This is a genomic window from Salmonella sp. 2020_1459 (genome assembly GCF_043847915.1).
Classification (GTDB): domain Bacteria; phylum Pseudomonadota; class Gammaproteobacteria; order Enterobacterales; family Enterobacteriaceae; genus Salmonella; species Salmonella enterica.
In genome coordinates this window covers 344,375-401,068 of sequence record NZ_JBCMFA010000004.1, presented here as the reverse complement: position 1 = coordinate 401,068, position 56,694 = coordinate 344,375, and the positions used below count along the sequence as shown (strand labels likewise).

The following is a 56,694-nucleotide window of genomic DNA, read 5'->3' as shown; positions in this document are numbered from 1 at the left end:
GCTGGCGCGGATTTTTGCCAAAATGAACTATCTGACGCTGTGCGGGATGCTGGCCGGTTCGATGACCGATCCGCCAGCGCTGGCATTTGCCAACAATCTTCATGCCACCAGCGGCGCGGCGGCGCTCTCTTACGCGACCGTCTATCCGTTAGTGATGTTCCTGCGTATTATCACGCCACAACTGCTGGCGGTGATTTTTTGGGGAATGGGTTAGCGCCTGATGGCGCGTTGCTTATCCGGCCTACGCACTGTGTTAAATCCAGGCTGGATAACGCGCGCCGCACCGGCCACACTTCTGCTCTTCTTCTTATCTCTTTCCTCAATGAACGCGCTAATCAGCGTAATGGCAACGAGCATAATTCCATTTTATTTCAGTTGGTTATCAATCTTCTTCGCCTTTTTTTTCGTCGCGACGGGTGGTTTTTCAGCTTTTAATTCGGCAATAATGCCTTTCCTGGCGGTGGCGTTGAAAAAGGTCGCAACTGAAATGAAAAATAGCGGCAATGAGCGTGGTTGCGCCAAAACGCATCACCAGTGAACTACAGTTATTTTGCAATAAGATTCCCTTGCTGCGGGATAATGTGAAGCATATCAGCAACAACGTGAGTGGTATTCTGAAAACGAACGGGAATACATAAGAACGTAAAAGGAGTCGTCATGAAGATTTCCCGCCTCGGAGAAGCGCCGGATTATCGCTTCTCACTGGCAAATGAGCGCACCTTTCTGGCGTGGATTCGCACCTCGCTGGGATTTCTGGCGGCAGGCGTCGGTCTTGATCAGCTCGCCCCGGATTTTGCCACGCCGGTGATCCGTGAACTGCTGGCGCTACTGTTGTGTCTGTTTGCGGGCGGCCTGGCGATTTATGGCTATCTACGCTGGTTACGTAATGAAAAAGCGATGCGTCTGAAAGAGGATTTGCCCTATACCCATAGCCTGTTGATCATCAGCATTATTTTGATGATTGTCGCGGTGATAGTGATGGGGCTGGTACTGTATGCCGGATAGTCGTAAAGCCCGTCGGCAGAACGATCCGGGGCTGCAACCGGAACGTACGTCGCTGGCCTGGTTTCGCACGCTGCTGGGATACGGGGCGTTAATGGCGTTAGCCGTCAGGCACCACTGGCATCAGGCGGGATTCCTGTTCTGGGTGTCAATCAGCGTTCTGGCGATAGTGGCGGTGATTCTTTGGCGTTATACCCTGAGTCGTAATTTAATGGATGTCGCGCATAGCGATTTTTCCGAAACTCATGTCATGCGTGACAAATTTTTGATCTCCCTCGCGGTGTTGTCGCTCGCAATCCTGTTTGCTGTTACCCATATTCGCCAACTTATTGCATTTATCGGGAATTTTATATGACAGGACGTCAGGACATTGTCGTGAGTGATGACCAGATTCAGGTCGTCGTAAATCGCCAGAATAGCCAGCGACCTCAGCAACTGTACCGTAACTTACAACGGCTCGGCATTCGCAATGTCCATTTTATCCCATTGTTGGAACATGACCGGAACGGAATGTTGACCGAGGATTCATTGTGTTCAGCAGACTGGGGGCGGTTTTTAAATAGCGTATTTGATATTTGGGTACGTGAAGATATTCAGCGTATCTCGGTCCGCCTTTTTGATGAGACGCTACAGCAGTGGTGCGGCGGCAGGAATGGTGCTAAAACGCCGGACAAGGCGCCGCTAAGCGCTGAATGTCAGAAGTGCTCTTTATTACGATTTTGCGGCGGCGGATGCCCTGAGCATCGGGATAGCCAGGGGAAAAATCAGCTTTGCGAGGGCTACCAGACCTTTTTTAACTACTCCTCGCCGCATATGCGGGTGATGCGGGATTTACTGAAACAGCATCGCTCGCCTGAGGAGTTGATGGCGATGCTGCGTTAACGTTACAGGCCTGATAAGCGTAGCGCCATCAGGCGATGGCGTGCCGGATGGCGCAGCCGTCTTTCCGGCACTGAGCGAGTATTAGCGTCCTTTCGCCAGGTATTGTTCCATTTCATCCTCCGGCACCATGCCGCCCCCGGTTGCCCATACCAGATGCGTCGCGTTGCCGAGCTGCGTCTGACTGAATCCATGCCTTTGCTGATACGCGGTGGCGGCGCAAATGCGCTGTGGCCCGGCCATCCCCGCCAGAGCTGATGGCTCCAGTCGAATTCCTTCCTCCTGCGCCAGCCAGCCCAGCATGTCATACATTGTTTGATCGTCTAAGGTATAGAGGCCGTCAAGCAGACGCTCCATTGCCCGACCAACAAAGCCCGAAGCGCGACCTACCGCCAGGCCGTCAGCCGCCGTCAGGTTATCAATACCGATATCTTGTACTGAGATGGCATCGTGCAGACCGGTATAAACGCCGAGTAACATGCAGGGTGAATGGGTCGGTTCGGCAAAGAAACAGTGGACGTTGTCGCCAAACGCTAGTTTCAGGCCAAAGGCGACGCCGCCAGGGCCGCCGCCAACGCCGCACGGCAGATAAACAAACAGTGGGTGACTGGCGTCAACGACGCGTCCCTGTTGCGCGAATTGCGCTTTCAGACGCTGACCCGCTACCGCATAGCCCAGAAATAGCGTGCGAGAGTTTTCATCGTCGATAAAGAAACAGTTTGGATCGGATTGCGCTGCTTTTCGGCCCTGCTCAACCGCCACGCCGTAATCATCTTCGTATTCTACGACCGTCACGCCGTGGCTACGCAGCTTCGCTTTTTTCCAGGCGCGGGCGTCGGCAGACATATGTACCGTCACTTTAAAACCGATGCAGGCGCTCATGATACCGATCGATAGCCCCAGATTGCCGGTTGAACCGACGGCGATACTGTACTGGCTGAAGAATTGTTTAAATTCCGGCGAAAGCAACACGCTATAGTCATCGTCGGTGGTTAACAGACCCGCCTCCAGCGCCAGTTTTTCCGCGTGCGTTAGCACCTCGTAGATGCCGCCGCGCGCTTTAATGGAACCAGAGATTGCCAGGTGACTGTCTTTTTTTAACAGCACTTCACCGTCGATCGTTTGCCCATACTCTTTTTCCAGCCGCTTTTGCATGGCCGGAATAGCGACCACGTCAGATTCGATCATGCCGCCAGCGGCAGCGGTTTGCGGAAACGCTTTCGCCAGATACGGCGCAAAGCGCGCCAGACGGTCATGGGCGGCGTTTACGTCCTGCTCCGTCAGGCCGACATACGGTAGACCTTGTGCAAGAGAGGTGGCGCCCGGGTTAAACCAGGTGGTTTCTTTGAGGGCGACCAGATCCTCGACCAAAGGATACCGGGCGATGAGCTTTTGTATGTTTTCCATAGTACGTCTCTTTACGATCAGATGATAAAGGAAAGCAGGAATGTGCCAGCCAGTGCAACGACAGATGCGATAAACGTGGCCGTCGTATAGTATTTAAACGTTTCATTCAGCGTAGCGCCGCAATACTGCTTGACCAGCCAGAACAGGGAATCGGTCACGATCGTGCAGCCAATGGCGCCGGAACCGATGGCAATAGCGATGATCTCCGGGCTGACGTCAGGATAGAGCGGCAGCATGGGCGCAACAATCGCGGTGGCGCCCATCATCGCCACCGTCGCAGAGCCGACCGCCGCGTGCAGAATCAGCGCTACCAGCCACGCCAGCAGAATCGGGTGCATATGCATATTTGAGAGGATCACCGCCAGCGTGTCCGCCAGCCCGCTACTTTTGAGAATGGCGTTGAACGCGCCGCCCGCGCCGATAATCAGCAGGATGTTCGCAATGGCGCCAAAGCCGTTTTCGGTGTGGGTAAGTAGCGCGCTCATACCCATATGCTGGCGCAGACCGAGTATGTAATACGCCACAAAGACAGCGATAAACATTGCGGTGATCGGATTACCGATAAACTCCAGCAGCGTATACAACGTGCCGTCTTTCGCCATATTCAGTTCAGCGACGGTTTTCACCAGCATCAGGCCAATCGGCAGCAGAACGGTAAACAGCGTTGCGCCCAGCGATGGCAGGGTGTTTTCGGCGCGCACTTCAAGATCCGCAAACTCTGTCGGTACGGGCTTGAACGGCAGACGATTACCCAGAAACTTTAAGAACAGCGGGCCGCCGACCAATGAGGCCATCAGCCCGACCAGTAGACCGTAGACAATCACCGAGCCGATATCCGCCCCCAGTTTATTTGCGACAAACAGCGCAGCCGGATGCGGCGGTACCACGCAATGGACGGCCATCAGCGCGGTACACAGCGGAATGGCCAGCTTCAGCAGCGAGGTATGGGTCTTTTTAGCGATAGAAAACGCCAGTGGGATGAGCAACACGACGCCCACTTCCACGAACAACGTGATACCGCAAATCAGCCCCACCAGTACCATGATCACGTCAGCAGAGAGCCAGCGGCAGCGCTGGAGCGTAAGCCCGATGCGTTCCGCCGCGCCGGAAACCTCCATCATTTTGCCGAGGATGGTGCCAAGACCGATAACGGCGGCCAGAAAACCGAGCGTACCGCCTATTCCGTTTTCTATCGCCGTGACCATCTCCAGCGGCCCCATGCCCATCATCGCGCCGACAAAGAAACTGGCGAGCAGTAACGCCAGGAAGGGGTGGAATTTAAACTTCACGATGGTCAATACGATTAACACGATGCTGATCAGCAGCGTGCTCACTACCCAGATTTGAGCGTGCATATCTCACCTACCCTGTGATTAATCTGTTCTTATTGGACAGAAAAACAGCACCTCCTGACAAACGATATAATTTGCCATTCACATGATGTAAATTGAATCAACTATGTGATTTCCATCTAATATTGCCTTTATTTTGCGATATGGTTCATTTTGCTTCATCTATGTGCGGATTTTTTCAGCGTGTTTTTTTACACTTCGGGAAATTAAAAGATGACTGAGGTTGCCATGGAACCCCTTCGCGATACCCGAAACCGCTTACTCAACGGTTGGCAGTTATCCAAACTCTATACTTTTGAAGTCGCGGCCAGACACCAGTCCTTTGCTCTGGCGGCAGATGAGCTGTCGTTAAGCCCAAGTGCGGTAAGCCATCGTATCAATCAACTGGAAGCCGAGTTGGGAATCCAGCTATTTGTCCGCTCTCACCGTAAGGTGGAGCTTACCCATGAAGGCAAACGGGTATTCTGGGCGCTGAAATCGTCGCTGGATACGTTGAATCAGGAAATCCTCGATATCAAAAATCAGGAACTGTCCGGCACGCTGACCGTGTATTCCCGTCCCTCTATCGCCCAGTGCTGGCTGGTGCCCGCGCTGGGGGACTTTACCCGTCGCTATCCGTCAATTTCTCTCACTATGCTGACCGGCAACGATAACGTTAACCTACAGCGTGCCGGCATTGACCTGGCTATCTATTTTGACGATGCGCCGTCGGCGCAGCTCACGCACCATTTTTTAATGGATGAGGCGATTTTGCCCGTTTGCAGCCCGGATTACGCCCATCGTTTCGCCTTGCAGGACAACCTGAATAACCTGCGGCACTGTACGCTCTTACACGACAGACAGGCGTGGAGTAACGATTCTGGCACCGATGAGTGGCACAGTTGGGCGCAGCATTTTGCGGTAAATTTGCCGGATTCATCCGGCATTGGCTTCGATCGTTCTGATTTAGCGGTGATTGCCGCGATGAACCACATTGGCGTGGCGATGGGGCGTAAACGGCTGGTGCAAAAGCGTCTCGACAGCGGTGAACTGATTGCGCCTTTTGGTGACATGAGGCTGAAATGTCATCAGCATTATTATGTCACCACTCTGCCTGGCAGGCAGTGGCCGAAAATCGAGGCATTTATTCGCTGGTTGCAGGAACAGGTGTGAAGATTTATTACGCTTTGTCGCTACACCTGCCGGGAGTGAATATGCTAAATACGTGCTATCACCGTGGTAAAAATTTTAGGGGGCGTCGTGTTTAAACCGCTTATTGCCTCTCTCATGCTGACCAGCGCGGTCGTCTATGCGAAACCGATGCCTTTGACGGCGGCGCGCTATGCGCAGCAGCTTGGCGTTGGGATGGATGTTGACTGGGCGCGAACGGAACGGGGTATCCGCGAGTTTGATCCGCTGGTCGTGCGGGATTTTAAGGCAAAAGGGTTAACGCATGTCCGTATTCGTGTGGCAGGCGCGCCGACGGAAGCGCGCCTCATCCATTTGCGTAAGCTGGTAGAGGCCTGCGAATACTATGGCGTCATACCCATTATTGCCTATCAGGCGGATGCGTATAAAACCGATCCCAGCGCCAGCCATGAAAAGGAGCTGATCAACTGGTGGAGCGTGGTCGCGCGCTATTTTGGTCAGACATCCCCGCTTCTGGGGTTCGATCTCATTTATGAGTCTGCCGACAAACTTAATCATAATATGGCGTCGCTGAATCGCGTATATGACAAAACCATCCGCCTGATTCACGCCATTGACCCACAGCGGATGATTTTCGTTGCCCCCCGCATGCGCGCCGCGCCGGAGGATTTGTCGGCGCTTAAACTGCCGGCGCAAAGCCAGAACTATGTACTGGCGGAGTGGCACATCTTCCCGTGGGGACCCCCGAAAAGCGGCGGTAAATATCCGTGGACGTCAGGCACGGCGGCGGAAAAAGCGGCGATTCGGGCACGGATTAACGCTGCGGTTCGCTGGCAGCATAAGACCGGCCATGCAAGCTGGGTGGGCGGATGGGCGCCGGGAGAGTCGATAAAAATGACGCCGGTCGCTTCACAGTTCGCGTTTGCCCGTTTTATGGCCTGCGAGCTGAAAAAAGCGCATATTCCGTATGCGATAAACGCGGACACACAGTTTTATGACGGCGAAGAAGGAGCGTGGCGTCCGGCGCAGGAGCCCCTGCTCAATGCGATGATCGCGCCGGAATGTGAAACGCCCGGCAAAAAGCCGGGCGAGGGGAATGTTAAACCGTCTGCCCCTGATGCGATATCCGTGACGCCAGCGGCAGCCAGCACGCCAGGATCAGTAATCCCATAAGGGTCATCAGCAATCCCAGACTGCCCTGACCGGTTTGCGGCAGCATTGCCGAAAGCCACGCCAGTACGCCGGAACCAATATTTTGCAGCCCGCCGACCAGCGCGCCAGCGGTGCCTGCGAGGAACGGAAACGGCTCCATCGCGCCGCTGGTGGCCAGTGGAAATAACATCCCGGCGCCGAAGAAAAACAGCGCAGCGGGGATGAGTAGTGTCCAGACGTTCATCACGCCAAACCAGCCGGGAATCCACATCATAAGGCCTGCCAGCAGACAGCAAATAACTGACTGCCACATCAGGGCTGAGAAGCGTTTATTCGGGCGTCCGGCAAACCAGGCGCCGAAGAACGCCGCCGGAATCGGCAGAATAAACAGAATGCTTACCACCATACTGCTGAGACCTAATACTGCTCCCATCAGCACGCCGGAACAGGCTTCAAAGACCGCAATGCCAGCCAGCCCGCCGATTAGCATCAGCAGGTAACAGTTAAATGCGCCGTTGCCAAACAGCGTTTTATAGCTGGCGATCAGCCGCGTACGCGGCGCGCCGGCGGGGCGGGTTTCCGGCATCCAGCGCGCCATGCTGAAGGTGACGCCAGCGCAAAGCACCAGCAGGAAAGCGTAACACGCGCGCCAGTTCCATAGGGTATCCAGCAGACCGCCAATCAGCGGCGCTAACAGCGGGCTGACCAGAATCCCCATATTTAACAGGCTATTGGCGTGACGAAGTTGCGTTCCTTCATACAGATCGCGCGGGAGCGTTCTCGCCATTACTCCGCCAACGCCGGTTCCCATCCCTTGCATGGCGCTGGCGGCAATCAACACCGTCAAACTATGCGTGGTCATGGCGAACAGGGTCGCTACCATAAAAATAGACATGCCGACGAGGATTACGGGGCGGCGCCCAACCCGGTCGGAAAGCGGGCCGTAAAACAGTTGCGAGACGCCGTAGGTCAGGAGGTAAGCAGCCATTACGCTCTGGACGGCGCCTTCCCGGACGTTTAGCGCTTGTGCCATATCGGCGATGGCGGGAATATAAATGGTTTGCGCCATCTGCCCTACGGCCACCAGTAACACCAACATCAACAACAAATTGACGTTTCTCTGCCTTTTCATTTCGCTGATTACTTTTCAAAAAAAGAAAAAATAAGAATAACTTGCTGTGCATTCCCATAAATGCGAGAGGAATCTATCACACCAGAAAAAGAAGGCCAGACAGCAACCAGCAATGGCAGACGAAGGAACGGCAGGATATGTAAACAAAAGCGGCAACAAATGTTGCCGAGAATGTGTTACGTCTGCAGCTGTTATTGGGCAATCATGACAGACGGAGTAAAATCGCCCCGAGGGCAATCCCGCCCGCCGCCACCAGACGTAGCCCGGCCACTTTCTCTTTAAGCAACAGCCAGGCTATCAGCGCGCCGAATAAAATCGACGTCTCACGCAGCGCGGCGACCACCGCCAGCGGCGCCTGGGTCATGGCCCATAGCGCCAGCCCATAAGATCCCATAGTGCCAATCCCGCCAAAAATGCCTTTTTTCCACTGTTGCGCCAGATAACGCGACGCTTCCCGCCGCCGCTCAATCATCGCCCAGGTTAACAGGCAGGCGCCGTTGAGAAAAAATGACCATAGCGTATAGCCCAGCGCCGTTTCGGAGAGTCTTACGCCGGTCCCGTCCACCAGCGTATATCCGGCAATAAAACAGGCGTTAGTTAATGCCAGCACGACACCACGTTGAGAGCTGGCGCGGCCATTACAGGCCATCCCAAGTATCGCCATGCAGATCACTGCGATGCCGACCCAGGCCATCGACGACAGGCTGTCGCCAAGAAACAGAACGCTAATGAGCGCCACCAGCAGCGGCGCGGTGCCGCGCATAAGAGGATAGGTCTGGCTCATGTCCGAGACCTGATAGGTTTTCGCCACCAGGACGGTATACACCACCTGGAGCGCGGTAGAGGCCGCTAAAAAAGGGATACTGGCGTGAGCTGGCTGCGGCGAGAAGGGCAAAAGGATCAATGCCATGACCGCCGCGGAACCGCTGACGCCGATCGCGGCGTAGAGCTTATCGTTTCCCGCTTTGACAATGGCGTTCCAGCTGGCATGTAGCAGCGCGGCGAACAGCAAAATGCAGAAAACGGAAAGGGTCATAGCGTCAGGCGTCGTTGAGGGTGTCATAAAAACGTAACATACCCGGGAAGCGAAAGACCAGCGGATAAGGTGAAAGGGGAGCGGTTGCCCGCTCCCCTTCGGTGCGGCTTGAATCTGAATTACTTAAGGTATTTCAGAACAGCATCAAGCAGTTGCAGTGCTGCAACAATGAGTTTCAGGATAAGAATGGTGATATCCACTACGCTCATACGCGTCTCCTGTGGTTAAGGAGCACTGCCAGCCGACGTACCTTTCCGCTGCCTGTTGCCAGCTGTTGCGCACGCGATCCCTTTTGCGAGGAATAGTGTGCGTGTTGACATAACACAGTGTGCTCACGAGGGGGTTAAGGCGCTGACGGCACCACCCGTTTCAGCCAGGACTTCGTTGCGCCGGTTTACGATGCGGCCCCCGCATAACACATTGTGTCAAAGACATTATAGTTAAGTACTGTATAAATTAACAGTAATTTATAGACGGAACGGAGCTTCTGATCCATACTCAAATTCATCAAAATTCGCGCCGAAATTGCGCGTTCTGCACAGAACGCGTATACTTCTGCTGTTGACATAACACAGTGTGCTTCGCGGCTACCACCCGCATTACGCTGTAAGAACCTCGCTTCGGCGAGGTTTTTTGTTTTCCGGCATTGTGAAACGCGTAATCATCAATCCCGGCGATTACCGGAGGGCGCTACGCTTATTACGCCTATACTCAAAACGTGTAAATTCGTAGAAAAATGTGATCGCTGACGCATTTTTGTGCAGATGAAAATTTTTCCGTTGTCATGCTGAAAGCGCTGTGCTTGTATAAAACGTGTTAATAACAAACAGACAAGGCCCCTAATGAACCCTTCCATGCTGAACGCGACCCTACTAACAACTGCGCCATCTCGCGCAGTGGTCGTCGTGCGTGTGGTGGTGGTCGTCGGCAATGCGCCGTAGGGTCCGGAACACACACGATTCCAAAACCCCGCCGGCGCAAACCGGGCGGGGTTTTTTGTTTAAGACACCTTCCCGGAACGTCGGCTCAGAATAAAAGGAATGGAGCATGGCAAGTTCGGGCACAACATCTACACCTCAGCGCTTTACGGGCGCGGAATTTATTGTTCATTTTCTGGAGCGCCAGGGGATTCGTATCGTCACCGGCATTCCCGGCGGTTCGATCCTCCCCGTTTACGACGCGTTAAGCCAAAGCACGCAAATCCGTCATATTCTGGCGCGCCATGAACAAGGCGCGGGGTTTATTGCGCAGGGGATGGCGCGGACGGAGGGTAAACCTGCTGTTTGTATGGCCTGTAGCGGGCCGGGCGCGACCAATCTGGTCACGGCCATTGCCGATGCGCGCCTGGATTCCATTCCGTTAATCTGCATTACCGGGCAAGTTCCGGCGTCCATGATCGGTACTGACGCGTTTCAGGAAGTGGATACCTACGGTATCTCTATCCCCATCACCAAGCACAACTATCTGGTCAGAAATATCAATGAGCTGCCTCAGGTGATGAGCGATGCTTTTCGTCTGGCGCAGTCGGGGCGTCCTGGCCCGGTGTGGATAGACGTTCCTAAAGATGTGCAGACGGCGACCATTGAGCTGGATGCGTTGCCGTCGCCGGCGGAAAAATCACCCCCGCGGAGTTTAGCGCGGAGAGTATCCGCGAGGCCGCCGCAATGATTAACGCGGCGAAGCGTCCGGTGCTGTATCTGGGCGGCGGCGTGATCAATGCGCCGACACGCGTGCGCGAACTGGCGGAAAAAGCGCAACTGCCGACGACAATGACCTTAATGGCGCTGGGAATGCTGCCTAAGGCGCATCCGCTGTCGTTAGGAATGCTGGGAATGCACGGCGCGCGCAGTACCAATTTTATTCTGCAAGAGGCCGATTTACTGATTGTTCTGGGCGCGCGTTTTGATGACCGGGCGATTGGCAAAACGGAGCAGTTTTGTCCGAACGCCAAAATCATCCATGTGGATATCGATCGCGCCGAGTTAGGCAAAATCAAGCAGCCGCATGTGGCTATTCAGGCGGATGTCGATGATGTACTGGCACAGTTAATTCCCCATATCGAGGCACAGCCGCGGGAAGCATGGCATCAGTTGGTGGCGGACTTGCAGCAAGAATTCCCTTGCAGTATTCCCCAGGAAAATAACCCGCTTAGTCACTATGGGCTGATTAATGCGGTCGCCGCCTGTGTGGACGACAACGCGATTATTACCACTGACGTAGGTCAGCATCAGATGTGGACCGCGCAGGCTTATCCGCTCAACCGTCCGCGTCAGTGGCTGACTTCCGGCGGGCTGGGCACCATGGGGTTTGGTCTGCCCGCGGCGATTGGCGCGGCGCTGGCGAATCCGGGCAACAAGGTGCTGTGTTTTTCCGGCGACGGTAGTTTGATGATGAATATTCAGGAGATGGCTACCGCCAGCGAAAACCAGTTGGATGTGAAAATTATCCTGATGAATAACGACGCGCTGGGACTGGTACATCAGCAACAGAGTCTGTTCTATAAACAGGGCGTTTTTGCGGCAACCTATCCGGGGAGCATCAACTTTATGCAGATTGCCGCCGGGTTTGGTCTGGATACCTGTGATTTGAATAACGAAGCCGATCCGCAGGCGGCGTTGCAGGCTATCATTCGTCGTCCTGGACCGGCGTTGATCCATGTGCGCATTGATGCAGAAGAAAAAGTATATCCGATGGTGCCGCCGGGCGCGGCAAATACAGAGATGGTGGGGGAATAAGCCATGCAGAAACAATCACATGATAACGTTATTCTGGAGCTGACCGTTCGCAACCATCCTGGCGTGATGACTCATGTCTGCGGGCTGTTCGCCCGACGCGCTTTCAACGTTGAGGGTATTCTCTGTTTACCGATTCAGGGTAGCGATCAGAGCCGCATCTGGCTTCTGGTCAATGACGATCAGCGGCTTGAACAGATGATCAGTCAGATCGATAAACTGGAAGACGTGGCGAAGGTGGTACGAAACCAGTCCGATCCCACCATGTTCAATAAAATTGCCGTCTTTTTTGAGTAAGTTATTCACTTTCCGAATCAGGCGTGATGACTTTGACGGAACCATTCCGACAGTGAACGGCATAATCTGTCGGTAATGGGCGATCGCTAATCAGGACATCAAAGGCAGAAAGCGGACCAATGCTGGCAGGCGCGACCTCATCAAACAGGGCGTGACGCGCCAGCAAAATTTTGCGCAGACCGCGCTCCATCGCTTTACGTTTGGCGGCAAGATCATCCGGGTTAAACCAGCTCACGCCAAAATGTTCATGTACGCCGCTGGCGGAAATAAACACTTTGCGCGGATTGAGCGAATCCAGCGCCGAAGGATTATTGGCATCATAAAAGGCATCGCTCTTGGCCCGATAGGTGCCGCCGCACAGAATCGCCGTGGCATTAGGCTTTTCATTCAGCGCGATAAATACCCGATGCGAGTAGCAAATCCCGGTAAAGGTAATATCATCCGGTATCATGCTGATAACTAATGGCATTTCCGGACCGTTATCAAAAAAAACCAGATCGTTTTCACGCACCAGTCCGGCGGCCAGGATCGCAACGGGAAGGTCGTCCCGATGATGCGTCTTTTTCGCCGGCAGCGGCATATTGGTTGAAGACGTAGGCTTATTTACCATGACGATATAGCCGCCGAGCAGCGTCAGCGGTAAAGGGTCATCATCCTGGCTGAGATCGCGGCGAATGGTCATCACCGAAACTTCCAGCATCCGCGCGGCGTCTTTCAGATGGATTCGATCGGTCTTTTTCAGTAACTCCATCAAGCGTCGGATACGTTCTTTTTGCTTGGTCTCCATTCACACTCTCCGCAAATCATGTTGTTATGTTCCATCAGTAACATTTATGTGTTTCTGAGAACATTACAGTGTGGCACTACTATACGTCTGGCCGTCAGGAAATAAAAGTGGGTTTATTCGCGTTTTTTAACAATAAATAGTTAATTTTCAGTAAATTGTAACAATAAAAATGATTTGGTGCGCGTATGTTCCGCCAGGGATTGTTCACGAAGTAAATGGCAAAATGATCCTCTAATCGCGATCATAGTCACAAATGATACGGAAGTAACATGATAATGTTATTTTAATATCATTGTCGTGTGACGATTTCTGAGAGGGAGTAAAATGGATATCGCGGTTATTGGCTCTAACATGGTGGACCTTATCACCTACACCAACCAGATGCCCAAAGAAGGGGAAACTCTGGAAGCGCCGGCGTTTAAAATCGGCTGCGGCGGAAAAGGGGCGAACCAGGCCGTGGCGGCCGCTAAGCTCAATTCAAAAGTATTGATGTTGACCAAAGTGGGCGACGATATTTTTGCCGACAACACCATTCGTAATCTCGAATCCTGGGGGATCAATACGACGTATGTAGAAAAAGTACCGTGTACCAGCAGTGGGGTAGCGCCGATTTTCGTCAACGCCAACTCCAGCAACAGCATTCTGATCATCAAAGGTGCTAACAAGTTTCTCTCGCCGGAAGATATCGATCGCGCGGCGGAAGATTTAAAAAAATGCCAGCTTATTGTTCTGCAACTGGAAGTTCAGCTTGAAACGGTTTATCACGCAATAGAATTTGGCAAGAAACACGGGATTGAAGTGTTATTAAACCCTGCGCCAGCATTACGGGAATTAGATATGTCTTATGCCTGTAAATGCGATTTCTTTGTACCCAATGAAACCGAGCTGGAAATATTAACCGGTATGCCAGTGGATACCTATGACCATATTCGCGCAGCGGCACGTTCGCTGGTAGATAAAGATAAAGGGCTGAACAATATTATTGTCACCATGGGCGAGAAAGGCGCGCTGTGGATGACGCGTGACCAGGAAGTCCATGTTCCGGCGTTTAGAGTGAACGCTGTTGATACCAGCGGCGCGGGCGATGCCTTTATCGGCTGTTTCGCGCATTACTACGTCCAGAGCGGGGATGTGGAAGCCGCCATGAAAAAAGCCGTTCTCTTTGCCGCTTTCAGCGTCACCGGGAAAGGCACCCAATCCTCTTATCCAAGCATTGAGCAATTTAATGAGTATCTTTCGTTGAACGAATAACAATCACCCTGCACTGTTAAAGGTAGCACTATGAACGATAAAAACATCGTTCAGATGCCCGACGGGTATCTGAATAAGACACCTCTGTTCCAGTTTATTTTGTTATCCTGTTTATTCCCCTTATGGGGATGCGCAGCCGCGTTAAATGATATTCTGATTACGCAATTTAAAAGTGTATTTTCGCTGAGCAACTTTGCTTCGGCATTAGTACAAAGCGCCTTTTATGGCGGTTATTTTTTAATTGCTATTCCGGCCTCGCTGGTCATTAAAAAAACCAGTTATAAAGTGGCGATACTTATCGGTCTGACGCTATACATTGTCGGCTGCACGCTCTTTTTCCCGGCGTCGCACATGGCGACCTACACCATGTTCCTCGCGGCGATTTTCGCCATTGCGATTGGCCTGAGTTTCCTGGAAACGGCGGCGAATACCTACAGTTCGATGATCGGGCCGAAAGCCTACGCCACGCTGCGGCTGAATATCAGCCAGACCTTTTATCCGATCGGCGCGGCGGCAGGAATTTTATTGGGTAAATATCTGGTCTTTTCCGAAGGGGAAAGCCTGGAAAAACAGATGGCGGGCATGAATGCCGAGCAGGTCCACAACTTCAAGGTGCTGATGCTGGAAAACACTCTGGAACCCTATAAGTACATGATTATGGTTCTGGTAGTGGTGATGGTACTGTTCCTGCTGACGCGTTTCCCGACCTGTAAAGTCGCGCAAACCGCGAGTCATAAACGCCCCTCGGCGCTGGATACGTTACGCTATCTCGCCAGCAACGCCCGTTTCCGTCGCGGTATTGTGGCGCAGTTCCTGTATGTGGGAATGCAGGTGGCGGTCTGGTCGTTCACTATCCGTCTGGCGCTGGAGTTAGGCGATATCAATGAGCGCGATGCCTCAACCTTTATGGTCTACAGCTTCGCCTGCTTTTTTATCGGCAAGTTTATCGCCAACATTCTGATGACACGCTTTAACCCGGAAAAAGTCCTGATCCTTTACTCCGTTATCGGCGCGCTGTTCCTGGCCTATGTAGCGCTGGCGCCCAGCTTTAGCGCGGTATACGTGGCGGTGCTGGTCAGTGTTCTGTTTGGCCCCTGCTGGGCGACCATTTATGCCGGAACGCTCGATACCGTCGATAACGAGCATACCGAAATGGCGGGGGCGGTCATCGTGATGGCGATTGTCGGCGCGGCGGTGGTTCCCGCGATTCAGGGCTACGTGGCGGACATGTTCCACTCGCTACAGCTCTCATTCCTGGTTTCCATGCTGTGCTTTGTTTACGTTGGCGTTTACTTCTGGCGCGAAAGCAAAGTACGCGGCAACCTGGCTGAAGTCGCCGCGTCCTGAGGAGATCAACTATGACAACACGTATTACATTATGGCGGGAGCTTTTTAGCGAGCAGCCGCGTATCTTGCTGGAAAATGACGATTTTACGGTTACGGCGTTTCGTTACGCCAGCGGCGTGGAAGGATTGAAAATACAAAACAGCCGCGGTCATCTGGTGATTCTGCCCTGGATGGGGCAGATGATTTGGGACGCGCAGTTTGACGGTCATGACCTGACTATGCGCAACATGTTCCGCCAGCCGAAGCCGGCTGCGGAAGTGGTGGCAACGTATGGTTGCTTTGCTTTCCATTCCGGACTATTGGCGAATGGCTGCCCGTCACCAGAAGATACACATCCGCTGCACGGCGAGATGCCCTGCGCTGCCATGGACGACGCCTGGCTGGAGTTAGAGGGCGACAGTCTGCGCGTGACCGGGCGCTACGAGTATGTGATGGGGTTCGGTCATCATTATCAGGCGCAACCTGCGGTGGTAATGCGTAAAACAAGCGCGCTGTTTGATATTCAGATGACAGTGACTAACCTGGCTTCAGTCGCCATGCCGCTACAGTACATGTGCCACATGAACTATGCCTATGTGCCGAACGCCACGTTCCGCCAGAATATCCCGGATACCGCGCTGAAGCTACGCGAGTCGGTGCCGGCGCATGTCAAACCCACGGCGCAGTGGCTGGCGTTTAATCAACGACTTTTGCAGGGTGAAGCCTCGCTGGCAACGCTCAACGAGCCTGGCTTTTACGACCCGGAAATCGTGTTCTTCGCCGATGAACTGGACAGGTACACGGATACCCCGGAATTCAGTATGATCGCCCCGGATGGCACCACGTTCGTGACACGTTTCGCCAGCGCGGAGCTAAATTACATGACCCGCTGGATTCTTTATAACGGCGATCAGCAGGTTGCCGCCTTTGCCCTGCCCGCGACCTGTCGGCCTGAAGGTTTTCTCGCGGCGCAGCGAAATGGAACCTTGCTTCAACTGGAACCGCAGCAAACCCGGACGTTCACCGTCACGACAGGCATTGTCTGACCGCTCAAGGCTTGAACAGCCGCGCGCTTATCGTTAAGGTAAGCGCGTTTTTTTTATCCATCAGGACAGAACCCATGATCACCGTTGCCCTTATCGACGACCACCTTATCGTCCGCTCCGGCTTTGCACAGCTACTGGGGCTGGAACCTGATTTGCAGGTGGTCGCCGAGTTTGGTTCCGGGCGCGAAGCGTTGGCAGGCTTACCGGGGCGCGGCGTACAGGTGTGTATCTGCGATATCTCGATGCCGGATATTTCCGGACTGGAGCTGCTAAGCCAACTGCCAAAAGGGATGGCGACGATCATGCTCTCGGTTCACGATAGCCCGGCGCTGGTGGAACAGGCGTTGAACGCCGGCGCGCGCGGTTTCCTCTCTAAACGCTGTAGTCCGGATGAACTGATCGCCGCGGTGCATACGGTGGCGACGGGCGGCTGCTATTTGACCCCCGATATTGCCGTGAAACTGGCGGCGGGTCGGCAAGATCCGCTGACCAAACGCGAGCGTCAGGTGGCGGAAAAACTCGCCCAGGGTATGGCGGTAAAAGAGATTGCCGCCGAGCTGGGGCTGTCGCCAAAAACGGTGCATGTCCATCGCGCGAATCTGCTGGAAAAATTAGGCGTCAGCAATAACGTTGAACTGGCGCATCGCATGTTTGATGGTTGGTAATGAACACCTTTTTTTCCCGTTTAATCACCGTTGTTGCCTGCTTTTTTATTTTCTCCGCCGCGTGGTTCTGCCTGTGGAGCATCAGCCTGCATCTGGTAGAGCGCCCGGAGCTGGCGGCGCTACTCTTTCCCTTCGGCCTGCGCCTGGGACTTATGCTGCAATGCCCGCGCGGATACTGGCCAGTATTGCTGGGCGCGGAGTGGCTGCTGGTGTACTGGTTGGCGCAGGAAGTTGCGCTGGCCCATCTGCCGCTTTTGATGATCGGTGGTGTGTTGACGCTACTGCCCGTGGCGCTGACTTCGCGTTACCGCCATCAGCGCGACTGGCGCACGTTATTGCTTCAGGGCGCGGCCCTCACCGCCGCGGCGCTACTGCAATCCCTGCCCTGGCTGGGGCAGGGGGAAGCGGCATGGAACGCGCTACTGCTGACCCTCACGGGTGGTCTGACGCTGGCCCCCATCTGCCTGGTTTTCTGGCACTATCTCACCAGCACTACCTGGCTGCCGCTGGGACCATCGCTGGTATCGCAGCCGGTAAACTGGCGCGGGCGGCATCTGATCTGGTATCTGCTGCTGTTTATCGTCAGTCTGTGGCTGCAACTGGGTTTACCTGCTGAACTTTCGCGCTTTACGCCGTTCTGCCTGGCGTTGCCGATTATCGCGCTCGCCTGGCATTATGGCTGGCAGGGCGCGCTCATTGCCACACTGATGAACGCTATCGCGCTGATCGCCAGCCAGACCTGGCACGATCATCCCGTCGATTTATTACTTTCGCTGTTGGCGCAAAGCCTGACCGGGCTACTGCTTGGCGCGGGCATTCAGCGTCTGCGCGAGCTGAACCAGTCGTTGCAAAAGGAGCTGGCGCGCAACCATCGGCTGGCGGAGCGTCTTCTGGAGACCGAAGAGAGCGTGCGGCGCGATGTTGCGCGTGAGCTGCACGATGACATCGGGCAGACCATCACCGCGATTCGTACCCAGGCGGGCATTGTGCAACGACTGGCGGCGGATAACGGCGGCGTGAAGCAGAGCGGGCAACTTATCGAGCAGCTTTCGCTGGGCGTGTATGACGCGGTGCGTCGCCTGCTGGGGCGCTTGCGCCCGCGCCAGTTAGACGACTTAACGCTGGCGCAGGCCATCCGTTCGCTGCTGCGCGAAATGGAGCTGGAAAGCCGCGGTATTGTCAGTCACCTCGACTGGCGAATTGACGAAACGGCGCTGAGTGAAAGTCAGCGCGTGACGCTGTTTCGCGTCTGTCAGGAAGGGCTGAATAACATCGTAAAACATGCCAATGCCAGCGCGGTGACGCTCCAGGGCTGGCAGCAGGATGAGCGGCTGATGCTGGTGATTGAGGATGACGGCAGCGGCCTGCCGCCGGGCTCTCACCAGCAGGGCTTCGGCCTGACCGGAATGCGCGAACGCGTGTCGGCGCTCGGCGGGACGCTAACCATCTCTTGTACCCACGGTACGCGGGTGAGCGTCTCGTTGCCCCAGCGTTACGTTTAAGGAAGGATAATGCTTTCGTTTTTAAAAGCCCCGGCCAACGCGCCGCTCATCACCGATAAGCACGAGGTTGACGCCCGCTATCGCTACTGGCGGCGGCATATCCTGATCACCATTTGGTTGGGTTACGCGCTGTTCTATTTCACCCGTAAAAGCTTTAACGCCGCCGCGCCGGAAATCCTTGCCAGCGGCATTCTGACCCGCAGCGATATCGGCCTGCTGGCGACGCTGTTTTACATCACCTACGGGGTGTCGAAATTTGTCTCCGGCATCGTTAGCGATCGCTCTAACGCTCGCTATTTTATGGGCATCGGGCTGATTGCGACTGGCGTAGTGAATATTCTGTTCGGCTTCTCGACCTCGCTGTGGGCCTTTGCTCTGCTATGGGCGCTGAACGCCTTTTTCCAGGGGTTTGGATCGCCGGTTTGCGCCCGTTTGCTGACTGCCTGGTACTCGCGTACCGAGCGCGGCGGCTGGTGGGCGTTATGGAATACCGCGCACAATGTCGGCGGGGCGCTGATCCCTCTCGTTATGGCCGCTGTCGCCCTGCATTATGGCTGGCGCGTCGGAATGATGGTGGCCGGGTTGCTTGCCATCGGGGTGGGCATGGTCCTCTGCTGGCGGCTGCGCGACCGTCCGCAGGCGATTGGTTTACCGCCGGTAGGCGACTGGCGGCACGATGCGCTGGAGGTCGCCCAACAGCAAGAGGGCGCGGGGCTAAGTCGCAAAGAAATCCTCGCTAAATATGTGCTGTTGAATCCCTATATCTGGCTGCTTTCGTTGTGTTATGTCTTAGTGTACGTGGTGCGCGCGGCGATCAACGACTGGGGCAACCTGTATATGTCCGAGACGCTGGGCGTAGATTTGGTCACGGCCAACACGGCAGTATCGATGTTTGAGCTGGGTGGATTTATCGGTGCGCTGGTGGCGGGCTGGGGCTCGGACAAACTCTTCAACGGCAACCGCGGACCGATGAATTTAATCTTCGCCGCCGGGATTTTGCTCTCTGTGGGTTCGCTGTGGCTGATGCCGTTCGCCAGCTACGTGATGCAGGCGGCCTGTTTCTTCACCACCGGTTTCTTTGTCTTCGGCCCGCAGATGCTCATTGGCATGGCGGCGGCGGAGTGCTCGCATAAAGAGGCGGCGGGCGCGGCCACCGGCTTTGTCGGCCTGTTCGCCTATCTCGGCGCGTCGCTTTCCGGCTGGCCGTTAGCGAAAGTGCTGGAGATCTGGCACTGGACCGGTTTTTTTGCGGTCATCGCCATCGCGGCGGGGATCTCCGCGCTATTGCTGTTGCCATTTCTGAACGCTCAGGCCCCACGCGAGACCCACGAAGCGTGATACACCTCACCTTTTTGCGCTGAATGGGGCAAAACTAAGAAATTTTCCCGGTTTTGCCTGGACGCTGTCGCAGGCCACTTTTCCTGTGGATTTTTACAATGCCTGCCATTCGCAGGTATAAAAATTAGCTCAGGAGTAATCCATGCTGGCCTTCTTAAACCAGGTGCGCAAGCCGACCCTGGATCTGCCGCTCGATGTGCGGCGTAAAATGTGGTTCAAGCCGTTCATGCAGTCCTATCTGGTGGTTTTTATCGGCTACCTGACCATGTACCTGATCCGCAAAAACTTTAACATCGCGCAGAACGACATGATCTCTACCTACGGGTTGAGCATGACCGAGCTGGGGATGATTGGCCTGGGCTTCTCGATCACCTATGGCGTGGGGAAAACGCTGGTTTCCTACTACGCTGACGGTAAAAATACCAAGCAGTTTCTACCGTTTATGTTGATCCTCTCCGCTATCTGTATGCTCGGCTTCAGCGCCAGCATGGGCGCGGGGTCAACCAGTCTGTTTCTGATGATCGCTTTCTATGCCCTGAGCGGTTTCTTCCAGAGTACCGGCGGATCGTGCAGCTACTCGACCATCACCAAATGGACTCCGCGTCGTAAACGCGGCACCTTTCTCGGCTTCTGGAATATCTCCCACAACCTCGGCGGCGCGGGCGCGGCAGGTGTGGCGCTGTTCGGCGCCAACTACCTGTTCGACGGTCACGTCATCGGCATGTTTATCTTCCCGTCGATTATCGCGCTGATTGTTGGCTTTATCGGTCTGCGTTTCGGCAGCGACTCCCCGGAATCTTACGGTCTGGGTAAAGCTGAAGAACTGTTCGGCGAAGAGATCAGCGAAGAGGATAAAGAGACTGAAGAAAACGAAATGACCAAGTGGCAGATCTTTGTTGAATATGTGTTGAAAAACAAAGTGATCTGGCTGCTGTGTTTCTCCAATATCTTCCTGTATGTGGTACGTATTGGTATCGACCAGTGGTCAACCGTCTACGCCTTCCAGGAGCTGAAACTTTCTAAAGAGGTGGCGATTCAGGGCTTTACCTTGTTTGAAGTGGGCGCGCTGGTCGGCACGTTGCTGTGGGGCTGGCTCTCTGACCTGGCGAACGGTCGTCGTGCGCTGGTAGCCTGTGTGGCGCTGGCGTTAATCATCGCCACCCTCGGCGTCTACCAGCACGCCAGCAACCAGTATGTCTATCTGGCCTCGCTGTTCGCGCTCGGTTTCCTGGTGTTTGGGCCGCAGCTATTAATTGGCGTGGCGGCTGTCGGTTTCGTACCGAAAAAAGCCATCGGCGCTGCGGACGGTATCAAGGGCACCTTCGCTTATCTTATCGGCGATAGCTTTGCCAAGCTGGGTCTGGGCATGATTGCCGACGGCACCCCCGTTTTTGGTCTGACCGGCTGGGCGGGCACGTTCGCCGCGCTGGACGCCGCCGCGATCGGCTGTATCTGCCTGATGGCGATGGTCGCCGTGATGGAAGAGCGCAAAATCCGCCGTGAGAAAAAAATTCAGCAAGTCAATATCGCTTAAATGTGTGCATTTGGTAACGTTTTGCCCGGCTTAACGCCGGGCTTTTTTATGCCTTGCGTTCGTCAGACAGGACATCCGGCGTCTGGCGTAAATGAAGACAAGCGTTAATAAATCACATCCTGACAGGCCAGAACGTCGACAGTTATAAATTTACCGTTATGATGGGCATCCTGTTTGGTGACGGATGTGCGCATGATTTGGTTGATTCTGGCCACGTTTGTGGTGGTGTTTATTGTGGGGTTTCGGGTGCTGACATCGGATACCCGCCGGGCGATTCGCCGCCTGAGCGAACGTCTGAATATTGATGTAGTGCCGATAGAATCGATGATTGATCAGATGGGTAAAACGGCGGGCGGTGAATTTTTACAGTATCTGCATCGCCCTGATGAGTCGCATTTGCAAAATGCCGCTCAGGTGTTACTGATCTGGCAAATGGTGATTGTCGATGGCGGCGATCAGAATTTGCAGCGGTGGCATCGGTTGCTGCAAAAAGCGCGTTTAGCCGCGCCGATCACCGATACACAGGTACGGCTGGCGCTGGGCTTTTTGCGCGAAATGGAACCCGATATGCAGGAGATCAACGCGTTTCAACTGCGCTATAACGCCTTTTTTCAGCCGGAAGAGGGTGTCCACTGGCTGCATTGATACTCTTCACTATCTCGTTAACAAAAGACGAGATGAATGAGGCTGGCAAGGGCGGCGAGCCACGATTAACGGCCGGGTGGCGCGATTCATCGTTAACTAAATAAAGCGTAGCCGCCATCGTATTTGCTAAGGGTGAACCACAGAAGTAACGCACCGAATAACCGCTAACGACGCCAAAACGTCAGAGACTTATAGCTCATCATTTCCGTGACATATATCACGGAAATGTGATCTTGTTTTGAACACTAAAACTGTGACTCCTTGCCATACCTCCTGTCTCAAAATTTCTTATCATAAACTCGAAGTTGTACATGATTGTCTATAGACAACTCTAAATGTTTAGGCGCGCACCATGAAAACATTGAGTAAAAGTTCACACATCCCACTGTATCAACAGGTTGTGGAGTGGATAAGGGAAAGTATTTATAGCGGAGAATTAGTTGAGGATGACCGGATACCTTCAGAGTTTCAAATCATGGATATGCTGGAGGTGAGTCGCGGTACCGTTAAAAAAGCGGTTGACCAACTTGTCCGGGAAGGTGTTCTTGTGCAAGTGCAGGGTAAAGGAACTTTCGTAAAGAAGGAAAATGTTGCTTACCCACTGGGTGAAGGTTTGCTCTCCTTTGCTGAAGCCTTAGCCAGCCAGAAGATAAACTTCACAACCAGTGTCATAACCTCCCGACTGGAACCCGCTAACCGCTTTGTAGCAGAGAAACTGAGTATCAAACCGGGACAAGATGTTTTATTTCTTAAACGCCTTCGTTGTATTGGCGATGAAAAAGTCATGTTGATTGAAAATCGTATCAACATTGATCTCTGCCCCGGTATTATTGATGTAGATTTTACCAGGGAGAATTTATTTTCAGCAATAGAAAGATTATCTGATAAGAAAATAAGTTTTTCTGAAAGCCGTTACGCAGCCAAATTAATTGGTAATGAGCGAGGCCATTATCTTGATATTGGTGAAGACGCACCTGTTTTGCATTTGGAACAGTTGGTATTTTTCTCTAGAGGATTGGCCATTGATTTTGGTAACGTCTGGTTAAAAGGTAATAAATATTATCTTGGCACTATTTTACAGCGCCTGGATGCCTGACTAGCAAAGAGGAATCTATGCAGGATATTCATTTTCGCCGTCATTATGTTCGACACCTCCCTAAAGAGGTGAGTCAGAATGACATAATCAAGGCTCTTGCCAGTCCGTTAATTAACGATGGTATGGTTGTATCTGATTTTGCCGATCACGTCATTACGCGAGAACAGAATTTTCCAACGGGTCTACCGGTTGAGCCTGTAGGCGTCGCTATTCCACATACTGATCACAAGTATGTTCGCCAAAACGCCATTAGTGTTGGAATACTGGCAGAACCCGTCAATTTCGAAGATATGGGCGGGGAACCAGATCCCGTACCTGTCAGGGTGGTGTTTATGCTTGCTTTAGGTGAAAGCAATAAGCAGCTCAACGTACTGGGTTGGATTATGGATGTGATCCAGGATGAGGATTTTATGCAGCAGTTACTGGTCATGAATGATGATGAAATTTATCAGTCAATTTACACACGCATATCTGAAAGAGGTGAAGTATGAGTAAAATGATACTATTTGTTTGCGCAACGGGTGTTGCTACTTCCACGGCTGTGGCAGAAAAAGTAATGGAATATTGTAAAGATAATGGGCTTGATGTTAATTATTCACAAACTAATGTAGCCTCATTGCCAAACAATACCGATGGTGCAGCTTTGGTTGTATCAACAACGAAAGTTCCTTATGAACTGGATATTCCGGTTGTTAGTGGCCTGCCAATCATTACCGGAGTAGGTGAAGATAAAGTTCTTGAAAAAATAGTTTCAATCCTTAAAGGCCAAGCCTGATTTCATAAATAAAAAACAGATAAATTATCCAGGCGCTAACGCGAGGTCTGGTCACATCTGAATAAGAGGTCGGATATGAATGATATAGCACATACTCTCTATACCGTTGTGCAATATGTCCTGGGGTTTGGCCCAACGGTTTTATTGCCGCTGGTCCTTTTTTTCCTGGCATTGTTCTTCAAAGTAAAACCCGCTAAAGCACTTCGCTCATCGTTAATTGTCGGAATAGGGTTTGTCGGAATTTATGCCATCTTTGACATACTTACCAGCAACGTAGGCCCGGCTGCACAGGCAATGGTTGAGCGAACTGGTATTAGCCTTCCTGTTGTCGATTTAGGCTGGCCACCATTGGCCGCAATTACCTGGGGCTCACCAATCGCACCCTTTGTCATTCCGCTGACGATGCTGATTAATGTCGCCATGCTGGCCCTGAATAAGACACGTACTGTTGATGTCGACATGTGGAACTACTGGCACTTTGCCCTGGCTGGAACGCTGGTTTACTACAGCACAGGGAGTTTTGTTTTGGGTTTGTCCGCAGCCGCTATTGCCGCGATCGTGGTTCTCAAACTGGCGGACTGGTCAGCGCCATTAGTGGCAAAGTACTTCGGTCTGGAAGGTATTTCACTTCCGACCCTGTCATCTGTCGTCTTCTTTCCGATTGGATTGCTGTTCGATAAAATTATCGACAAGATCCCAGGCGTTAACCGTATTCATATTGATCCGGAAAACGTTCAGAAAAAAATGGGAATCTTCGGCGAGCCTATGATGGTGGGTACTATTCTGGGGGTCTTGTTGGGCATCATTGCCGGATATGACTTTAAACATATCCTGTTGCTGGGGATCAGCATTGGCGGTGTCATGTTCATTCTTCCGCGTATGGTACGAATTTTGATGGAAGGTTTATTACCTCTGTCTGAAGCCATTAAGAAATATTTGAATGCCAAATATCCTGGCCGTGATGATCTCTTTATCGGACTGGATATCGCGGTAGCAGTAGGTAACCCAGCCATTATATCTACAGCACTGATTCTGACACCTATCTCTGTCTTTATTGCATTCCTTCTTCCTGGCAATAAAGTCCTGCCACTCGGAGACCTTGCGAACCTGGCAGTCATGGCTTCCATGATTGTACTGGCATGTCGTGGCAATATTTTCCGGGCTGTGATAACCGCAATTCCTGTTATTGTCGCCGACTTGTGGATTGCGACCAAAATTGCGCCATTTATTACCGGTATGGCTAAAGATGTCAATTTCAAAATGGCTGAGGGGTCAAGTGGTCAGGTATCAAGCTTCCTTGATGGCGGTAACCCCTTCCGTTTCTGGCTGCTTGAAATATTCAACGGAAATATTATTGCTATCGGGCTGATTCCTGTGCTTGCGCTGATTATTTATGGTGTTTTTCGCCTGACAAAAGGAACGGTCTATGCCTGATTACCACGCAGCGCTTGTCATTGACATTGGCACAACTAACTGCAAAGTCAGCTGTTATTCCTGTCATGACGTGTCAGTTCTGGAAGTCCGCAAGTTTCCGACGCCAACAATATCGTCGGACAAAGGCGAGGTAGATTTCGATATCGAAGCGCTGTGGCAGGCACTGCGACTGGTAATGGCTGAACTGGTGGCTTCAGTACCGTTTCCGGTAAAAAATATCAGTATTGCGAGTTTCGGTGAGTCTGGCGTCTTTGTGGATAAGGAGGGCGTCATTCTTACCCCGATGCTGGCCTGGTATGATCGACGTGGTGAATCTTATCTCTCGTCATTAAGCAAGGCAGAGGCTGAAGAACTGTATTCTATAACGGGATTGCCACCTCACAGTAATTACTCAGCATTTAAAATGAGATGGTTGCTTGATAACTATTCCTTGCATGAAAGAAAAGATATCTGCTGGTTACATGCACCAGAAGTGTTGTTGTGGAGAATGACAGGTGCGAAAAAGACGGAAATATCCCTGGCCAGTAGAACGTTGTGTCTGGACATTGCTCGCCGTACCTGGTCTCGTAATGCTGCCGGGATTCTCGGCATACCGTTCGGTGTACTGGCTCCGTTGATAAAGCCAGGTGAAGTGGCCGGATGGATGACGGCAACGCTTAGAGAGGAATTGGGCTTCTCTCATGAGGTAAAAGTCACCCTCGCTGGACACGATCATATGGTCGGTGCCCGCGCATTACAGATGCAACCGGGCGATGTGCTGAATTCTACCGGCACGACAGAGGGTATTTTACTGCTGAATACACAGCCAACGCTTGATGTGCAGGCTCGCAGGAATAAGCTGGCAAATGGTTGTTACTCCGATGGTGAATTTTTCACGCTTTTCGCTTCTCTGCCTGTCGGCGGTTATGCGCTTGAATGGGTGAAAAAAACCTTTCGTTTAACTGATAAGGAAATAAGCACAGGCCTGGAAAAAGTCATGGAGCAGTACCTCAAACCTTCCTGGTCTGTCGAGCATGTGCCGGTATTTATTCCTCATTTGCGGGGCTCGGGTTCGCCAAATAAAAATCGGCACACTCGTGGCCTGCTTTTTGGTCTGACGGATTCACTTCCTCCGGAGTCTCTGCTTGAGAGTGTCTTTATTGGCCTGGCGATGGAGTTTGCACACTGTCACGGGTGCTTTAATATCCCGGCGGGCAGGACAGTAAAAGTCATTGGCCCTGCGGTGAAAAACCCATACTGGCTCCAGTTGAAGGCTGACATCCTCCAGTGTCCAATTGAGGCCATTGCTTTTGATGAAACCGTCTCCCTTGGAGCATTGTTGATAGCCTGTCCGAATGTTGTCCCCCCGACTGTTCCTGTGGCTGAGCGATATTTTCCTGACGCGGTTCGTTCTGCAAAGTTGAAAATATATCAGCAGCAATGGCTGTCATTTTACCAATTTAAACTGCGGCAAGAAGGGGCGCTTATTGGTGAATAACTGTGATAACTCAATAGTTCGATAATTTACTTACACTGCTCACATAAATATCTGGAGTTAATATGCCTTTAGTCAATGGTAGGATCCTGCTCAATTGTATTCAGGAAAAACATGTCCTTGCGGGGGCATTTAATACAACGAACCTGGAGACAACAATTTCCATTCTTAATGCAATAGAACGTTCCGGATTGCCCAATTTTATTCAAATTGCTCCTACTAATGCACAGCTTTCAGGTTACGATTACATTTATGAAATAGTTAAGCGACATGCCGATAAAATGGATATTCCTGTCAGCCTGCATCTGGATCATGGGAAAACTCTGGAAGATGTTAAGCAGGCTGTCCGGGCCGGATTTACCTCAGTAATGATTGATGGCGCGGCGCTACCGCTCGAAGAAAATATTGCATTTACCCGAGAAGCTGTCGATTTCTGTAAATCATTTGGTGTTCCCGTCGAAGCGGAATTAGGCGCTATTCTGGGTAAGGAAGATGATCATGTCAGCGAGGCTGACTGCAAAACTGAACCTGAGAAGGTTCAGCGCTTTGTTGAGGAGACAGGGTGCGACATGCTGGCAGTGTCAATTGGTAATGTACATGGTCTTGAAGATATCCCACGCATTGATATCCCGCTATTACAACGCATCGCGTCTGTCAGTCCGGTACCTTTGGTTATTCATGGAGGTTCTGGTATTGACGCGGATATTCTTCGCAGCTTTGTTAATTACAAAGTAGCCAAAGTGAATATTGCGAGTGATTTGCGCAAAGCCTTTATTACTACTGTTGGTAAGGCTTGGGTAAATAATAACAACGAGGCTAATCTGGCGCGTGTCATGGCGAACGCAAAACAGGCAGTTGAGGATGATGTTTATTCTAAAATTAAGATGATGAATAAAAATCACTCAGCATTCCGCAAAGTCTCTTAAGGAAAATATATGATTAGACAAAAAGTACGCGTTATGAACAGTACGGGGCTTCATGCGCGGCCAGCCGCTACGCTTGCGAAAATTGTCAAAAAATACCAGTCTTCATTAACGCTAGTTAATAATGACAAAGAAATTCCCATTAAAGGAATGATGAGTATTTTGGGGGCTGGCGTAAAGGGAAACACAATGATTGATTTAATTTGTGATGGACAGGATGAACTGGCTTTTATGGATGAATTAAAATCTGCATTTGCTGATGGCTTTGGTGAGTCAGTATAGTGCAATTCCCGTCAAACAGCGCAGGAAGTTGTAGAGGCTTCCTGCACTCATGATCGTATGAATAGCCTTAACAGACCATCGGTAAAACCCTCATACCAGCACCTTTAGCCCGTGTTTTTGGACAACATTAAGTAGTTTCAGTGACATCCCGCTGGGACGCTTGGCGCCGCTTTCCCACTTTTGAACCGTTGATACGCTGGTATTCAGGTACCGAGCGAAAACCGGCTGGCTAACGTTGAGTTTTTCTCGTAACGCTTTTATTTCAAGTGGCTGCAGGTCTTTGATGCTGCTTAAGCAGGCCGTGTCAAAACTGCGCATTGTCTCCTGGGGAATGGCATCCACGCTAAATAATCCAGATGCCGCGCTATGAATCGGTTCAAAGGCAGGGCTTTTGAATTTAGTTTTTGCTGACATGGCGCACCTCTACCAGTTCTTTGTTATTAATGAGTGCCGTTATCTGATCTTCGGTCAGGCAAGCATAGTGTTTTGCTAACTCACGGAAACCCGCGAGTTCGCGATAGCTAATGTTGGCCATATCCTGTTTGGCATACAGGAAGGTGTAAAACCAATGTTCGCCTCCCTTTGCCAACACGATTGCGCGATCGCGATTTTGATTGAGACGTTTTTTATAAACCCCGCCGCCAAGATTATCTGCTTTTCCTTGCAGTACGGCGTTGATGGCCTCGCTTAACTCGTCATCTTTTATCGTGTGGGGCTTCGCTTCTCTGTTAAACCACCTGGTTTTGAAGGTTCGCATCAGGTTGACATCCTGTAATCTAAAGTATAGCACCAGGTGATACACTATGTCTTACCTTTTGGTTTTACACGCAGCGAGAGAAGATAATTCTCAACTCTCGACCAGCCTCGCAAAATGCAGCGCAACAATGTCAGTTGCTAAAACGTTAATCAGATCACATTTTGTAATGTTACACTGCGTGGATTTTCCGCACTAAAACGACGCAGGTAACCACAATGAATGAAAATATCGCAGAAAAATTCCGCGCTGATGGGGTTGCCAGGCCTAACTGGTCAGCCGTTTTTGCCGTGGCGTTTTGTGTCGCCTGCCTGATTACCGTTGAGTTTTTGCCCGTTAGTCTGTTGACGCCGATGGCGCAGGATCTGGGGATCTCCGAGGGCGTCGCCGGTCAGTCGGTCACCGTTACGGCGTTTGTCGCGATGTTTTCCAGCCTGTTCATTACCCAGATTATTCAGGCGACCGACAGGCGTTATATCGTTATTCTGTTCGCCGTTTTGCTGACGGCTTCTTGTCTGATGGTCTCCTTTGCCAACAGCTTTACGCTGCTATTGCTGGGCCGCGCCTGTCTTGGGTTGGCGCTGGGCGGATTCTGGGCGATGTCGGCGTCGCTGACCATGCGACTGGTTCCCGCGCGTACCGTGCCGAAAGCGCTGTCGGTGATTTTTGGCGCTGTCTCCATCGCGTTAGTGATCGCCGCGCCGCTGGGCAGCTTTTTGGGCGGTATTATTGGCTGGCGTAATGTCTTTAACGCCGCTGCGGTGATGGGCGTACTGTGCGTCATCTGGGTGGTGAAATCACTGCCGTCGCTGCCGGGCGAACCTTCTCACCAGAAACAGAATATGTTTAGCCTGTTGCAACGCCCTGGCGTGATGGCCGGGATGATCGCCATCTTTATGTCTTTTGCCGGGCAGTTCGCTTTCTTTACCTATATTCGCCCGGTCTATATGAATCTGGCGGGCTTTGACGTTGATGGTCTGACGCTGGTGTTGCTAAGTTTTGGTATTGCCAGCTTCGTTGGCACTTCTTTCTCATCCTATGTCCTGAAACGTTCGGTAAAACTGGCGCTGGCCGGTGCGCCGCTGCTACTGGCGCTGAGCGCGCTGACGCTCATTGTGTGGGGAAGCGACAAAACCGTGGCGGCGGCAATAGCGATTATCTGGGGGCTGGCGTTTGCGCTGGTGCCGGTGGGATGGTCAACGTGGATCACTCGTTCTCTTGCCGATCAGGCGGAAAAAGCCGGTTCCATCCAGGTCGCGGTGATTCAACTGGCAAATACCTGTGGCGCGGCGGTGGGCGGTTATGCGCTCGACAATTTCGGGCTGCTTTCGCCGCTGGCGCTTTCCGGCGGCCTGATGCTGTTGACGGCGTTAGTCGTGGCGGCGAAAGTCCGTATTACGCCAATGAGTTGATATTGCTGCCATTTGTAGGCCGGATACGACGTTAGTCGTCATCCGGCAATAATAAATGCTTAATCAAAACCGTTATGCTCTGCGGTGGCGGCAAACCATTCTCCGCTTTTTTTCACCGTGCGCGTTTGGGTGGCTAAATCCAGTTGTACAAAACCATAGCGATTTTTATAGCCGTTCAGCCATGACCAGTTATCGATAAAGGTCCACATGTGGTAGCCAAGACAGTGACAGCCCTCGCTAATGCCTTTATGCAGCCATTTAAGATGCTCAGAAATAAAGTCAATCCGGTAATCATCGTGAATCTGTCCCGCTTGCACAAAACGCTGCTCGTTCTCAACGCCCATCCCGTTTTCGGAGATAAAACAGCGCGGATTGCCGTAATTATCCCGCAGGTTGGTGATGATGTCGTAAATTCCTGGCGCGTAAATTTCCCAGCCGCGGTAAGGGTTCATCTTGCGCCCCGGCATGTCGTAATAGTCAAATAACCACTCCGGCATAAACGGCGCTTGCGGATTCACCGCCGTATCACGGCATTTCACGCGGCGCGGCTGATAATAGTTAATCCCCAGTAAATCGATTTTGCCGTCGGCAATAAGCTGACGGTCGCCTGGCTGACAGGCAGGCAACTGGTCATAGGTTTTCAGCAGCGCCACCAAGTCCGCCGGGTATTCTCCCTTTAATACCGGGTCAAGAAAACTGCGGTTGAATAACAGATCCGCATGGTGCGCGGCTTGCACATCGGCGGGATGCTGCGAGCGTGGGTAGGACGGCGTCAGATTCAGTACTATGCCGATTTCACCGTCGTAGCGCCCGGCGCGCCAGGCGCGCACGGCGGTCGAGTGCGCCAGCACGGTATGGTACGCCACGGTGGCCGCCCGTTTAAAATCCACCACATTGGGATAGTGGAAGTCGTACAAATAGCCGCCTTCCACCGGCACAATCGGCTCGTTAAAGGTAAACCAGTGCTTCACGCGGTCGCCAAACAAGGTAAAACACGTTTGCGCGTACCGACCAAACGCCTCTACGACGTCGCGATTTTCCCAGCCGCCTTTCTCCTGCATGACCATCGGCATATCAAAATGGAACAGCGTAATAAACGGCGTGATGCCCTGCGCCAGTAGCTCGTCGATGACGTGATTGTAGAAGCTCACCGCTTGTGGATTCACCTCGCCTACGCCGTCTGGAATGAGCCGCGCCCAGCTTAGCGAGGTGCGAAAACTGTTATGTTTTAACTGTTTCAGTAGCGCGATGTCTTGCTTCCAGTGGCGATAGAACGTTGAGGTTTCCGCTGGACCGACGCCCTGGTGAAAACGACCCGGCTGGCGCTCGAACCACACATCCCACGTGGTCTGGCTTTTACCGCCATTCAGACTATCCCCTTCGGTTTGCAACGCTGAGCAGGCGCTGCCCCACCAGAAGTTATCGGGAAAACGGTATCGCATTGTCGTACTCCTTGATCGCGTAAATTCGCTCCAGAATACGCGCTTTTAGCGAACAGAAACCGGTTACAGTCCGCATTTTCGCGACCAAAAAGCGGAAAAGCTGTGCTACATCTCCGGGCATTCCACCTTGCCGAGAGCCTGCCAGTAGTTATGCTGATTGTTGCGCTCTATCGCGATCATCGCCTCCCGAATATGCTGCTGGTTCCCCTCGCTCGCCATGATTTTTTTCTCCCAGGCTTCATCGGTTAGCGCGCCTTTGGGCGTACACATTTTGCGCAAATCCTTTAAAATCGTATTTTTTTCATGCGCCGACTGGAGTGAGCTAAACGGAGAGTCGGCATACGTGACGCCCGGTAGCGCGACAAGTGTGGCAATAAGCAGAAGCGTTTTTCGTTTCATAAACGGTATCCTTATCGGTTTGCACTTTTTCAAGAGTAAGTGTAGACCGTGCGACGTTCACTCATCGGGGCGTGCTATCCGTTGGCGTTGAAGTCAGGCAAAAGTGGGAAGGCGGTTTCTCGCTGCGCCTTCACTTTCTTGCGTGGCAGAATAGTGTATGTTCTGACTACTCTTTTATTTCGTAAGCGGTAGTGTAATGAGACGTATTGAGATCGTACTGGGAGAGCTGGAACGGCTGACGCGCGGGCTATGTCTTGCCGATTTGGCGCAGGAGACGGCGTTTACGGCGGAGGCGATAGGTTTCAATCTTGGGCTGGCGCGTAACTCCGTCAGCAAAGATCTCAATCAGTTATGGAATGACGGCCTGGCAATCAAAAGCCGTGGCCGCCCGGTCTATTTTCTGCATCGCCAGGCGCTGGAAACGTTGCTGGGACGACAGCTGGAAGAGTCTGAACGCGAGGTGCGGTCGGTGGCGGATGTGCTGCCGCATGAAGAGCATTACGCGCCCGACGATCCGTTTACCAGCCTGATTGGTTACGATCGCAGCCTGCGCGATGCGGTAGAAAAAGGCCGTGCGGCGGTGCTCTATCCGCACGGTTTACACGTTCTGCTTACCGGGCCGTCCGGCGTCGGTAAAACCTTTTTTGCGGAACTGATGCACCGTTTCGCCTGTGAACAGGCGAGCGGCGCTATCCCGCCGCTGGTCTACTTTAACTGCGCGGAATACGCCCATAACCCGGAACTGCTCTCCTCGCATCTGTTTGGTCATCGGCAGGGGGCGTTTACCGGCGCGAATGAACATAAAACAGGCCTCGTGGAGCAGGCGGACGGTGGTTATCTGCTGCTGGACGAGGTGCACCGTCTGTCTTATGAAGGGCAGGAAAAGCTGTTCTCTATTCTGGATAAAGGCGAGTACCGTCCGCTCGGCGTGAGCAGCCAGCCGCGATCAATTTCGGTACGCCTGATTTGCGCCACTACCGAGCCGGTCGGGTCGGCGCTGTTACGTACTTTCCAGCGGCGTATTCAGGTATGCATTGATTTGCCGGGTATTCGCCAGCGCTCCGTTGAAGAACAGATCGAACTGATCGTGGGGTTCTTACAACGGGAAAGCCGCAAAATAGAACGCACGGTCAGCATTGATAAACCGTTGTTGCTCTGGTTGCTGAATAAACCCCTTGAAGGCAATATCGGTCAGCTAAAAAGCGATATTCAGTTTCTCTGCGCTCAGGCGTGGGCATCGGGAATGACCGAGCATAACGACACGCTACAGCTGGATAAGCGGCTGGCGGAGATGTCGATTAACCCGACGCCGGAACAGCGTCTATTGGTGGATACTCTGTTTGAGGGTAAAGCGCGGCTAAATATAGACGCGCGCACGCTGCCCGCATTGAAGACGTCGCTGGCGACCGGGGCGGAAATTGAAGAGAGCGACCTCTTTTACAGCTTCCTGACGCGCGAATATGTTAATTTGCGCAACAGTAACGTCCCCCCGGCGGAGACGCTGGCGATCCTGAAAAATAAACTCAGCTCGATTTTTGAATACGGTCTCTACAGCCGCGACAGCGTGGCGCATCCGCCGCGCTATGGCGACCAGATTGAAGAGCGCGTGACGCTGCTGATTGGCTGCGTAGAGCAGGTGTTGGGCTTTTCGCTGCCGGAAAATCTGGTTAACCCACTGCGTAAACACTTCCTGGCGCTGATAGGCTACGTGCAGCGCGGCCTGATCCCGCAGCTTTACTCTTCCAGTTTGATCCTGGATCGCTGCAAAGACGAATATGACAACGCCACGCTGCTGTGTCGGAAAATCAACGAACTGCTGCATATTCAGTGTCCGGCGACGGAAGTGGTCTGGCTATGCCTGTTCCTGAAAGAGTGCCGCCATTATCGTCAGCGCATCGATGCCAGCCCCGACTGCGGGGTTATTTTAATCGCCCACGGCGCGACCACCGCCACCAGTCAGGCGCAATATGTCAACCGCGTGCTGGAGCGCGAGTTGTTCAGCGCCATCGACATGCCGTTTGAACAGTCGGTGCATGACACGCTGGAAACGCTGACCCAAATGATTCAAACCCGCCAATATCGGCGGCTTATCCTGTTGGTGGACATCGGCTCATTGATCCATTTCGGCAGTACGATCAGTAAGTTATTCCAGATAGATGTTTTGCTCATGCCGAACATCACGCTGACCAGTCTGCTGGAAGTCGGGCTGGATTTAAGCTATGAAACCAGCGACTTACCACAGTTGACGGCGCTCCTGCAGAGTAAAAATATCCCCTGCCAGCTTTGTACGCCGCAGCAGGAGAACGGCGGCAAAGTGCTGGTCATCTCCTGTATTACTGGCATGGGAACGGCGGAAAAAATCAAAAAGGTGCTGGAGGAGAGCTTTGGCGAACTGATGTCGCAGGACACCAGGATGGTGATCCTTGATTATAACGAGGTACGAAGTCTGGAGCGCGTTCAGCAGGCATTGAATGCCAGCGAGCGGCTGGCGGGGATTGTCGGCACTTTCCAGCCGGGGCTGCCGGATATTCCGTTTATTTCGCTGGAAGAGCTTTTCTCCGAACAAGGGCCGGAACTGGTGTTGAGCCTGTTAACGCCCGATCTGTCCAACGCTGAACGCCGTCTGGAGATGGAGCGCAGCGCCATGCGCTTTATCAGCGCGCTAACGATGGAGAGTATCATCAACCATATTTCCGTGCTTAACCCGCAGCGTATTCTGAAAGAGATGGAGGGCGTTTTTAACCATCTGACGTCTTCGCTTTCCCTGAAACCAAGCCGCCAGGTGACACTGCGCTTCCTGATCCACTGCTGCTGTATGGTAGAGCGTATTGTGATTAACCGAAAACCGTTACAGATGGCGTTGGAAAGTCAGCCGAATCTGGACGCGCGCGCGTTTAGTGTCATCAAATCCGCTTTTCTGCCGATCGAAGACGCCTACGCCATCCGTTTATCGGATGCGGAATATTTTTATATCTACGAACTGCTCTATAGTTAATCCTTTTACTGGCGGGGCTTCGCGCCTCGCCAGACCTTTCTTCTTCCTCGCGTGACACAAATTCTGGCACAACCTTTGCTCTTCTGATGATGCGTTATGCCGGATAGCGGCGTAAACGCCTTATCCGGCCTACCGGGAGTGTCCTGTAGGCCCGGTAAGCGCAGTGCCACCGGGCAATATATGCCGGTGTCCTCATGTAATTGCGCCAGGAGGCCATTTTGACTACCACACAACCGTTGCCCCACATCCTGCTGCTGACGCATGGCGGCTGGGGACAACCGCTTTGCAACAGCCTGCGTATGGTCACGGGCGAAATTAAAGGCGTGACGGAAATCGCGCTAATGCCTGTCGATACGCTGGGCGAGTTTTATCAACGCGTCGAGGCCGTGGTGAAAACGCTGCCGGAAGGCTCGCTGATCCTGACGGATTTTGTCGGCGGCACAACGTCCAACGTCGCGGCGCGGCTAAGCGCCGATTATCCGGTGGCGGTGATTGCCGGACTGAATGCGTCGCTACTGCTGGAGGCGCTGGACAGGCGCGAACAAGGGATGCTAACCGCCTGCGTGGACGAGTTAGTTGAGGCCGGGCGCAGTAGCTGCCTGGATGTGGTCGCCCATGTACGTCAGCTACAACAATCACTCTAAGGAAAACATCATGGCCAATATCGTTTTATGCCGCATCGACAGCCGTCTCATTCATGGACAGGTTGTCACGAAGTGGGTCGGACAATCTCAGGCGAACCGGATAGCCGTTGTGAGTGATGAACTGGACGCCGATCCGTTTATGAAAAATATCTACCTGATGGCGGCGCCGCCAAATATCAAAGTGGATTGCTTCGGCAACCAGAGTTTTGCCGCTGCATGGAAAGAAAATCAGCTTGGCGACGGTAACGTGCTGGTGCTTTTTCCGTCACTGGCGGCGGTGCAGGACGCCATACAACTGGGCTTTGACGTCACCCGCATTCAGGTTGGCGGTCTCGGCGGCGGGCCAAACCGCAAGGCGGTTTTTCAGAATATTACGCTGGATGAAAAAGACGTCGGCATTCTTAACGACCTGAAAAACCGTGGCGTTCAGGTATTTTTCCAGACCATTCCGGAAGATAAGCCGCAGCCGCTCGACGATATCCTGAAAAAATTCTAACCCTTTAATAGACACAAAATCATTCTGGATGCATCAAGGCGGCAACTGAGTGAATCCCCTGGAGCTTACTAAAGTAAGTGACTGGGGTGAGCGAAGGCAGCCAACAAAGAGGCAGCCTGAAGGATGAAGTGTATAGGATAACACTATGGATACCTTACTCTTTGCAAGCCTGATGGGGTTGTATTACTGGTTTGCCCGTTTACGCCTCGGCTACACCTTCTCCGCGATGCTGTTACAACCGGTGGTGATCGCGGTATTTGTCGGGCTTTTGCTTGGCAATATGCAGACTGCGATGATCATCGGCGCAGGGATGCAGCTCGTTTATTTGGGCGTGACCTCAACGCCGGGCGGCAACGTGCCGTCGGACCCGGCGCTGGCGGCCTGTATCTCCATTCCTATCGCGGTGAAGGCCGGTATGGACCCAAACCTGGCGATCGCGCTGGCAATCCCGTTTGGCGTGATTGGCGTGTTTCTCGATCAGCTTAGGCGCACGCTGAATGCTGCCTGGGTGCATATGGCGGATAAACACGCGGAAACGGCAAACATGGCGGGCATCATGCGTTGCGCCTTTCTTTACCCGGCATTGCTGGGGCTGGTGCTGCGCTTCCCGGTGGTTTTTGCCGCTAACTACTTTGGCCAGGATGTGGTGGAAAGTTTCCTTAAACTGATGCCGCACTGGTTAACCCACTCCTTTGAAATCATGGGCGGCATTCTGCCGGCGCTGGGCTTTGCCATCACCATTATGGTGATCGGTAAAAAGAGCCTGTTGCCGTGGTTTATCGGCGGGTTCTTCGCGGTGTTGTACCTCAAGGTCGACATCATGGCGATGGCCATCTTCGGCACCTGTGTCGCCTTCCTGATTAAAGGCCTGGCGAAAAATGAAGGAGCAGCATGATGAGCAGTGACGTAATGCAACATGAACTGGTTGAGCGCGCGCGGGAAAGCGGGGCGCTGACCAAAGCAGATATCACCAAAGCCTGGTTTATCTACTGGCTGGGCGCCGAGGTTTCCAGCTCCTATGAGCGCTTACAAAGCCTGATTTTCTGCGCCTCGATGACGCCGATCATCAAAAAACTTTACCCACAAAAAGAGGAGCAGGTAGAAGCGCTAAAACGCCACCTTAACTTCTTTAACTCCGAGCAGACCTTCGGCGCGGTGATTCAGGGCATCTCTATTGCCATGGAAGAACAAAAAACGCGCGGCGAGCCGATTAACGACTCGTCTATCACCGGCATTAAAACGGGCCTGATGGGGCCGCTTGCCGGGATGGGCGACTCGATTATCTGGGCGGCGGTGATGCCGCTGTTGATAGCGATCTTTATTCCGTTCGCGGCAAATGGCAGCGCGATGGGCGGTATTATCCCGCTGATTCTCTACCCGGCGATCACCCTGGCGATCAGCTACGGTATGGTCCACAAGGGATATACGCTGGGGCGTGATTCGATTATCGGCCTGCTGCAAGGGGGGCGAATCAAAGAACTGATCTACGGGGCCAACGTGCTGGGTTTGATCATGATGGGCGCGCTTTCCGCCAGCTACGTCAAAATCACCACGCCGTTAAAAATTAGCGCCTTGAAAGGATCTGAAGTGGTGGTTCAGCAGATCCTCGACTCTATCGCGCCGGGCTTACTGCCACTGGCGGCGGTATTCGCCATCTACTTCTATCTGGTAAAAAAAGGGCCGCGCTACACCACCATTTTGCTGTCGATTGTCGCACTGAGCATAGTCTGTTCGTTGTTGGGAGTGCTGTAAATCATGACGCCGAATATCTATCAACAACTGGGGTTGAAAAAGGTCATTAACGCCTGCGGCAAAATGACCATTCTGGGCGTCTCAAGCGTCGCGCCGGAGGTCATGCAGGCCACCGCGCGCGCGGCTTCCGCTTTCGTCGAGATTGACGCGCTGGTGGAAAAAACCGGCGAACTGGTATCGCGCTATACGGGTGCTGAAGATAGCTATATCACCTCGTGCGCCTCGGCGGGTATTGCCATTGCCGTCGCTGCCGCTATCACCCACGGCGATCGGGCGCGCGTCGCCCTGATGCCGGACAGTAGCGGTATGGCCAATGAGGTAGTGATGCTGCGCGGGCATAATGTGGACTACGGCGCGCCAGTCACCAGCGCCATTCGTCTTGGCGGCGGGCGCATAGTGGAAGTGGGGTCGAGCAATCTGGCGACCCGCTGGCAACTGGAAAGCGCCATTAACGAAAAGACCGCCGCGCTACTGTATGTGAAATCACACCATTGCGTACAGAAAGGCATGTTGAGCATTGACGATTTTGTACAGGTGGCGCAGGCCAACCACCTGCCGTTGATTGTCGATGCCGCGGCGGAAGAGGATTTGCGCGGCTGGGTGGCGAGCGGCGCGGATATGGTTATCTATAGCGGCGCGAAAGCCTTTAATGCGCCAACCTCCGGCTTTATCACTGGTAGGAAAACGTGGATTGCCGCCTGCAAAGCGCAGCACCAGGGGATTGCCAGAGCAATGAAAATCGGCAAGGAAAACATGGTTGGGCTGGTGTATGCGCTGGAGAATTACCACCAGGGCCAGACGACCGTGACCGCAGCACAGTTACAGCCGGTCGCGGAAGCGATTTCCGCCATCCATGGACTTTATGCCGATATCGAACAGGATGAGGCCGGGCGTGCAATCTGGCGTATTCGTGTGCGGGTGAACGCATCTGAATTGGGGCTGAACGCGCAGGACGTCGAAGCGCAGCTGCGCGGCGGCGAGATAGCGATTTACGCCCGCAAATATCAGCTTCATCAGGGGGTTTTTAGCCTCGATCCACGCACGGTAGCCGAAGGGGAAATGGCATTGATTGTGGCGCGACTCAGGGAGATTGCAGAACATGCAGCAGATTAATTTTTATCGTCAGCGGGTAGCGATTAACGTGCTGGCAAAGGATATCGCCAACGCGAAGGCTATCTATGAAGCCGCCGAAGGCCATGCGGTCATTGGCGTACTTTCCGCGCAGTTCGCTACGGTAGAAGAGGGCGTGCCGGAGGTGAAACGCTGGATGGCGGAGGTGCCGTCTATCTCAGTGGGTCTGGGCGCAGGCGACCCGGCGCAGTACTACAAAGCGGCGATGATTGCCGCCCATACTCACCCGGCCCATGTCAACCAGACCTTTACCGGCAGCGGCTTCGCGGCGGGCGCGCTGGCGGCGACGGGCGGCGAGCAAACGCATATCAACGCCCTGGTCAGCCCGACGGGAACGCCTGGCGAGGTGGTGATTTCTACCGGCGTCAGCAGCAGCCAGGGAACGCCAGCCCGCGTTTCCTGTGAAGCGGCGGTACGCATGATGCAGGATATGGGCGCACATGCGGCGAAGTTTTTCCCGATGGGCGGCGAAAAGTCGTTACCGGAATTATATGCGCTGGCGACAACCGCTGCCCGCCACGGCATGACGCTTATCGAGCCGACCGGCGGTATCTCACTGGATAATTTCGGTATTATCCTGCAAACCTGCCTGGAAGCAGGCGTGCCGCGCGTCATGCCGCATGTTTACAGCTCGATTATCGATCCGCAAACCGGCAATACGCGCCCCGAAGACATCATTCGGTTGATGGAGATAGTCAAAGCGCTGGTGTGAGATTTATCGCCGAAGAGCGCTGCGTTTACCTGGCCTACAGATGACGTGTATTTGTAGGCCCGGTTAGCGTTACGCTATCGGGCGATAATGCGTAGCAGGCTGGGCAAAAATGTACGTATTGCAGCCGTCAGTGATTCCCTTTCGAGCCTCCTCGCAGGGGTAAATTTTCCTGAATGCTGTCTGTATTTTTGGCGAGTACAGTGGCGTCATCTTATTCCTCAGGTGACGGATCGCCATGAAAAAAAGCCCCACGTCCACGCCTCATGATGCGGTATTCAAAACGTTTTTACGCCATCCGGATACCGCGCGGGATTTTCTCAATATTCATCTTCCCCATTCGCTAAGAATACGTTGCGATCTGACGACGTTGAAACTGGCGCCGGACAGTTTTATCGAGAAAAATTTACGCGCGTTTTATTCCGATGTCCTTTGGTCGCTAAAAACGTGTGAAGGCGACGGTTATATCTATGTCGTTATAGAGCATCAGAGTACGCCGGACGCGCATATGGCGTTCCGGTTAATGCGTTACGCCACTGCCGCGATGCAGCGCCATCTGGATGCTGGCCATAAAACGTTACCGCTGGTGATTCCCATGCTGTTTTACCATGGCGCGAAAAGCCCGTATCCCTTTTCGCTTTGCTGGCTGGATGAGTTTGACGATCCTGCGCTGGCGCGTCAGCTTTATGCGACGGCATTTCCACTGGTAGACATTACGGTGGTGCCGGATAACGAGATTATGCAGCATCGACGTATCGCGATGCTGGAACTGGTACAAAAGCATATACGTCAACGCGACCTGATGGGATTGGTCGAGCGCTTAGCGGTACTTCTGATTACGGGAAACGCTAATGACAGTCAGCTAAAAGCGCTGTTTAATTATTTGCTAATACAGCATGGCAGCACGCCTCGTTTTGGCAAGTTTATCCGCGAGGTGGCGCGCCGTGTTCCCCAACACAAGGAGAGATTAATGACGATCGTAGACAGAATACGTGAATCGGGGCGCAGAAAAGGTAAGCGTGAAGGCGTGCAACAAGGCATACAGCAAGGTATACATCAAGGTAAGCAGGAGGAAGCCTTGCGTATTGCGCATACGATGCTGGAACAGGGGATCGAGCGAGAGATGGTGCTGATGATTACCGGGCTTTCTGACGAAGAGATTAAGGCAAAGCGCCATTAAACTTTTCCCTCTTCCGCCCGGTCATCGTGATTATCAACGGCGTTAAGCGGCCCGCGCGCGTCGACGGGAATCGAGGGAGATCAGAATCACTGACGAGAGAATGAGCAGCGTGCCCAGCCAGTCCGGCAAGGTAAAACTAATCCCCAACAGCAGTAGCGACAGCAGGGCGCTGCTTAACGGTTCCGCGCAGCTTAAAATGCTGGCTTTGGGGCCACCAATCAGTTGCGCGCCTTTCAAATACAGGCTGAACGTCAGCGATGTACCGATCACCACCAGGTAGAAAAAGGCCAGAATCAGGCTGCCGCTCACCGCAAAGTGCGTTCCTTCTTTAGCGTAGAAGGGCAGCAGAATAAGGCCGCCAAAGGACATACTCCAGCCGACCACTGGCAGTGTGCCGTATTGGGCGATTAGCCTGGAAGGCCAGGTCGTATAAAAGGCGGCGGCAAATGCGGAGGCGATACCCCAGAACAGCGCGGCTGAAGAGATCGACAGCGATGTTGGATTGCCGTGAGTCACCAGTAAAAAGGTGCCGATAAGCGATGTAAGAATGGCGGTTAAGACCAGAATGCCTGGTCGTGTTCTTCGCGCTAATGCAAACCACGCTACAATAATGGTCGGCGATAAAAATTGCAGCACTGTCGCGGTGGCGGCATTGGATTTTTCAATCGTGAGCAGGAAGGTTAGCTGAACGGTGAGCGCGCCCACCACGGAGAAAATCAGCAGACTCAGGGCATCTTTGCGGTTTTTAAGAATTGAAAATATCTTATCGCCGTGCATAAAGGAGAAGGTCACCAGTATCAGCCCGGCGAATAACAAACGTATCATCGTCAGGAACTGTGACGACATACGGCTTTGCTCCATGATGTACTGCGCGCAAACGCCTGAACTCCCCCACAATACGGCGGCAATCAGGACGTTTAGCATCCCTTTTCTGGTGGAACCCATTTTTTCCTCGTCATGTTGTTTTATTTTTTTACGTGCAGGCATCATAACAGAGCTATCGCCGGTATTAAGCAGGAATTTATTGTTTAATGATTTCAGACGAGCTTGTTATCGACATAATATTGTCATTTTTTTGTCATAAGAAAAAATATCAAACAAACTTAAACAGAACGTCACTAAACCCGCCTTTGCACTTTACGGAACATATTGGCTGACTATAATAAGCGCAAATTCATGCAGGAGTAATATGTTGGACAGTCACTTTTACGTAAATCATCTGGCAAGTTAACGCACGCTATTCCTGCGCTGCTTGCCGAACCGGTGGGCAGCAATCTCCCCTTGTGACGATTGTCATCCCAATAATGTTACAACACGCGCATTGTCGCGAGGTAATCGTCATGTTCATGTTTAAACACGCTTTATTTCCTCCGCCGTTAACACGACGCTAATTGCCTCAGGGCAGAAATTTGTCGTGTGCTAAATATAGCACGTACTTATTCTTCCAGAAAAAATGGAGGAACGTATGTTAATGTTTCCTTATATTTTAAATTTACTGGCCGCTATGCTGTTGGGCGCGCTGATTGGCGCGGAAAGACAATGGCGTCAACGTATGGCGGGATTACGCACTAATGCGCTGGTGGCGACAGGCGCCGCCGTTTTTATTCTGAGCTCCATGACGACATCGCCAGACAGCCCCGGGCGAATTGCGGCGCAGATTGTCTCTGGGATTGGCTTTCTGGGGGCGGGCGTCATCATGCGCGAAGGGATGAATGTGCGCGGGCTGAACACTGCGGCAACGCTATGGTGTTCGGCGGGCATCGGCGTGTTATGCGGCTTAGGGCAGTTCAAAAATGCGCTGGCGGCGACGATCATTATTCTTTGCGCCAATATTTTATTGCGTGAAGCGGCGCAGCGTATAAATCAACTCCCAATATCCGCTGAGGGAGAAAAACGTTATATCCTGAAAGTAACCTGTAATAAAGAAGATGAAAGCGAGGTTCGTCAGTGGTTACTGAATATCGTAAAAGAGGCCGCGATCTGTTTACAAGGGTTAGGTTCGGTCCCTGCTCAGGAACAGGGCTATAAAGAAATTCGTGCCGAGCTCGTGGGTCATGCTGATTATCGTAAAACGCGAGAACTGATTATATCCAGAATAGGTGATAACGATAATATCACCGCAATTCACTGGAGCATTGATAGTCAATAATAGTTTTTTATTCAATTGCAACATTACGCCAGGCGTATAAGGAGGGAATGATGGATATTCCCGAGTCGATAAAATAAAACCCACTCAAAATAGTGAGTAAGCAATAACCTTTTTTATGCATAGATAATTCTCCCGGGGCATTCACCTTGAAATCGTGAGTTTGCTATTCCCCGGGCGTGATATGCAGGAAACACTACACCTTAATTTTGGGGATTCATCATGACTGACATGAACATTGAAAACCGGAAACTCAATCGCCCGGCGTCAGAAAATGATAAGCAGCATAAAAAAGTATTTCCGATCGAAGCGGAAGCTTTTCATAGCCCGGAGGAGACACTGGCGCGGCTGAACAGCCATCGTCAGGGCCTCACGATAGAAGAGGCCAGCGAACGGTTGAAAGTGTATGGGCGCAATGAAGTGGCGCATGAGCAAGTTCCTCCGGCGCTGATTCAGCTTCTGCAGGCATTCAATAACCCGTTTATTTACGTTCTGATGGCATTGGCAGGGGTTAGTTTCATCACGGATTACTGGCTCCCGTTACGCCGTGGCGAAGAGACCGATCTCACTGGCGTGCTGATTATTCTGACGATGGTCAGTTTGAGCGGGTTATTGCGTTTCTGGCAGGAGTTTCGCACTAACAGAGCAGCACAGGCGCTGAAAAAGATGGTTCGCACCACCGCCACGGTGTTGCGTCGTGGGCCGGGCAATATAGGCGCGGTGCAGGAAGATATTCCCATTGAAGAACTGGTGCCGGGCGATGTGGTTTTTCTGGCCGCAGGCGATCTGGTGCCCGCCGACGTTCGACTGCTGGCGTCGCGCGATCTCTTTATCAGTCAGTCAATTCTTAGTGGTGAATCATTACCCGTAGAAAAATACGATGTTATGGCTGATGTGGCAGGTAAAGACAGCGAGCAATTGCCTGATAAAGATAAAAGCCTGCTAGATTTGGGCAATATCTGTCTGATGGGAACCAATGTAACCAGCGGCAGAGCGCAAGCGGTCGTGGTCGCGACGGGAAGCCGTACCTGGTTCGGCTCGCTGGCGAAATCCATTGTGGGTACGCGTACCCAGACGGCTTTCGATCGCGGAGTCAACAGCGTGAGCTGGCTGTTGATACGCTTTATGCTGATCATGGTGCCGGTTGTCCTGCTGATCAATGGTTTCAGTAAGGGAGACTGGGTAGAGGCTTCGCTGTTCGCGCTGGCAGTTGCGGTGGGGTTGACGCCGGAAATGTTGCCCATGATTGTCAGTTCCAACCTGGCAAAAGGCGCGATTGCGATGTCGCGGCGCAAAGTGATCGTCAAACGCCTGAACGCTATTCAAAACTTCGGCGCGATGGATGTGCTGTGTACAGATAAAACCGGCACCTTAACCCAGGACAATATTTTTCTGGAGCATCATCTGGATGTGAGCGGTGTAAAAAGCGGCCGGGTATTGATGCTGGCCTGGCTGAATAGTAGCAGCCAGAGCGGCGCCCGGAATGTGATGGATCGCGCCATACTGCGTTTTGGCGAGGGTCGAATCGCACCATCGACAAAAGCGCGCTTCATTAAACGCGATGAACTGCCATTCGACTTTGTACGTCGCCGGGTATCGGTCCTGGTGGAGGATGCGCAGCATGGAGACAGATGCCTGATCTGCAAAGGCGCCGTTGAAGAGATGATGATGGTAGCCACCCATCTTCGCGAAGGCGATCGTGTGGTGGCGCTGACGGAAACACGCCGCGAGCTGCTGCTGGCGAAAACCGAAGATTACAATGCTCAGGGATTCCGTGTATTGCTGATAGCGACACGTAAGCTGGATGGTTTCGGGAACAATCCGACATTAAGTGTGGAGGATGAGACCGAACTTACCATCGAAGGGATGCTCACTTTTCTCGATCCGCCGAAAGAGAGCGCCGGAAAAGCTATTGCCGCGTTGCGGGATAACGGCGTGGCGGTCAAAGTCCTCACCGGCGATAATCCGGTTGTGACGGCGCGTATCTGTCTGGAAGTGGGTATTGATACGCACGATATCCTGACCGGAACCCAGGTTGAGGCGATGTCAGATGCCGAACTGGCGCCTGAGGTGGAGAAACGCGCAGTATTCGCCCGGCTGACGCCGTTACAAAAAACGCGTATTTTGCAAGCGCTACAGAAAAATGGTCATACCGTTGGTTTTCTTGGAGATGGGATCAACGACGCGCCCGCGCTTCGTGATGCGGATGTGGGAATTTCCGTCGATAGCGCCGCCGATATTGCTAAAGAGTCATCAGATATTATTCTGCTGGAAAAAGATCTCATGGTGCTTGAGGAAGGCGTTATCAAAGGGCGGGAAACCTTTGGCAATATCATTAAATATCTGAATATGACCGCCAGCTCTAATTTCGGCAATGTTTTTTCGGTACTGGTAGCCAGCGCGTTTATTCCATTTCTGCCGATGCTGGCGATTCATCTGTTGATCCAGAATTTGATGTACGACATTTCGCAGTTGTCGTTGCCGTGGGACAAAATGGATAAAGAGTTCCTGCGTAAGCCGCGGAAATGGGACGCGAAAAATATTGGCCGTTTTATGCTATGGATTGGCCCAACGTCTTCTATTTTCGATATCACAACCTTTGCGTTGATGTGGTACGTCTTTGCAGCTAATAACGTAGAGGCGCAGGCGCTCTTTCAGTCCGGCTGGTTTATTGAGGGTCTGCTCTCGCAGACACTGGTCGTGCATATGCTAAGGACGCAGAAAATACCGTTTATCCAAAGTCGGGCGACGTTGCCGGTATTATTGACGACCGGCTTGATTATGGCGATAGGCATTTATATTCCATTCTCACCTCTGGGCGCGATGGTTGGACTGGAGCCGCTGCCACTGAGCTACTTCCCGTGGTTGGTGGCGACACTATTGAGCTACTGTCTGGTGGCGCAAGGCATGAAGCGCTTTTATATCAAACGCTTTGGCCAGTGGTTTTAATGATGTTTGAGGATCGCCCAGATGAATCGCTCACCCGATAAAATCATCGCGCTGATATTTTTACTGATTAGCCTGTTGGTGTTGTGTTTAGCCCTCTGGCAAATCGTTTTCTAACGAGGTGACGCCATGCAAAAAAGAGGGTTGGACAAAATTTTTTATCAGGTTGTCCTGATAGCAATCATCCTGATTTTACTGACTATCTGGATACGATAAGCTGCTGTTGGCGAGCCCCGCTTAAAATAAGAATCGATGTAGTTGTTCTTTTTATGGCGGGGCGCTATTTTCATGGTATCCCACATCAGAAGGGCAATATCATGAACAATCGTCGTGGTTTAACCGCCGTCCTGGCGACGTTGATTACGTTTTCCCTGAGCGCTACGCCTGTGCTGGCGAATCCGGGAAATGGCAATGGCGGCGGACATAGTAATAACGCGGCTAATCAAGGTAATAACGGTAACGGGCATAAAGGAAATGCCGGGCAAAGAACGGAACACCGTAAAAATGGCGGTAAACCGGATCACGTCGAGTCGGACATTAGCTACGCTGTCGCCAGGCAACTGGCAGTAAATTTAGGGCTGACGGGTTATCAGTCTTTACCACCGGGGATTGCGAAAAATCTGGCGAGAGGAAAACCGCTGCCGCCGGGAATCGCTAAAAAAACGGTGCCGGCGTCTATGCTGGGACAATTACCTTATTATCCGGGCTATGAGTGGAAAATCGTTGGGGATAATCTGGTGCTGATCGCGCTCAGTACCGCGGTGGTCACGGCGATTATTAATGGCGTATTTGATTAAGAGCCTATCCCACCAGGCGTTATTGGCGCAGCCAGTTTGGACACGGACAGCGCGCAAAAACTGGAGCGTACACGTAGTACGTGAGGTTTGACTCGCTACGCTCGCCCTTCGGGCCGCCGCAAGCGGCGTTCAAAACGCTAATGCGTTTTGGCGAGCACTGCCCAGGACCAAAATGGCAAGTAAAATAGCCCCATTAAATGGGGCTATTTAGCCGCTTCAGGGCGTTATTTATGCGCGTTGAGAATCCAGCAGTTCATTATTTTTTACTACTTCCTGCGCTTTGGTATAACTTTCAATCAGTAGCTGATAGGCCGGGAATATTTTGGTATATACATCCGCCCATTCTGCGGCATCTTCCCTATTCCAGGTACGTTGCAGCTCAGAGGCTACCGCCGCGGTATCCATTGGTACTACGCCCGCCTGCACCACGCGGGCCATCGTAATTTCCTGTGCCATTTTACTGTACGTACCGGAGGCATCAATTACCGCAAATACCTTGTACCCTTCCGCGACGGCGCTGATGGCTGGAAAAGCCATACAGACACTGGTAATAGTGCCAGCGATGATCAGCGTTTTACGGCCTGTCGCTTTTACCGCTTGTACAAAATCGGCATTATCCCAGGCATTAATTTCCCCTTTACGCGCGACATATTGCGCGTGGGGCGCATTCGCATGGATTTCCGGAATCAGCGGACCATTCGGTCCCTGTGGTACGGATGCGGTAGTAATGACCGGCATATTGCATAAGGTGGCGATCTTAGCCAGCGCCGCGGCGCGCGCGCGTAATTCCGGCATCGGCATGTCGCCGACGGTCTGAAACAGGCCACTTTGGTGATCAATCAGCAGCATTACTGCGTCGTTAGCATCAATGGCAGGGCGTTGACCGTTAAAATTCGCGGGTGTAGACATAATTCATTCCTTGTTGTTGCCTTTCACTGATAGTCACTATCAGTGTTAAAGTCATTAATCGCCGGGGCGATTTCCGTTTTTAAGCTGATGACAGTAATCCGTTGCCGATTCTGGATTAACCTGTTGAGTTCTTTCTGAAGGAATATTCATCGGCATCACCTTCAGTCGATTTACTTTCACGCGAATTTGTTATCACAACAATATTCATATTATGAATAAATGTTTCTATTTTACATGTCAGAGAGGATTATTGATTGAAAAAACAAACTATGCCCCTACAAATTGTTTCTGATAGATAGTTTTAAAATTATTTGGTATAAATTTGAAATATGTTGGTTAAGGATTAACTTATTTATATTTAAATAACATAAAGCACAGCTTAAATATTAAGTGGGAAGCGTGCTTTTATTAAGTATGGCTACTGTAACTCTTAATAAATTGGAAACTATCCCTATATAACGAGTGCTGCTTTTTGGGATATTACAAGCCATTATAGGAACACATTGAATAAAACCTTGTCTTTCATGTGGGGTAGATTATCAGGATATTTTTTCTCATGATTTATATATAAGATATTAAAGCGTAGTGGCACAGTAAATTTGGCCACTTGATTAAAGGTGATATTCTCACCTCAATACAAAACAGGAGACTTAACGAACAAGAAAACCAAACGTACTTTCACCCCTGAGTCTGCTATAATGAGAAAAGCGGTGTCTACGCTTACCTGTTAATGTCTTATGCCTCTCGCTCTTCTATATGATCGGTATGTGCAGGGGACAATCCATGTCCTGCTACGCAGCCACAGCATCAGACTATACTCAGTGGTGTCTATTAACCCTCTCCAACTACGTTATGTTTTGGCATGGTAACAATGCGATGTTATGGATAATTAACGATAATATTGAATTTAATCCAGAAATGAATCGCCTGGCTTCATTATCGAGGCCAGATCTCAACATTATTCTGACAACGCCCGCCAGCCGCTGCTTGCGCCTTCTGCTGGAAAACGCCCCCTCCGTCGTCTCACAACAAACATTCTTTCAAAAAGTGTGGGAAGAAGACGGCATGGTGGTGTCGGCAAATACGCTTTATCAGAATATCTCCATTATTCGCCGCGGATTACGTACCGTTGGCGAAAATGAAGATACGCTGATAATCACGGTTCCGCGTAGAGGCTTTCAGATTGAGCCAGGTGTGAGCCTCATGACCATCCGCAAAGACTTCGCTCAGGCAATAGAAAAAAAGGGTGAGACGCCACCGCGTATGTCAGGGCGTTGGTTTAAACATTATGTACCTGTACTTTGGATGACCGGGACATTTGCTGTCGGTATTTTGCTTGGCACTATAAGCTGGCAAACCGTTCCCGATAAGGATTTTTACGATCGCTACACGCTGGTTGAAACAACTCAGGGCTGTCATTTTTTCTCGCGGAATGAAGATATCGAAAGCGGCAGCCGCTTTGCAAGCTATAAGTCAATGATTCTAAAAACCGGTATGGATTGTCAGAAATACCCATGGGTCTATTTCCCTTCCAGCAGTCGCACCCCAGCGGTTACGGCATTGATTTGTCAGCAACCTTATAAAACGCGCGGTGATACAGGCTGCGTGACGCTTTTTTTCCGCGGGGTGACACATGGGTAAAAAGGCACTGATGTTAGCCTGCCTGACGCTACTGTGTCTGGGTGTAGGGCTTGGACATCTTTTTCATTTGTATACGGAAAAGAACCGGGATCCAGAGAAATGTACGGCGCCTGTGATTGTGTTTTATAACAACACTCAGGCTAACCTGACGCTGGATTTTATGTATTCGCTGAAAAAACGCACTGGGGTGGTTTCCATCAGCGGAACATATTACGTCGATAATAAAATGAGCGGCGTGATCCGCCGTGATGTTTCCTATGTATGGAGTGAAAATAAAGACAGCACCCATTTTATATCGACGGATATCAACAAAGTCACGCGTGACGAAACACTGTCCGATGCGGTTATCGAGACGGTTTTACCCGATTTTTATGTCTATCCAGGGAAAAGTATCAGTTACACCATCCTGACTCAGGGCCATCGTGGCTTTATGTTCACCATCGGGAAACGCCCGATATTTTTCTGTACGCATTAAGCTTTTTTGGGAGCCGTTCATGAAACCTATCAGCCAAATGAAAGCGTTTCCGGGTAAAAGCCGCTGAAGATCAGCGGCTCTGTTGTTACCTGAATCAGAAACTGTATTTCATCCCCAGCATTCCTTGGGTATCACTATAACCTGTGTCACCCACCTGTTGCGCCACGTTACCCCATACGTTCAGGCGCGGGGTAACTTGTCCTTCAATACCCACTTTCAGTTCTCCAATATTCTTCGTACCACGCATATCGCTGCTGACATCGTCCATCTTCACGCTGGCAGGCTGCGTATTATGGATCCAGTTCGCTTCCACGAATGGCTGGAACTCTCGAGATTTATCGTTATCAATAGCATTGTGGCCGTTAATATAGGCTTTTACGCCCATGCGGGTTAGCAGATTACCGGCGGTATCATCCTTGACGAGGGTACCATTGGCTTCGCGATTGTCGTCAGCCTGCACGCCCATCCATACCACCTGCGCTTTGGGCTGCAACCAGTAGCTTTGATGCGCGCTTTCACCTAACCTGAAGCTGTAACCGGCTTCAACCGAGGCGGTAATTCCTTTGGATTTATATTTCTCAGCGGCCTGATCCTGACCCATGACCTTGTTATCAAACCAGTTGTACAGCATCCAGGTATCCACATAAGCCCCAGACCGATCGATATTGTTAGCATACCAGGTGCCGTAAAGGCCGACGCTGTAACCGGTGACTTGACCACGGGAATGATAGTCACTCACGGACGACAGCGTGCGGTTCTGGCTGTTGGCATAACCTGCCATTGCACCAATATGCCAACGGTCAAGACCGTCAGTGCTCCACTGTGCCAGATCGCCTCCCAGTTGTAACACATAGCTGTTGATGCGGGTTTTTAGCTGCCCGCTGCCATCGTTGAAGCGAGTATGGGCGCCGACGTTACGCATCCACAGGCTGGTGACCTTCTTCTCACCCGTCAGCATGTCGGTGTACTGGGTTTCACCCAGACGGTCATGGAGACGCGTCATGAACAGCGTATTTGCCGCATAGTTGTTGGCAAGATAGCTGCCCACTTCCGGACGGAACTGATGTTCTGTTATCGGCGGTGTGTCAGATTGCCCTATGTCAGGAATTGTCGGATCAGGGATGACCGGGTCTACTGGCTCAGGGTCTACTGGATCAGGGTCCACCGGATCGGGAATCACAGGGTCAGGGATAACCGGGTCTACTGGATCAGGGTCCACCGGATCGGGAACGACAGGGTCAGGGATAACAGGGTCTACTGGATCAGGAATAATCGGTTCGTCCGGCTCAATGTAGCTGGTCAGATACCAGTTTTTACCTTTCTGCACCACGTTGTAGTCATAGGCTCCGGCAACAATACGGCTTGCTTTTTCGAAAGTACCGTTGGAATTGCCAGCAACGTTAACAATTTCAATACCTTCAATGGTTTGCGCCCCGGCTCCTCCAATATTATTTACTGCAACAAATGTGTTGCCTGAAGTATTGCCGAGAACCTGCAGCCTGTCCGTTTCGGAATCATCATCGTTGAGCACAGTATTAAAGACCAGCTTACCGCCGTTGCCTACATAATCTTCATTGATGGTGAGCGTTTGCCATGGTTCGCCATCTTCATGGCTGAAGTTAATGGTTGCGCCACTATTCAGCGTCAGGTCAGTGAGCGTTGAGCTGCTGGTCATATTCCAGGTCGCATCGCTCATTTGTACAGAGATAACGCCTGTGCCCGCCGTAGCGCTGGTGATGTACGACGCCCCGTCCCATCGCGAGTTGTCCGTCATATTGAGCTTAATCGTACTGTTCTGCTGCGGTAGCGTACCGCTGGCAGCGGTGGCGCCAGCAGCACGAATATCACCGTCGATGACGAAACGACCTCCTGAAGAACCGTCAACAATGCCGCCAGTCTCCGTGCTGATGGCGTAACTTTCGCTACTGTTATCGCCCGCCATAGTAATAGCCGCACCGCCTGCCAGATTAATGGCGCCTCGGGAGAGGGCGTATAAACCGGCAGGGGCTTTACTATAGGATGCAGCCTTACTGGCGCTGTTAACGCTAATAGTGGCATTCTCTCCCAAATTAACGGTAGCGTTAGTTGCATATACCGCGTGTGCGCTGGCACCGTTCACCGTAATAGTAGCGTTGTTGCCAAGCTCGGTTCTGGAGGAGGATGCTGCGTAAATCCCCGTTGAGGATGCGCCGGATGTTTCGATAGTTGCATCGTCACCCAGACGAATCAACGAACCGCTTTGTCCGGTACGCAGCCCCTCCGAACTGTCGCCGGTAGTAACAATATGCGCACGATTGCCGACGACAATCGTATTTTTGGCACGTGACGCATCCCGCATGGCGTTGGCTGTAATGCCACGTCCCTGGCTACCGGTCGTTTTGATATACAGATCGTCGCCGACGTAAATATTGGCCGATCCGGTCCAACCCTGGCCCAGTGAGTTATATCCGGCGTTAATACCGTCACCATCCTGACCATCCACGTAGATGCGGGTACGGTCACCGGTAATAATAAATACCGGGTTATCCGGAGTATTCGCGCCGTGAGTACGGATGCCATCGACGTCTCTACCATTATTCGCGGCATTCGCCGACTGCGTCCGAATGGTCAGGTCGTTGCCAAAAATCACGCCCGGACTTCCCGTCCCGCAGTTTTGAATAACCGTGACAGTGTGTTCAAACGCCTCCGCGCCCGGCCCATTAAGCGTGAGGCCATTGCCATAAACCGGGATGGTGCCGGTGTTCCACTGATAAACGTAGTTGGGCATGGTCCCGACTTTGGTGAAACCGGTACTGGCCTGAGCGGGAATAATAGCCTGTAATTCCGGCGGCAACTGACTGACCAGCCCACTGGATGGCAGACTATCAACGTCAACCCAGGCCGCCTGGGAGGGAAATACCATAGAGGCTAATGCTGCTGATACCGCTATGGCGATGAATGAGTAATTTTGGGGAGTTGGCATTCTGCCTCCTGCATTATGGCGTAAAGCGTCTTCCACATCGCAATAATATGGAAATAATAAAAATGGAAACGGATCTATAAAATATTTGATATTATTTTATGAATGCTATGCCCTAGCTTATTTTCAAGCCGCAGCTTATGCACATAAAGTTTCTTAATATCAATATTGTCAATATTTACAATCTGCTGAATACTTATTCCTGATACAAAGCGCTTCAGTAATATAAATTCCGTATAGTTAAGCGTTCGTCCACGTTTACTGTTGGCGAGCCGACCGGTAAACAAGCGGTGCATCTTTTGCTGTTGCACAATATCATCGTCATCGGAATAAATAATCCCTTGTATTTTATTGCTTTTCAAAATCCAGTAATTGGCCAGCGGAGTTAAACTTCTGTCAGAAATCAGGACAATATGCATGCCACTGTCTGCCAGACTGTCAGCCCATTGCAAATCGGTAAATCGTCGAAGATTCGGGAAAGAAAAATCAACAAAGATAAAACCGCTGGATAAATGATTGTGTCTATCAAGCAATAACTTTTCAATAAACCCTTTTTTCAGGAAAGCATTACCATCTGGCCAGATGGAAAATGCCGCATTATGACAGTATTGCACCCGTACTGCGCTGTCAGGAAATAATTGACAGGATAAATCGCAACTAATGCAATGGACAATTTGTGAAGGCTTTCTCATCATCCTGAACGACTCCTGTCGATGTTTCTATTAATATTTCATTGGTAAATAAATGTGTCAATCCAGATAATATAAAGTACTACGACTGTCAAAAGTCGCGAAATATTGTCAGTGTCATAAACTCCTGGAAAGACCTAAAATACAGCTTTAAGGAACCATGACAGATCCGACAGTCGTAATACATCATTTCGGATTCGTATTTCACTCATTGAGATTTTTATACAGTATCTCCAATATCATAAAAAATCTTAAAACAGCACTATTTGCTAAATCATGAGGGTGATAAATAACGGTTCTCAATACCATCTGTCTGCTGCCTTCGTCACTATCGGGGTGATGTGATGAAATATAAAAGTAATTCCTGTCAACCTGTAATGAATTCTTATTATTAAAACCTAATTTAAGATTTTTTCTTTTATTGCATTGTTATTCAATGACTTAATGGTGAAATTTGTGCTCTCATCAACTTCTTATATACAAATTTAAGACTCTTTTATAGAGACGCATGTAAACTTTAAGGAGGTGTAATGCTAATGCCATGAGAAAATTTTGTAACTTAATGCCGGGAGTTATACCTTGCCAATAAGTTGGTCTGACTTAATTCTGATCGTGACAGTCTGAGCAAGTGACAGACTTATTGGTCGAAGCAACTTCAGCTTCTGGCTTCTCTTTTCAATCGCTCATCTGATGAAAACTCTTTCCCGGAGCACATTAGTGAGAAACAGGATGTGGTGAAACCCAATGTCCATAGATATAGTCAGTCACTTCACAAATATCCGCCTCAGGGCAGATATCTTTAACCATTCATCCGGCTTCGACCAACTTAATTACGGCGATGTTCTGATGCTCAGTAAGACGGACTTTACGCATAGAGATTCCTTCGTCAGCAGATCGATTACGTGATCTCTAAATGTGAGTAGCACGATTATGTGGGATACGTACAAAAAAGTTAAACTAACTGCCAGTAATATGAGTACCTGGTATAAGAATGTATACGGGTATTTTGCTGCTGAAATATAATAATGGGAGGGATTACGAATAAACAGGACGTATGGGAGAGAAAGGGTATAAAGGTAAAATGCTTGCAGTATCTAATAGATAACAATGAAAAATCAGGTAACTGAGAAACTATTCAGTGTTTAGGTTAATGTGACATTAAGTCATTCAGCCGCTACAGCACATTATCAGGATAATTTCGTCTGGATAAAACGAAGGAGTGAATCACCACAGGTTTAACAGACGCCACTGAGTCATTTAAAATGACTTAAAGAGAGGAGCCCATGAGCGGTAAACGTTATCCCGAAGCGTTTAAAATTAAAGTGGTAAAACAGGTTATTGAGCGCGGCCATTCTGTTTCCAGCGTCGCAACACGTCTTGATATTACTATCCATAGTCTTTACGCCTGGATAAAGCCGCCACATTCACGACGGCATCATGTTGACCTGAATCTGACGGGGCATACAGGCAGTTCTGGCTGGAATCGGGCTGTGTTTATGGTTATCGCAAGATCTGTCTCGATCTGCTGGATATAGGGAACAATGCGGTGTAAACAAAGTCTGGTGGTTGATGCAACGTGTGGAGATAAAGGCTCAGGTCGGATACCGAAGTCCACGGGCGCGTGGCGATTCATTTTATTGAGGTCAGTAGAGGCAAATTGGCGGAAGATCACAGGAGTCGAACCTGCCCGGGACCGCTGGCGGCCCCAACTGGATTTGAAGTCCAGCCGCCTCACCGGAGACGACGATCTTCCGCGCCTCGATTGCTACATGGAGGCGCGCGCATTATAGCTACTTCCTGGCGTTTCCACATCCCCTCCCGTGCTTTTTTAACTTCCCTTTCCTTCTGCCATGATCGGTTTCATATAAACCCCCATAAAATCCATTAGTTACATTTCATCACACTTTTTGGCGCTACCCTGATCACAGAAAACAAGAATCGTAATTTGATAACCAAATAACGGAATATTCACGCTCGCAGGGAAGGTTTACAAAAACTGTAACCGGTATCAGTGAGCGTTGTGAGCGTTAAGGATGCGTAATGAAAAGTGAAATTCTCTCCGTTAAGGAGAAGATTGGCTATGGTATGGGCGATGCCGCGAGCCACATCATCTTTGATAACGTCATGTTATATATGATGTTCTTCTATACCGATATTTTCGGCATTCCCGCTGGTTTTGTCGGCACCATGTTTTTACTGGCGCGTGCGCTTGATGCCATCTCCGACCCTTGCATGGGCCTGCTGGCCGACCGTACCCGCTCTCGCTGGGGCAAATTCCGACCCTGGGTGCTGTTTGGCGCGTTGCCGTTTGGTATCGTTTGTGTGCTGGCTTATAGCACGCCGGATCTCAGTCTGAACGGCAAAATGATTTATGCCGCCATCACCTACACGTTGCTCACCCTTCTGTACACTGTGGTCAACATCCCTTACTGCGCGTTGGGGGGTGTAATAACCAATGACCCAACGCAGCGTATCTCCCTGCAATCCTGGCGCTTTGTGCTGGCAACGGCGGGCGGAATGCTCTCTACCGTACTGATGATGCCTCTGGTGAAACTGATTGGCGGCGAGAATAAGGCGCTGGGCTTCCAGGGGGGTATCGCGGCGCTCTCGGTGGTGGCGTTCCTGATGCTGGCGTTCTGCTTTTTTACCACCAAAGAGCGCGTTGAAGCGCCTGCCACCCATACCTCCATGCGTGAAGACCTGCGTGATATCTGGCACAACGACCAGTGGCGCATAGTCGGCCTGCTCACCATCCTGAATATTCTGGCGGTATGCGTGCGCGGCGGGGCGATGATGTATTACGTCACCTGGATATTGGGCAAGCCGGGCGTGTTTGTCGCCTTCCTCACCACCTATTGCGTCGGCAACCTGATTGGCTCGGCGCTGGCAAAACCGTTGACCGACTGGAAATGCAAAGTGAGCGTTTTCTGTTGGACCAACGCTTTACTCGCAGTAATCAGCGTGGCGATGTTCTTCGTACCGATGCACGCCACGATCGCTATGTTCGTCTTTATCTTCGTGAT

At 51.7% G+C, this 56,694-nt stretch carries 55 protein-coding genes, 1 tRNA gene and 3 pseudogenes (2 of these 59 only partly in view); 43 read left to right on the top strand and 16 right to left on the bottom strand.

All coding sequences use genetic code 11. The features are described from left to right. The 5 genes from ACH0VJ_RS13740 to ACH0VJ_RS13720 form a co-directional block, all read left to right on the top strand. Positions 1-214: the final stretch of a putative transporter gene (locus ACH0VJ_RS13740; RefSeq protein ID WP_001279793.1), read on the top strand. The gene continues 1,448 nt to the left of window position 1, outside the view; 214 of the gene's 1,662 nt are visible here — the last part of the coding sequence; the start codon falls outside the window, past its left edge; its stop codon occupies positions 212-214. A 6-nt stretch (positions 215-220) separates the two neighbouring features. Continuing rightward, positions 221-538, top strand: a complete 318-nt coding sequence (locus ACH0VJ_RS13735) for a hypothetical protein (protein ID WP_162264917.1) — start codon at positions 221-223, stop codon at positions 536-538. 119 nt (positions 539-657) lie between these two features. Further along, positions 658-1,005, top strand: a complete 348-nt coding sequence (locus ACH0VJ_RS13730; protein WP_000703963.1) for a YidH family protein — start codon at positions 658-660, stop codon at positions 1,003-1,005. After that, on the top strand, positions 995-1,357 hold the full coding sequence (locus tag ACH0VJ_RS13725; protein ID WP_001113452.1) for a DUF202 domain-containing protein: 363 nt from the start codon (positions 995-997) through the stop codon (positions 1,355-1,357). Before ACH0VJ_RS13730 ends, ACH0VJ_RS13725 begins: the two co-directional genes overlap by 11 nt. Next, positions 1,354-1,884, top strand: a complete 531-nt coding sequence (locus ACH0VJ_RS13720) for a radical SAM protein (protein ID WP_000147833.1) — start codon at positions 1,354-1,356, stop codon at positions 1,882-1,884. The genes ACH0VJ_RS13725 and ACH0VJ_RS13720 overlap by 4 nt, the downstream gene beginning before the upstream one ends. Before the next feature lie 81 nt (positions 1,885-1,965). Here ACH0VJ_RS13720 and dsdA read toward each other — a convergent pair whose 3' ends face one another. Beyond that, a complete protein-coding gene (dsdA, locus tag ACH0VJ_RS13715; RefSeq protein ID WP_000427994.1) occupies positions 1,966-3,288 on the bottom strand; it encodes a D-serine ammonia-lyase in 1,323 nt (440 codons plus the stop codon). A gap of 17 nt (positions 3,289-3,305) precedes the next feature. Continuing rightward, on the bottom strand, positions 3,306-4,643 hold the full coding sequence (dsdX, locus tag ACH0VJ_RS13710; RefSeq protein WP_000543317.1) for a D-serine transporter DsdX: 1,338 nt from the start codon (positions 4,641-4,643) through the stop codon (positions 3,306-3,308). Between the two features lie 225 nt (positions 4,644-4,868). Between dsdX and dsdC the strand changes: the two genes are divergently transcribed. After that, positions 4,869-5,792: a DNA-binding transcriptional regulator DsdC gene (gene dsdC / locus ACH0VJ_RS13705; protein WP_001522218.1), complete on the top strand. Its 924-nt coding sequence runs from the start codon at positions 4,869-4,871 to the stop codon at positions 5,790-5,792. Positions 5,793-5,855: 63 nt separating this feature from the next. Beyond that, positions 5,856-6,941: a cellulase family glycosylhydrolase gene (locus ACH0VJ_RS13700; protein WP_000238934.1), complete on the top strand. Its 1,086-nt coding sequence runs from the start codon at positions 5,856-5,858 to the stop codon at positions 6,939-6,941. Here the strand turns inward: ACH0VJ_RS13700 and emrD are convergent. The 4 genes and pseudogenes from emrD to ACH0VJ_RS13680 all read right to left on the bottom strand — a co-directional run bounded on the left by emrD (position 6,868) and on the right by ACH0VJ_RS13680 (position 9,408). Beyond that, entirely contained in the window at positions 6,868-8,052 is a 1,185-nt protein-coding gene (gene emrD / locus ACH0VJ_RS13695) for a multidrug efflux MFS transporter EmrD (RefSeq protein WP_000828736.1), read from the bottom strand. The genes ACH0VJ_RS13700 and emrD overlap by 74 nt on opposite strands. Before the next feature lie 202 nt (positions 8,053-8,254). Beyond that, on the bottom strand, positions 8,255-9,115 hold the full coding sequence (locus ACH0VJ_RS13690) for a DMT family transporter (protein WP_001536260.1): 861 nt from the start codon (positions 9,113-9,115) through the stop codon (positions 8,255-8,257). A gap of 92 nt (positions 9,116-9,207) precedes the next feature. Beyond that, positions 9,208-9,297, bottom strand: a complete 90-nt coding sequence (gene tisB / locus ACH0VJ_RS13685) for a type I toxin-antitoxin system toxin TisB (RefSeq protein ID WP_000117642.1) — start codon at positions 9,295-9,297, stop codon at positions 9,208-9,210. Next, positions 9,294-9,408, bottom strand: a pseudogene (locus tag ACH0VJ_RS13680) (hypothetical protein). The gene tisB and the pseudogene ACH0VJ_RS13680 overlap by 4 nt, the downstream one beginning before the upstream one ends. 522 nt (positions 9,409-9,930) lie before the next feature. Here ACH0VJ_RS13680 and ivbL point away from each other — a divergent pair. From ivbL to ilvN, 3 genes and pseudogenes are all read left to right on the top strand, one after another. Then, positions 9,931-10,029, top strand: a complete 99-nt coding sequence (gene ivbL / locus ACH0VJ_RS13675) for an ilvB operon leader peptide IvbL (RefSeq protein WP_001541152.1) — start codon at positions 9,931-9,933, stop codon at positions 10,027-10,029. A 106-nt stretch (positions 10,030-10,135) separates the two neighbouring features. Further along, positions 10,136-11,823: pseudogene (ilvB, locus tag ACH0VJ_RS13670) on the top strand (acetolactate synthase large subunit). Between the two features lie 3 nt (positions 11,824-11,826). Continuing rightward, positions 11,827-12,117 carry an acetolactate synthase small subunit gene (ilvN, locus tag ACH0VJ_RS13665; RefSeq protein WP_001171826.1) on the top strand — a complete coding sequence of 97 codons (291 nt, stop codon included), beginning with the start codon at positions 11,827-11,829 and terminating at the stop codon, positions 12,115-12,117. Position 12,118: 1 nt separating this feature from the next. Here ilvN and ACH0VJ_RS13660 read toward each other — a convergent pair whose 3' ends face one another. After that, on the bottom strand, positions 12,119-12,904 hold the full coding sequence (locus tag ACH0VJ_RS13660; RefSeq protein WP_000448642.1) for a DeoR family transcriptional regulator: 786 nt from the start codon (positions 12,902-12,904) through the stop codon (positions 12,119-12,121). A gap of 324 nt (positions 12,905-13,228) precedes the next feature. Here ACH0VJ_RS13660 and rbsK point away from each other — a divergent pair, with 324 nt between their 5' ends. The 15 genes from rbsK (at position 13,229) to ACH0VJ_RS13585 (ending at position 28,195) form a co-directional block, all read left to right on the top strand. After that, positions 13,229-14,155: a ribokinase gene (rbsK, locus tag ACH0VJ_RS13655; protein WP_371359484.1), complete on the top strand. Its 927-nt coding sequence runs from the start codon at positions 13,229-13,231 to the stop codon at positions 14,153-14,155. A gap of 30 nt (positions 14,156-14,185) precedes the next feature. Next, a complete protein-coding gene (gene fucP, locus ACH0VJ_RS13650; protein ID WP_000998359.1) occupies positions 14,186-15,502 on the top strand; it encodes an L-fucose:H+ symporter permease in 1,317 nt (438 codons plus the stop codon). An 11-nt stretch (positions 15,503-15,513) separates the two neighbouring features. Then, positions 15,514-16,527, top strand: coding sequence for an aldose 1-epimerase family protein (locus tag ACH0VJ_RS13645; protein ID WP_000213213.1), 1,014 nt, complete (start codon positions 15,514-15,516; stop codon positions 16,525-16,527). Positions 16,528-16,601: 74 nt separating this feature from the next. Further along, positions 16,602-17,192, top strand: a complete 591-nt coding sequence (gene uhpA, locus ACH0VJ_RS13640; protein WP_000633673.1) for a transcriptional regulator UhpA — start codon at positions 16,602-16,604, stop codon at positions 17,190-17,192. Then, complete coding sequence (uhpB, locus tag ACH0VJ_RS13635; RefSeq protein WP_001091257.1) at positions 17,192-18,694, top strand: signal transduction histidine-protein kinase/phosphatase UhpB; 1,503 nt, start codon at positions 17,192-17,194, stop codon at positions 18,692-18,694. The genes uhpA and uhpB overlap by 1 nt, the downstream gene beginning before the upstream one ends. A gap of 9 nt (positions 18,695-18,703) precedes the next feature. Then, entirely contained in the window at positions 18,704-20,032 is a 1,329-nt protein-coding gene (locus tag ACH0VJ_RS13630; RefSeq protein WP_000948173.1) for an MFS transporter, read from the top strand. A gap of 142 nt (positions 20,033-20,174) precedes the next feature. Continuing rightward, the gene (uhpT, locus tag ACH0VJ_RS13625) at positions 20,175-21,566 is read left to right on the top strand and encodes a hexose-6-phosphate:phosphate antiporter (protein WP_000879181.1); all 1,392 of its coding nucleotides are present in this window, start codon (positions 20,175-20,177) and stop codon (positions 21,564-21,566) included. A gap of 192 nt (positions 21,567-21,758) precedes the next feature. Continuing rightward, complete coding sequence (locus ACH0VJ_RS13620; protein WP_001519640.1) at positions 21,759-22,211, top strand: DUF1198 domain-containing protein; 453 nt, start codon at positions 21,759-21,761, stop codon at positions 22,209-22,211. A 352-nt stretch (positions 22,212-22,563) separates the two neighbouring features. Continuing rightward, a complete protein-coding gene (locus ACH0VJ_RS13615) occupies positions 22,564-23,307 on the top strand; it encodes a GntR family transcriptional regulator (RefSeq protein WP_000854956.1) in 744 nt (247 codons plus the stop codon). Positions 23,308-23,324: 17 nt separating this feature from the next. Further along, positions 23,325-23,798 carry a PTS sugar transporter subunit IIA gene (locus tag ACH0VJ_RS13610; protein WP_001152234.1) on the top strand — a complete coding sequence of 158 codons (474 nt, stop codon included), beginning with the start codon at positions 23,325-23,327 and terminating at the stop codon, positions 23,796-23,798. Continuing rightward, complete coding sequence (locus ACH0VJ_RS13605; RefSeq protein ID WP_000041396.1) at positions 23,795-24,082, top strand: PTS sugar transporter subunit IIB; 288 nt, start codon at positions 23,795-23,797, stop codon at positions 24,080-24,082. Before ACH0VJ_RS13610 ends, ACH0VJ_RS13605 begins: the two co-directional genes overlap by 4 nt. A 75-nt stretch (positions 24,083-24,157) precedes the next feature. Beyond that, on the top strand, positions 24,158-25,516 hold the full coding sequence (locus tag ACH0VJ_RS13600) for a PTS galactitol transporter subunit IIC (protein ID WP_000997824.1): 1,359 nt from the start codon (positions 24,158-24,160) through the stop codon (positions 25,514-25,516). After that, on the top strand, positions 25,509-26,993 hold the full coding sequence (locus ACH0VJ_RS13595; RefSeq protein ID WP_001113558.1) for an L-fuculokinase: 1,485 nt from the start codon (positions 25,509-25,511) through the stop codon (positions 26,991-26,993). Before ACH0VJ_RS13600 ends, ACH0VJ_RS13595 begins: the two co-directional genes overlap by 8 nt. Before the next feature lie 62 nt (positions 26,994-27,055). Continuing rightward, positions 27,056-27,916 carry a class II aldolase gene (locus ACH0VJ_RS13590; protein ID WP_001131801.1) on the top strand — a complete coding sequence of 287 codons (861 nt, stop codon included), beginning with the start codon at positions 27,056-27,058 and terminating at the stop codon, positions 27,914-27,916. A gap of 9 nt (positions 27,917-27,925) precedes the next feature. Continuing rightward, positions 27,926-28,195 carry an HPr family phosphocarrier protein gene (locus ACH0VJ_RS13585; RefSeq protein WP_000621026.1) on the top strand — a complete coding sequence of 90 codons (270 nt, stop codon included), beginning with the start codon at positions 27,926-27,928 and terminating at the stop codon, positions 28,193-28,195. 90 nt (positions 28,196-28,285) lie between these two features. Here ACH0VJ_RS13585 and ACH0VJ_RS13580 read toward each other — a convergent pair whose 3' ends face one another. After that, positions 28,286-28,609 carry a DNA-binding transcriptional regulator gene (locus ACH0VJ_RS13580; protein ID WP_001274847.1) on the bottom strand — a complete coding sequence of 108 codons (324 nt, stop codon included), beginning with the start codon at positions 28,607-28,609 and terminating at the stop codon, positions 28,286-28,288. Then, positions 28,593-28,952: a type II toxin-antitoxin system RelE/ParE family toxin gene (locus ACH0VJ_RS13575; protein WP_001258724.1), complete on the bottom strand. Its 360-nt coding sequence runs from the start codon at positions 28,950-28,952 to the stop codon at positions 28,593-28,595. Before ACH0VJ_RS13575 ends, ACH0VJ_RS13580 begins: the two co-directional genes overlap by 17 nt. Before the next feature lie 215 nt (positions 28,953-29,167). On the opposite strand from ACH0VJ_RS13575, the gene nepI reads away from it, so the two are divergent. Further along, complete coding sequence (gene nepI, locus ACH0VJ_RS13570; protein WP_001004798.1) at positions 29,168-30,361, top strand: purine ribonucleoside efflux pump NepI; 1,194 nt, start codon at positions 29,168-29,170, stop codon at positions 30,359-30,361. A 59-nt stretch (positions 30,362-30,420) separates the two neighbouring features. Here the strand turns inward: nepI and ACH0VJ_RS13565 are convergent, their stop codons facing one another. Both ACH0VJ_RS13565 and ACH0VJ_RS13560 read right to left on the bottom strand, forming a co-directional pair. After that, a complete protein-coding gene (locus ACH0VJ_RS13565; protein WP_001270489.1) occupies positions 30,421-31,803 on the bottom strand; it encodes a glycoside hydrolase family 1 protein in 1,383 nt (460 codons plus the stop codon). Between the two features lie 105 nt (positions 31,804-31,908). Then, a complete protein-coding gene (locus ACH0VJ_RS13560) occupies positions 31,909-32,202 on the bottom strand; it encodes a YicS family protein (protein WP_000824217.1) in 294 nt (97 codons plus the stop codon). Between the two features lie 196 nt (positions 32,203-32,398). On the opposite strand from ACH0VJ_RS13560, the gene dagR reads away from it, so the two are divergent. From dagR to ACH0VJ_RS13520, 8 genes are all read left to right on the top strand, one after another. After that, the gene (dagR, locus tag ACH0VJ_RS13555) at positions 32,399-35,197 is read left to right on the top strand and encodes a transcriptional regulator DagR (protein WP_001252665.1); all 2,799 of its coding nucleotides are present in this window, start codon (positions 32,399-32,401) and stop codon (positions 35,195-35,197) included. A 218-nt stretch (positions 35,198-35,415) separates the two neighbouring features. Continuing rightward, positions 35,416-35,841 carry a PTS sugar transporter subunit IIA gene (locus ACH0VJ_RS13550; RefSeq protein WP_000214106.1) on the top strand — a complete coding sequence of 142 codons (426 nt, stop codon included), beginning with the start codon at positions 35,416-35,418 and terminating at the stop codon, positions 35,839-35,841. A 10-nt stretch (positions 35,842-35,851) separates the two neighbouring features. Next, complete coding sequence (locus ACH0VJ_RS13545; RefSeq protein WP_001284295.1) at positions 35,852-36,337, top strand: PTS system mannose/fructose/N-acetylgalactosamine-transporter subunit IIB; 486 nt, start codon at positions 35,852-35,854, stop codon at positions 36,335-36,337. Positions 36,338-36,482: 145 nt separating this feature from the next. Continuing rightward, complete coding sequence (locus ACH0VJ_RS13540) at positions 36,483-37,232, top strand: PTS sugar transporter subunit IIC (protein ID WP_000380259.1); 750 nt, start codon at positions 36,483-36,485, stop codon at positions 37,230-37,232. Continuing rightward, complete coding sequence (locus ACH0VJ_RS13535) at positions 37,229-38,089, top strand: PTS system mannose/fructose/sorbose family transporter subunit IID (protein WP_001526325.1); 861 nt, start codon at positions 37,229-37,231, stop codon at positions 38,087-38,089. The genes ACH0VJ_RS13540 and ACH0VJ_RS13535 overlap by 4 nt, the downstream gene beginning before the upstream one ends. Positions 38,090-38,092: 3 nt before the next feature. After that, positions 38,093-39,202: a D-glucosaminate-6-phosphate ammonia lyase gene (dgaE, locus tag ACH0VJ_RS13530; protein ID WP_000188463.1), complete on the top strand. Its 1,110-nt coding sequence runs from the start codon at positions 38,093-38,095 to the stop codon at positions 39,200-39,202. Then, positions 39,189-39,932 (top strand): 2-dehydro-3-deoxy-phosphogluconate aldolase, encoded by a 744-nt coding sequence (locus ACH0VJ_RS13525; protein WP_001186146.1) that lies wholly within the window; start codon positions 39,189-39,191, stop codon positions 39,930-39,932. Before dgaE ends, ACH0VJ_RS13525 begins: the two co-directional genes overlap by 14 nt. 235 nt (positions 39,933-40,167) lie before the next feature. Beyond that, on the top strand, positions 40,168-41,109 hold the full coding sequence (locus ACH0VJ_RS13520) for an Rpn family recombination-promoting nuclease/putative transposase (protein ID WP_000749540.1): 942 nt from the start codon (positions 40,168-40,170) through the stop codon (positions 41,107-41,109). A gap of 42 nt (positions 41,110-41,151) precedes the next feature. Here ACH0VJ_RS13520 and ACH0VJ_RS13515 read toward each other — a convergent pair whose 3' ends face one another. Beyond that, the gene (locus ACH0VJ_RS13515; protein WP_001682335.1) at positions 41,152-42,054 is read right to left on the bottom strand and encodes an EamA family transporter; all 903 of its coding nucleotides are present in this window, start codon (positions 42,052-42,054) and stop codon (positions 41,152-41,154) included. Positions 42,055-42,562: 508 nt separating this feature from the next. On the opposite strand from ACH0VJ_RS13515, the gene ACH0VJ_RS13510 reads away from it, so the two are divergent. The 5 genes from ACH0VJ_RS13510 (at position 42,563) to cigR (ending at position 46,998) form a co-directional block, all read left to right on the top strand. Next, entirely contained in the window at positions 42,563-43,258 is a 696-nt protein-coding gene (locus tag ACH0VJ_RS13510; protein WP_000392695.1) for an MgtC family protein, read from the top strand. A 219-nt stretch (positions 43,259-43,477) separates the two neighbouring features. Continuing rightward, a complete protein-coding gene (mgtA, locus tag ACH0VJ_RS13505; RefSeq protein ID WP_000131282.1) occupies positions 43,478-46,204 on the top strand; it encodes a magnesium-translocating P-type ATPase in 2,727 nt (908 codons plus the stop codon). A 21-nt stretch (positions 46,205-46,225) separates the two neighbouring features. Next, a complete protein-coding gene (mgtR, locus tag ACH0VJ_RS13500) occupies positions 46,226-46,318 on the top strand; it encodes a protein MgtR (protein WP_001082117.1) in 93 nt (30 codons plus the stop codon). Positions 46,319-46,330: 12 nt separating this feature from the next. Next, the gene (gene mgtU / locus ACH0VJ_RS13495; protein WP_252515021.1) at positions 46,331-46,417 is read left to right on the top strand and encodes a magnesium transporter protection protein MgtU; all 87 of its coding nucleotides are present in this window, start codon (positions 46,331-46,333) and stop codon (positions 46,415-46,417) included. A 101-nt stretch (positions 46,418-46,518) separates the two neighbouring features. Next, positions 46,519-46,998 carry an anti-virulence regulatory inner membrane protein CigR gene (gene cigR, locus ACH0VJ_RS13490; RefSeq protein ID WP_001065327.1) on the top strand — a complete coding sequence of 160 codons (480 nt, stop codon included), beginning with the start codon at positions 46,519-46,521 and terminating at the stop codon, positions 46,996-46,998. A gap of 228 nt (positions 46,999-47,226) precedes the next feature. Here the strand turns inward: cigR and ACH0VJ_RS13485 are convergent, their stop codons facing one another. Continuing rightward, positions 47,227-47,907, bottom strand: coding sequence for an isochorismatase family protein (locus ACH0VJ_RS13485; RefSeq protein WP_000106461.1), 681 nt, complete (start codon positions 47,905-47,907; stop codon positions 47,227-47,229). Positions 47,908-48,690: 783 nt separating this feature from the next. On the opposite strand from ACH0VJ_RS13485, the gene ACH0VJ_RS13480 reads away from it, so the two are divergent. Beyond that, on the top strand, positions 48,691-49,548 hold the full coding sequence (locus ACH0VJ_RS13480; protein ID WP_001278062.1) for a transcriptional regulator: 858 nt from the start codon (positions 48,691-48,693) through the stop codon (positions 49,546-49,548). Between the two features lie 10 nt (positions 49,549-49,558). Continuing rightward, positions 49,559-50,023, top strand: coding sequence for a membrane protein (locus ACH0VJ_RS13475; RefSeq protein ID WP_001653911.1), 465 nt, complete (start codon positions 49,559-49,561; stop codon positions 50,021-50,023). A 94-nt stretch (positions 50,024-50,117) separates the two neighbouring features. On the opposite strand, the gene misL is transcribed toward ACH0VJ_RS13475, so the two are convergent. Both misL and ACH0VJ_RS13465 read right to left on the bottom strand, forming a co-directional pair. Then, the gene (misL, locus tag ACH0VJ_RS13470) at positions 50,118-52,985 is read right to left on the bottom strand and encodes an intestinal colonization autotransporter adhesin MisL (protein WP_001143033.1); all 2,868 of its coding nucleotides are present in this window, start codon (positions 52,983-52,985) and stop codon (positions 50,118-50,120) included. A gap of 74 nt (positions 52,986-53,059) precedes the next feature. After that, positions 53,060-53,677 (bottom strand): helix-turn-helix transcriptional regulator, encoded by a 618-nt coding sequence (locus ACH0VJ_RS13465; RefSeq protein ID WP_000984806.1) that lies wholly within the window; start codon positions 53,675-53,677, stop codon positions 53,060-53,062. 1,277 nt (positions 53,678-54,954) lie between these two features. On the opposite strand from ACH0VJ_RS13465, the pseudogene ACH0VJ_RS13460 reads away from it, so the two are divergent. Next, positions 54,955-55,294 (top strand): annotated as a pseudogene (locus tag ACH0VJ_RS13460) (transposase); the annotation flags it as partial. 35 nt (positions 55,295-55,329) lie between these two features. On the opposite strand, the gene ACH0VJ_RS13455 reads toward ACH0VJ_RS13460, so the two are convergent. Next, positions 55,330-55,424, bottom strand: a tRNA-Sec gene (locus tag ACH0VJ_RS13455). Positions 55,425-55,711: 287 nt separating this feature from the next. Between ACH0VJ_RS13455 and ACH0VJ_RS13450 the strand changes: the two genes are divergently transcribed. Next, positions 55,712-56,694: the 5' portion of a glycoside-pentoside-hexuronide family transporter gene (locus ACH0VJ_RS13450; protein WP_000834256.1), read on the top strand. It continues 400 nt past the right edge of the window; 983 of the gene's 1,383 nt are visible here — the first part of the coding sequence; it begins with the start codon at positions 55,712-55,714; its stop codon lies beyond the right edge, outside the window.

Bases quoted from the DNA above. Each gene is read 5' to 3' on its own strand.
- ACH0VJ_RS13730 (WP_000703963.1), top strand. From the start codon at position 658: ATGAAGATTTCCCGCCTCGGAGAAGCGCCGGATTATCGCTTCTCACTG.
- ACH0VJ_RS13690 (WP_001536260.1), bottom strand. From the start codon at position 9,115: ATGACACCCTCAACGACGCCTGACGCTATGACCCTTTCCGTTTTCTGC.
- ACH0VJ_RS13660 (WP_000448642.1), bottom strand. From the start codon at position 12,904: ATGGAGACCAAGCAAAAAGAACGTATCCGACGCTTGATGGAGTTACTG.
- ACH0VJ_RS13735 (WP_162264917.1), top strand. From the start codon at position 221: ATGGCGCGTTGCTTATCCGGCCTACGCACTGTGTTAAATCCAGGCTGG.
- ACH0VJ_RS13535 (WP_001526325.1), top strand. From the start codon at position 37,229: ATGATGAGCAGTGACGTAATGCAACATGAACTGGTTGAGCGCGCGCGG.
- ACH0VJ_RS13515 (WP_001682335.1), bottom strand. From the start codon at position 42,054: ATGGGTTCCACCAGAAAAGGGATGCTAAACGTCCTGATTGCCGCCGTA.
- cigR (WP_001065327.1), top strand. From the start codon at position 46,519: ATGAACAATCGTCGTGGTTTAACCGCCGTCCTGGCGACGTTGATTACG.
- nepI (WP_001004798.1), top strand. From the start codon at position 29,168: ATGAATGAAAATATCGCAGAAAAATTCCGCGCTGATGGGGTTGCCAGG.
- fucP (WP_000998359.1), top strand. From the start codon at position 14,186: ATGAACGATAAAAACATCGTTCAGATGCCCGACGGGTATCTGAATAAG.
- dsdX (WP_000543317.1), bottom strand. From the start codon at position 4,643: ATGCACGCTCAAATCTGGGTAGTGAGCACGCTGCTGATCAGCATCGTG.
- ACH0VJ_RS13600 (WP_000997824.1), top strand. From the start codon at position 24,158: ATGAATGATATAGCACATACTCTCTATACCGTTGTGCAATATGTCCTG.
- ACH0VJ_RS13525 (WP_001186146.1), top strand. From the start codon at position 39,189: ATGCAGCAGATTAATTTTTATCGTCAGCGGGTAGCGATTAACGTGCTG.
- ACH0VJ_RS13595 (WP_001113558.1), top strand. From the start codon at position 25,509: ATGCCTGATTACCACGCAGCGCTTGTCATTGACATTGGCACAACTAAC.
- ACH0VJ_RS13560 (WP_000824217.1), bottom strand. From the start codon at position 32,202: ATGAAACGAAAAACGCTTCTGCTTATTGCCACACTTGTCGCGCTACCG.
- uhpB (WP_001091257.1), top strand. From the start codon at position 17,192: ATGAACACCTTTTTTTCCCGTTTAATCACCGTTGTTGCCTGCTTTTTT.
- ACH0VJ_RS13620 (WP_001519640.1), top strand. From the start codon at position 21,759: ATGATTTGGTTGATTCTGGCCACGTTTGTGGTGGTGTTTATTGTGGGG.
- ACH0VJ_RS13475 (WP_001653911.1), top strand. From the start codon at position 49,559: ATGTTAGCCTGCCTGACGCTACTGTGTCTGGGTGTAGGGCTTGGACAT.
- ACH0VJ_RS13575 (WP_001258724.1), bottom strand. From the start codon at position 28,952: ATGCGAACCTTCAAAACCAGGTGGTTTAACAGAGAAGCGAAGCCCCAC.
- dsdA (WP_000427994.1), bottom strand. From the start codon at position 3,288: ATGGAAAACATACAAAAGCTCATCGCCCGGTATCCTTTGGTCGAGGAT.
- ACH0VJ_RS13510 (WP_000392695.1), top strand. From the start codon at position 42,563: ATGGAGGAACGTATGTTAATGTTTCCTTATATTTTAAATTTACTGGCC.
- ACH0VJ_RS13565 (WP_001270489.1), bottom strand. From the start codon at position 31,803: ATGCGATACCGTTTTCCCGATAACTTCTGGTGGGGCAGCGCCTGCTCA.
- dagR (WP_001252665.1), top strand. From the start codon at position 32,399: ATGAGACGTATTGAGATCGTACTGGGAGAGCTGGAACGGCTGACGCGC.
- ACH0VJ_RS13590 (WP_001131801.1), top strand. From the start codon at position 27,056: ATGCCTTTAGTCAATGGTAGGATCCTGCTCAATTGTATTCAGGAAAAA.
- ACH0VJ_RS13580 (WP_001274847.1), bottom strand. From the start codon at position 28,609: ATGTCAGCAAAAACTAAATTCAAAAGCCCTGCCTTTGAACCGATTCAT.
- ACH0VJ_RS13585 (WP_000621026.1), top strand. From the start codon at position 27,926: ATGATTAGACAAAAAGTACGCGTTATGAACAGTACGGGGCTTCATGCG.
- ACH0VJ_RS13630 (WP_000948173.1), top strand. From the start codon at position 18,704: ATGCTTTCGTTTTTAAAAGCCCCGGCCAACGCGCCGCTCATCACCGAT.
- mgtR (WP_001082117.1), top strand. From the start codon at position 46,226: ATGAATCGCTCACCCGATAAAATCATCGCGCTGATATTTTTACTGATT.
- tisB (WP_000117642.1), bottom strand. From the start codon at position 9,297: ATGAGCGTAGTGGATATCACCATTCTTATCCTGAAACTCATTGTTGCA.
- mgtU (WP_252515021.1), top strand. From the start codon at position 46,331: ATGCAAAAAAGAGGGTTGGACAAAATTTTTTATCAGGTTGTCCTGATA.
- mgtA (WP_000131282.1), top strand. From the start codon at position 43,478: ATGACTGACATGAACATTGAAAACCGGAAACTCAATCGCCCGGCGTCA.
- ACH0VJ_RS13520 (WP_000749540.1), top strand. From the start codon at position 40,168: ATGAAAAAAAGCCCCACGTCCACGCCTCATGATGCGGTATTCAAAACG.
- ACH0VJ_RS13485 (WP_000106461.1), bottom strand. From the start codon at position 47,907: ATGTCTACACCCGCGAATTTTAACGGTCAACGCCCTGCCATTGATGCT.
- rbsK (WP_371359484.1), top strand. From the start codon at position 13,229: ATGGATATCGCGGTTATTGGCTCTAACATGGTGGACCTTATCACCTAC.
- ACH0VJ_RS13725 (WP_001113452.1), top strand. From the start codon at position 995: ATGCCGGATAGTCGTAAAGCCCGTCGGCAGAACGATCCGGGGCTGCAA.
- ACH0VJ_RS13465 (WP_000984806.1), bottom strand. From the start codon at position 53,677: ATGATGAGAAAGCCTTCACAAATTGTCCATTGCATTAGTTGCGATTTA.
- ACH0VJ_RS13615 (WP_000854956.1), top strand. From the start codon at position 22,564: ATGAAAACATTGAGTAAAAGTTCACACATCCCACTGTATCAACAGGTT.
- ACH0VJ_RS13480 (WP_001278062.1), top strand. From the start codon at position 48,691: ATGTCCTGCTACGCAGCCACAGCATCAGACTATACTCAGTGGTGTCTA.
- uhpT (WP_000879181.1), top strand. From the start codon at position 20,175: ATGCTGGCCTTCTTAAACCAGGTGCGCAAGCCGACCCTGGATCTGCCG.
- ilvN (WP_001171826.1), top strand. From the start codon at position 11,827: ATGCAGAAACAATCACATGATAACGTTATTCTGGAGCTGACCGTTCGC.
- emrD (WP_000828736.1), bottom strand. From the start codon at position 8,052: ATGAAAAGGCAGAGAAACGTCAATTTGTTGTTGATGTTGGTGTTACTG.
- ACH0VJ_RS13605 (WP_000041396.1), top strand. From the start codon at position 23,795: ATGAGTAAAATGATACTATTTGTTTGCGCAACGGGTGTTGCTACTTCC.
- ACH0VJ_RS13720 (WP_000147833.1), top strand. From the start codon at position 1,354: ATGACAGGACGTCAGGACATTGTCGTGAGTGATGACCAGATTCAGGTC.
- dsdC (WP_001522218.1), top strand. From the start codon at position 4,869: ATGGAACCCCTTCGCGATACCCGAAACCGCTTACTCAACGGTTGGCAG.
- ACH0VJ_RS13645 (WP_000213213.1), top strand. From the start codon at position 15,514: ATGACAACACGTATTACATTATGGCGGGAGCTTTTTAGCGAGCAGCCG.
- ACH0VJ_RS13540 (WP_000380259.1), top strand. From the start codon at position 36,483: ATGGATACCTTACTCTTTGCAAGCCTGATGGGGTTGTATTACTGGTTT.
- ACH0VJ_RS13545 (WP_001284295.1), top strand. From the start codon at position 35,852: ATGGCCAATATCGTTTTATGCCGCATCGACAGCCGTCTCATTCATGGA.
- ivbL (WP_001541152.1), top strand. From the start codon at position 9,931: ATGAACCCTTCCATGCTGAACGCGACCCTACTAACAACTGCGCCATCT.
- misL (WP_001143033.1), bottom strand. From the start codon at position 52,985: ATGCCAACTCCCCAAAATTACTCATTCATCGCCATAGCGGTATCAGCA.
- ACH0VJ_RS13610 (WP_001152234.1), top strand. From the start codon at position 23,325: ATGCAGGATATTCATTTTCGCCGTCATTATGTTCGACACCTCCCTAAA.
- dgaE (WP_000188463.1), top strand. From the start codon at position 38,093: ATGACGCCGAATATCTATCAACAACTGGGGTTGAAAAAGGTCATTAAC.
- uhpA (WP_000633673.1), top strand. From the start codon at position 16,602: ATGATCACCGTTGCCCTTATCGACGACCACCTTATCGTCCGCTCCGGC.